The 43,957-nt window shown below is 72.7% G+C and carries 33 protein-coding genes and 4 pseudogenes; 21 read left to right on the top strand and 16 right to left on the bottom strand.

Annotation, left to right across the window (positions count from 1 at the left end):
* The 6 genes and pseudogenes from ABD946_RS42800 to ABD946_RS18940 all read left to right on the top strand — a co-directional run.
* Positions 1-901, top strand: a pseudogene (locus ABD946_RS42800) (PIG-L family deacetylase); the annotation flags it as partial.
* Between the two features lie 135 nt (positions 902-1,036).
* Complete coding sequence (locus tag ABD946_RS18955) at positions 1,037-1,456, top strand: SflA family class IV lanthipeptide (protein WP_345285095.1); 420 nt, start codon at positions 1,037-1,039, stop codon at positions 1,454-1,456.
* Positions 1,381-1,680, top strand: a pseudogene (locus ABD946_RS43315) (hypothetical protein); the annotation flags it as partial. The gene ABD946_RS18955 and the pseudogene ABD946_RS43315, both read left to right, overlap by 76 nt.
* 296 nt (positions 1,681-1,976) lie before the next feature.
* Positions 1,977-2,141, top strand: coding sequence for a hypothetical protein (locus ABD946_RS18950; protein WP_345285093.1), 165 nt, complete (start codon positions 1,977-1,979; stop codon positions 2,139-2,141).
* Between the two features lie 1,397 nt (positions 2,142-3,538).
* Positions 3,539-3,907, top strand: coding sequence for a glycoside hydrolase family protein (locus ABD946_RS18945; RefSeq protein ID WP_345285091.1), 369 nt, complete (start codon positions 3,539-3,541; stop codon positions 3,905-3,907).
* Between the two features lie 84 nt (positions 3,908-3,991).
* Positions 3,992-4,210: an FmdB family zinc ribbon protein gene (locus ABD946_RS18940; protein ID WP_345285089.1), complete on the top strand. Its 219-nt coding sequence runs from the start codon at positions 3,992-3,994 to the stop codon at positions 4,208-4,210.
* A 21-nt stretch (positions 4,211-4,231) separates the two neighbouring features.
* Here the strand turns inward: ABD946_RS18940 and ABD946_RS18935 are convergent.
* The 3 genes and pseudogenes from ABD946_RS18935 to ABD946_RS18925 form a co-directional block, all read right to left on the bottom strand.
* A pseudogene (locus ABD946_RS18935) lies at positions 4,232-5,076 on the bottom strand (HAD family hydrolase).
* Between the two features lie 28 nt (positions 5,077-5,104).
* The gene (locus ABD946_RS18930) at positions 5,105-7,606 is read right to left on the bottom strand and encodes a phosphoribosyltransferase (RefSeq protein WP_345285087.1); all 2,502 of its coding nucleotides are present in this window, start codon (positions 7,604-7,606) and stop codon (positions 5,105-5,107) included.
* 41 nt (positions 7,607-7,647) lie between these two features.
* Positions 7,648-8,820, bottom strand: coding sequence for an HpcH/HpaI aldolase/citrate lyase family protein (locus tag ABD946_RS18925; RefSeq protein WP_345285085.1), 1,173 nt, complete (start codon positions 8,818-8,820; stop codon positions 7,648-7,650).
* A 332-nt stretch (positions 8,821-9,152) separates the two neighbouring features.
* On the opposite strand from ABD946_RS18925, the gene ABD946_RS18920 reads away from it, so the two are divergent.
* On the top strand, positions 9,153-9,935 hold the full coding sequence (locus tag ABD946_RS18920) for a TerD family protein (RefSeq protein WP_345285083.1): 783 nt from the start codon (positions 9,153-9,155) through the stop codon (positions 9,933-9,935).
* 31 nt (positions 9,936-9,966) lie between these two features.
* On the opposite strand, the gene ABD946_RS18915 is transcribed toward ABD946_RS18920, so the two are convergent.
* The gene (locus ABD946_RS18915) at positions 9,967-10,707 is read right to left on the bottom strand and encodes a TerD family protein (RefSeq protein ID WP_345285081.1); all 741 of its coding nucleotides are present in this window, start codon (positions 10,705-10,707) and stop codon (positions 9,967-9,969) included.
* Positions 10,708-10,930: 223 nt separating this feature from the next.
* Here ABD946_RS18915 and ABD946_RS18910 point away from each other — a divergent pair, with 223 nt between their 5' ends.
* A complete protein-coding gene (locus tag ABD946_RS18910; RefSeq protein ID WP_345285079.1) occupies positions 10,931-12,010 on the top strand; it encodes a DUF2637 domain-containing protein in 1,080 nt (359 codons plus the stop codon).
* 72 nt (positions 12,011-12,082) lie between these two features.
* On the opposite strand, the gene ABD946_RS18905 is transcribed toward ABD946_RS18910, so the two are convergent.
* The 5 genes from ABD946_RS18905 to ABD946_RS18885 form a co-directional block, all read right to left on the bottom strand.
* Positions 12,083-13,165 (bottom strand): DUF475 domain-containing protein, encoded by a 1,083-nt coding sequence (locus tag ABD946_RS18905; protein ID WP_345285077.1) that lies wholly within the window; start codon positions 13,163-13,165, stop codon positions 12,083-12,085.
* 43 nt (positions 13,166-13,208) lie between these two features.
* Entirely contained in the window at positions 13,209-13,784 is a 576-nt protein-coding gene (locus ABD946_RS18900) for a TerD family protein (RefSeq protein WP_345285075.1), read from the bottom strand.
* A 268-nt stretch (positions 13,785-14,052) separates the two neighbouring features.
* Positions 14,053-14,628, bottom strand: a complete 576-nt coding sequence (locus tag ABD946_RS18895; RefSeq protein WP_345285073.1) for a TerD family protein — start codon at positions 14,626-14,628, stop codon at positions 14,053-14,055.
* Between the two features lie 141 nt (positions 14,629-14,769).
* Positions 14,770-15,228: a peroxiredoxin gene (locus ABD946_RS18890; RefSeq protein ID WP_345285071.1), complete on the bottom strand. Its 459-nt coding sequence runs from the start codon at positions 15,226-15,228 to the stop codon at positions 14,770-14,772.
* A 236-nt stretch (positions 15,229-15,464) separates the two neighbouring features.
* Positions 15,465-15,902, bottom strand: coding sequence for a DUF3052 domain-containing protein (locus tag ABD946_RS18885; RefSeq protein ID WP_345285069.1), 438 nt, complete (start codon positions 15,900-15,902; stop codon positions 15,465-15,467).
* 528 nt (positions 15,903-16,430) lie between these two features.
* On the opposite strand from ABD946_RS18885, the gene aceE reads away from it, so the two are divergent.
* On the top strand, positions 16,431-19,181 hold the full coding sequence (aceE, locus tag ABD946_RS18880) for a pyruvate dehydrogenase (acetyl-transferring), homodimeric type (RefSeq protein WP_345285067.1): 2,751 nt from the start codon (positions 16,431-16,433) through the stop codon (positions 19,179-19,181).
* Between the two features lie 79 nt (positions 19,182-19,260).
* Here aceE and wsfD read toward each other — a convergent pair whose 3' ends face one another.
* Positions 19,261-20,706 (bottom strand): glycan biosynthesis hexose transferase WsfD, encoded by a 1,446-nt coding sequence (gene wsfD / locus ABD946_RS18875; RefSeq protein WP_345285065.1) that lies wholly within the window; start codon positions 20,704-20,706, stop codon positions 19,261-19,263.
* Between the two features lie 223 nt (positions 20,707-20,929).
* Here wsfD and ABD946_RS18870 point away from each other — a divergent pair, with 223 nt between their 5' ends.
* Positions 20,930-22,402 (top strand): outer membrane protein assembly factor BamB family protein, encoded by a 1,473-nt coding sequence (locus ABD946_RS18870; RefSeq protein WP_345285063.1) that lies wholly within the window; start codon positions 20,930-20,932, stop codon positions 22,400-22,402.
* Between the two features lie 69 nt (positions 22,403-22,471).
* Here the strand turns inward: ABD946_RS18870 and ABD946_RS18865 are convergent, their stop codons facing one another.
* The 3 genes from ABD946_RS18865 to ABD946_RS18855 form a co-directional block, all read right to left on the bottom strand.
* Positions 22,472-22,996, bottom strand: a complete 525-nt coding sequence (locus tag ABD946_RS18865) for a hypothetical protein (protein WP_345285061.1) — start codon at positions 22,994-22,996, stop codon at positions 22,472-22,474.
* A gap of 23 nt (positions 22,997-23,019) precedes the next feature.
* Positions 23,020-26,106, bottom strand: coding sequence for a hypothetical protein (locus ABD946_RS18860; protein ID WP_345285059.1), 3,087 nt, complete (start codon positions 26,104-26,106; stop codon positions 23,020-23,022).
* A gap of 170 nt (positions 26,107-26,276) precedes the next feature.
* Positions 26,277-27,896 (bottom strand): MFS transporter, encoded by a 1,620-nt coding sequence (locus ABD946_RS18855; RefSeq protein WP_345285057.1) that lies wholly within the window; start codon positions 27,894-27,896, stop codon positions 26,277-26,279.
* Positions 27,897-28,135: 239 nt separating this feature from the next.
* Between ABD946_RS18855 and ABD946_RS18850 the strand changes: the two genes are divergently transcribed.
* Positions 28,136-28,804: a TetR/AcrR family transcriptional regulator gene (locus ABD946_RS18850; RefSeq protein ID WP_345285055.1), complete on the top strand. Its 669-nt coding sequence runs from the start codon at positions 28,136-28,138 to the stop codon at positions 28,802-28,804.
* Between the two features lie 38 nt (positions 28,805-28,842).
* Here ABD946_RS18850 and ABD946_RS18845 read toward each other — a convergent pair whose 3' ends face one another.
* Entirely contained in the window at positions 28,843-29,358 is a 516-nt protein-coding gene (locus ABD946_RS18845; protein ID WP_345285053.1) for an Lrp/AsnC family transcriptional regulator, read from the bottom strand.
* A gap of 94 nt (positions 29,359-29,452) precedes the next feature.
* On the opposite strand from ABD946_RS18845, the gene ABD946_RS18840 reads away from it, so the two are divergent.
* A complete protein-coding gene (locus tag ABD946_RS18840; protein WP_345285051.1) occupies positions 29,453-30,283 on the top strand; it encodes an LLM class flavin-dependent oxidoreductase in 831 nt (276 codons plus the stop codon).
* Positions 30,280-30,711, top strand: coding sequence for a nucleoside deaminase (locus ABD946_RS18835; RefSeq protein WP_345285049.1), 432 nt, complete (start codon positions 30,280-30,282; stop codon positions 30,709-30,711). Before ABD946_RS18840 ends, ABD946_RS18835 begins: the two co-directional genes overlap by 4 nt.
* A 7-nt stretch (positions 30,712-30,718) precedes the next feature.
* On the opposite strand, the gene ABD946_RS18830 is transcribed toward ABD946_RS18835, so the two are convergent.
* The gene (locus ABD946_RS18830; RefSeq protein WP_345285047.1) at positions 30,719-31,012 is read right to left on the bottom strand and encodes a hypothetical protein; all 294 of its coding nucleotides are present in this window, start codon (positions 31,010-31,012) and stop codon (positions 30,719-30,721) included.
* Complete coding sequence (locus ABD946_RS18825) at positions 31,009-31,206, bottom strand: hypothetical protein (RefSeq protein ID WP_345285045.1); 198 nt, start codon at positions 31,204-31,206, stop codon at positions 31,009-31,011. Before ABD946_RS18825 ends, ABD946_RS18830 begins: the two co-directional genes overlap by 4 nt.
* A 92-nt stretch (positions 31,207-31,298) precedes the next feature.
* Here ABD946_RS18825 and ABD946_RS18820 point away from each other — a divergent pair, with 92 nt between their 5' ends.
* The 8 genes and pseudogenes from ABD946_RS18820 to ABD946_RS42795 all read left to right on the top strand — a co-directional run.
* On the top strand, positions 31,299-32,135 hold the full coding sequence (locus ABD946_RS18820) for a helix-turn-helix domain-containing protein (RefSeq protein ID WP_345285043.1): 837 nt from the start codon (positions 31,299-31,301) through the stop codon (positions 32,133-32,135).
* A complete protein-coding gene (locus ABD946_RS18815) occupies positions 32,125-32,325 on the top strand; it encodes a DUF397 domain-containing protein (RefSeq protein WP_345285041.1) in 201 nt (66 codons plus the stop codon). The genes ABD946_RS18820 and ABD946_RS18815 overlap by 11 nt, the downstream gene beginning before the upstream one ends.
* Before the next feature lie 55 nt (positions 32,326-32,380).
* Positions 32,381-32,797, top strand: a complete 417-nt coding sequence (locus ABD946_RS18810) for a CU044_2847 family protein (protein ID WP_345285039.1) — start codon at positions 32,381-32,383, stop codon at positions 32,795-32,797.
* Positions 32,798-32,866: 69 nt separating this feature from the next.
* Complete coding sequence (locus ABD946_RS18805) at positions 32,867-35,008, top strand: VMAP-C domain-containing protein (protein ID WP_345285037.1); 2,142 nt, start codon at positions 32,867-32,869, stop codon at positions 35,006-35,008.
* Positions 35,005-36,021, top strand: coding sequence for an AAA family ATPase (locus ABD946_RS18800; RefSeq protein WP_380149991.1), 1,017 nt, complete (start codon positions 35,005-35,007; stop codon positions 36,019-36,021). Before ABD946_RS18805 ends, ABD946_RS18800 begins: the two co-directional genes overlap by 4 nt.
* Before the next feature lie 1,139 nt (positions 36,022-37,160).
* Positions 37,161-38,714, top strand: coding sequence for a TIR-like protein FxsC (locus ABD946_RS18795; RefSeq protein WP_345285035.1), 1,554 nt, complete (start codon positions 37,161-37,163; stop codon positions 38,712-38,714).
* A 92-nt stretch (positions 38,715-38,806) separates the two neighbouring features.
* Positions 38,807-40,102, top strand: a complete 1,296-nt coding sequence (locus ABD946_RS18790) for a sensor histidine kinase (protein WP_345285033.1) — start codon at positions 38,807-38,809, stop codon at positions 40,100-40,102.
* Positions 40,099-40,221: pseudogene (locus ABD946_RS42795) on the top strand (DNA-binding response regulator); the annotation flags it as partial. The gene ABD946_RS18790 and the pseudogene ABD946_RS42795, both read left to right, overlap by 4 nt.
* Between the last annotated feature and the right edge of the window lie 3,736 nt (positions 40,222-43,957).

Below are 43,957 nucleotides of genomic sequence, written 5' to 3'. Positions count from 1 at the left end.
CGGCCGTTGACGCCTGATGGCTGTGACACGCATCCGCCGACGACGAGTGCCACGGACGGTGGTGTGCTGGCGCGGCTACGCGGCGGAGGGCATCCGCACCGTGCTCGTCACCTGTACCGACGGCGGCTGCGGCGACGTCCCCGGCGTGTGAGCCGGCGAGCCCGGGCACGACCCGGCGCGGGTGGCGGCCATCCGGAGGAGGAACTCCGGGCCAGCTGCGAGCGTGTTGATTGACATCAGCCACCTGGAGCTGCTGCGCTAGCGCCGACTCCGGAATGATGGGACATGGCGAACAACGAGGGGCGCGCGCCGTTTATATCGTGGTCAGACGCACCGTGGCGGAACGCGAGGCCGCGGGCCGGACTCGCCGAGCTGCAGGTGGAGCAAGTATCACCGCCCGGACGTGACTTGGTGACGTACGACGAGAACGGCTTCTACGGCCACCCCGGACCACATCCAGGCGCACCGGATCCACCATGGCGGCGGTGGAGCTGACCGGCATCCGGCGAAGGTGTACTGAGACCACCATGCCGCGCTCCGGGATGCAGAAGTCGCGGAGGTCGGCGCGAGCTCGCTCGACTGGGAGGAGCCGACCGCTGACGAGGCGTGTCGGAGGAGGGCGCGTGCAGTCCGACTCCCGGAGTATGCACACAGGAGATCGGCTGGCTCCGACGAGGAGATCAAGACCTGGGTGGACACCCGGGAGTACGGCGGCCAGAAGTTCGACTCCACGCTGTCCCGCCCTCCCACGCAGCCAGGGCGAGAACATCTCTCTGTCTCAAGTATGGAAGGTGAGCGTTCACCGAGCTGATGGGCATCGAGACCTCGTCCGCGGTGCAGGCCATCCACCGGGGCGCCTCTGTCCGAGGACGACCTCTTCGCGGGCTGCGCTGACGCGTGACTCGCGCGGACATGCCAGAGCGTGACCGCACGTTCCTTCATCCGACATCGTGACACGCTATCCGTGTGAGCGCAGTGGGGTTTTTTGTGGACCTGACCCCTTGTCAGGTATGCACGCATTCGTACCTACACCTTCGTGAGTATAACAGGAGCCGGCACCAATCCCGGCCGGCGCGCGATCGGTCGCGACAGCGCCGCCGTGCCGGACGCGCGCGCCGAAGACTCTGGTAGGCGTCCATCGTCCACTGCCGTGATCCCCGAAATCCGCGACGCGGGACCCCGCTGTCGGTCGACGACGAGTTCCTCTGCCTTCGAGGACGACGACCGCAGCGACAGCGAGGCCACCGCCTGCCTCGCGGAGCCGTGGTGTGACTGCCACCACGCGCGTGGCGTGCGACTGGAACTCCTGATCGTGGCCGGGTCCACCACCGCCGCCGCGATCCTCGGACGACACCTGGTCGTATCTGACGGACCCGGCGGATGCCGCGGTGGACCATCGGTGGAAACCTGCACGTCTCGGCCCGCCCCGGCGAGCTCGACCTCGTCACCGGGCTGATCCTGCCGGTGCTGCTGCGCCACGTCTGCCACGCCAAGTGGGCCAAGGACCAGGAGACCCCTGCGCAGCCTCAACTCCGGGGTGCTGAGCGCAGGTTCGGTCGGCAAGCGGTCACCGTCTACCCGCGCCGGGGACGGTGCTCCAGCTGCGGACGAGCTCGTCGCCGTACTGGCGCGGCCGGGAGGGCCCGCAGATCGTCAGCGGACCGGGGGTCGACCCGCCACTCGGTCTACTACCGCTACGGTCCCCTTCACCGGCGAGTACCGCACCGGCCGCAACGGCCGGTTGGAGTCCGTGATGACCGGCCCCGACGGCCGGGTCTTCGACGGGCTGGCCACCGCGGCCCTACCGCTGCCCGCCCTGCGCCGAGGACCCTTTCGAGCCAGCGGCCGGGCGACCGTCAACCACCGGACGGGAGACGGCGGGTTCGCGGCGGACGGTACCGCGTCACCGGCGGGATCGCCGCGCAGGCCGCAGGGGAACGTCATACCGCGCCGGAGGACCTCGCCACCGGGCGGCCGTGGTGGTCAAACAGGCGCGGGCGTACGTGGCCGAGGACGAGATCCGGGCGGACGCCCGGGACCGGCTGCGGAACGAGCACGCGGTGCTCATCGCCCTCGACGGCGTGGCGCGTGCCCCGCGCGCTCGCACTACTCCGGCACCGCACCCGACGAGTACCTGGTGACCACAGTTGCGGCGACCGCGACCTGCGGCGGGAGGTCCTGGGCACGGGCCCCGGCACGGGCGCGGGGTGGCCGAGTGGGCGGCGGAGCTGCTGCGGATCCTGGACGAGGTGCACCGCGGGGTGTGGTGGTCGCGACCTCAAGCCGGACAACGTGGTGCTCGACGCCGAAGGCCGGTGCACACGTGGTCGACTTCGGCTATCAGCAGCCGGGACGGCGCGGGACCGGAGGGTGGCAACGCCCGGCTACGGCGCGCCCACCGGGCCCGGCCAGGCGCGGACGACGACTACTACGCACTGGCATGACCCATCGGCTTCGCCGCCACCGACTGGATCCGGTGATCGTCGACCGGCCCCTGCCGTGCGGCGGGAGCGGGACGCTCGAAGGGCTGGCCTGGCGCTGCCCGAGACTGAGCACCGCTGGATCCGGTCGGGTGATACGGGAGTTGACGAGCCCCGACCGGCGGAGCGCGCCGCGCCCGCACGGGCTGCGGAAGGGGCCGCACCGCACGGACCGGGCCGCGCCGCACGACCGGCCGCTGCGGACGGTGGCCCGGCGGCGGGTCGAGGCGGGCCCTGGAGGGGAGATCGTCGAGGCACACACGCCGCCTACTGCACGAGAGGAACTGCGGATCGCGGACCCGGTGCTCTCCGCCCCGCGCGAGCGTCCCGACGCCGGTCGATCGTCTACGGCGGGAGCGCGGGGCTGGGCTGGAACTGCTCCGGCACCTGCACCGCCGGTGTGCGGGAGGCGTGGGCGACCTTGGCCGAGTGGACGGCGCGTCAGGCCGAGCAGCGGGAGCCTGTCGCCGTCCTCTACTCAGGCCGGGCCGGCCGTCGAGCTCTTCCTCGCCGAGTGCGCGCCAGGGGCGCGGGGAGCTGCGCGCGGCGGGAACGACAGCACCTGCGACTGACTGACGGAGCCTCGGTTGCAGGTGAGCCGCCTTCCGATTCGCGTCCCCGGCACGACCGGTCGGTCCTGCCGGCCCACGGGCGTGGACGGCGGGCCGCCGGAGGCCGATCTGTATCGAGGGCGTCGCCGGCATCGGCCCTCGCCCACCTGCTGCTCGACCGCCTCTCCCGCCGACCGGCCACCGGGCCGTGCCGCCGCCTGTGTGCGGATGCTCGCCACCGGCGAGGCCCGGCTGACGCCCGGCGGCCCAAGCCCCGCCCGGGGACGCCGCGCTGCGCACAGGGCCTGGCCCACGGGGACGCGGGCGTCGCGCTCCTCCTCCTGGAGTTCGCGCACGCGACCGGCGACGAGGAGGCCACCGAGCTCGCCCGCCGGGCCTGCGCGGAGCTGGCCGCCGTCACGCCCGCCGTGATCGCGGCGGCGACGGCCCCGGGGGCGACCCGCCGCTACGGCTCCTGGTGCCGGGGGCTGGCCGGGGATCGGGACGGTGCTCCTCCGGGCCGCCGACCGCCTCGGCGAACCGGAGCACCTGACACCCGCCCGCCGGGCCGCCCGCACCGCCGCCGCCCTGGCACCGCGCATGCCGCTGGTCAACCAGTGCTGCGGGCTGGCCGGGGTGGGCGAGCTCCTGGTGGACGTCGCCGTGGCCGCGCAGGATCAGGAGTACTGGGACGCGGCCGAGACCGTCGCCGCGATCATCCTGAGCCGCAGCGGGGGGCCCGCGGAGCGCCCGGTCTTCCCGGACGCCGGGCTGACGCGGCCGAGCGCCACCTGGGCCGGTGGCTCCGCCGGGGTGCTCGGCTTCTTCCGGCGCCTGCACGAGCGGGGCGGCCTCCGCCTCGGCCTGCCCGGTTGACGCCGGGACAACGGAACTGATGCCGGGGCAGCGGAACGGAGAGACGGGCGCGGCCGTGCGGCAGCGAGTGGGTACGCTGCCGTCATGCCTCGTTACGACTTCCGCTGCCGCTCCTGCGGCGACACCTTCGAACTCAGCCGCCCGATGGCGCAGGCCGGCGACCCGGCGGTCTGCCCGCAGGGTCACCAGGACACCGTGAAGCTGCTCTCCGCCGTCGCCGTCACCGGCGCTTCGGGCGGCGGCGCCCCGCAGCAGTCCGCCGGCGGTGGCGGAGGCTGCTGCGGGGGCGGCTGCTGCGGCTGACCGGAGGTCGGCCCGCGGGGCTCAGGCGAGCGCCTGGGCCCCGGCCCGCACCTTGGCCAGGAACTGACGGACGATCTCCTCGCCCGCCGCCACGCCGATCTGGGTGAGCGCCGTGACGCCCGGCGCGGTCCAGCCGCTGTCGGCCAGTTCGCCGTGGCCGGGCCGCCAGCCGTGCTCGGCGGCCAGCAGCAGGTCGGCGTCGAGCAGGGAGTCACCGGCGGAGAGCACGGTGGCGGCGCCGACCCGGCGCTCCACCTCCGCCAGGGCGGCGCTCTTGCTCAGCGGGGCCGGCACCGCGTAGACCTTGCGGCCCTGGAGCGAGACCGACCAGCCGCGCTCGGCGCACCATCCGGTGAGCTCGGCCAGCCAGCCCTCCGGCAGCTGGGCCCGCTCGACCACCAGGTAGGCGAACAGGCCGTCGGCGACCCGCCGCTTGTGGGTCCACTCCGGATCGGCCACCAGCGCGAGGTGCTCGACCACCTCGTCCAGCGGCGAACTCCCCTCCACCAGACGGGACTTCACCTCGGCCTGCCAGTCCTTGTCCGGTACGCCGCCCACCAGCAGCTGCCCGCCGTTGGCGCAGATCGCGTACGGGGGGGACCCAACCGGGCGTCGGGCCGGGCAGGTTGACCCGCTCGTACTGGGCCCGGGTGCGGGTGGTGGCGGGCACGAAGACCGCCTCCTGCACCAGCTCGACCAGCAGCCCGGCGGCCTGCTCCGTCATGAAGGAGAGCGCCTTGCCGTCGTGCACCTCCACCGAGAGCAGGCGGGGGGGCGAGCCGGTCCGGCACGTCCAGGGCCAGGGCCCGGTTGGAGTAGATCAGGGTGCGGTCCAGGTCGCTGGCGACCAGGAACGGACGGTTCATCAGTGCTCCAGTCATCGGTGCGCGGCCCTTACCGCGCTGCCTGGACGGCCGTCGGGCCGTCCGTCCGTACTGCCGTGCCGTCGGCGCCGGTCGCGCCTCGGGTGTACCGGGGGTGGATCAGGCCCACGCAGGAGTACGGCAGGTCGTCCACCTCGTCGACGGGGACGCCCCGCTGCTCCGCCAGCAGGCGGACGTGCTCCAGGTCGGCGCCGGCGCCCTTGCGGGCGAGGATCCGCCAGGGCACCCGGCGCAGCAGGACCCGGGTGGTCTCACCGACGCCGGGCTTGACCAGGTTGACGCTGCCGATGCCGTACTCCTCGCTGATCCGCTCCATCCCGGCCCAGCCGGCCCAGTCCGGGGTGCGGTCCGCCGCCCCGGGCCCGGCGACCAGGTCGAGGGCGGCCGCCTCGGCGGCGGGGCGGACGGCGTCGAAGCGGGCGGCGACCGCGTCCACGAACTCGGCCGAGACGTCGGCTCCGGCCAGCTCGCGGTAGTACTTGGCGCCGTGGAAGTCGTCCGGGCCGATCAGGTCGTCCCGCAGCACGGTGCGCGAGATCAGGCCGGAGACGGTGGAGTTGAGGCAGGCGGAGGGGATCAGGAAGTCGTCCCGGGTGCCGTAGGTGCGCACGCAGCGGCCGGGGTCGGCGAGCACCGCGAGCTCGGGGTTGAAGCCGCTGCCGGCCACGGCGGCGGCGAGTTCGCGGGTGATCGCGCCCTTGCCCGTCCAGCCGTCCACGAAGACCACCTGCGCCGGGTCGTGGTGGGCGGCCAGATAGCGCAGGGCGGTCCGGTCGATCCCCTTGCCCCGGACGATCGAGACCGCGTAGTGCGGGGTGTCCAGCCCGTGCGAGGCGGCGAACCAGCGGCGCAGCAGGATGCCCACCGGCGTGCCGGCCCTGGCCAGCGAGGCGAAGACCAACTCGCGCCCGTCACCGAGCCGTTCGGCCCGCAGCAGCTCGGCGACGGTGCCGACGGCCAGGGCCATCCGGTCCACCGAGGCGGCCAGCGCCTGCCGGTAGAGCTCCTGGTACTCGGCGCTCGGCTGGTACTCGACCGGCAGCGACTCGGCGTAGTGCGCGCCGCCGGACTGCACCGCCTCCTCGCGCTCCTCGGTGGGGGCCTCCAGGGCCACCTCGGAGAGGTCCTTGAGCAGCCAGCGGACGTCCGAGGCGGGGTAGGAGGAGAAGCCGGGGCCGTGCAGCGGGGCGGGGAGGTGCATGGGAGAGCCTTCGGAGGACGGAGCGTTGACCGGCAGGACGGCGAGCACCACCCGGTCGGTGACCAGGCGGAGTTGGGGCAGCAGGCCCCGTCGCAACTCGGCGGTGTCGGCGGGGCCGTCCACCACCAGGACGATGGCGTCGAAGCGGCCCGAACCGTCCGCGCCCGGCGCCACGTTGTAGGCGTAGCGCTCGCCGGGGCCGTCGGCCGGGTCGTCGTGGGCGGGGAAGGCCAGCCGGGTGCGGATCGCGTAGCCGGGGTGGTCCACGGCCAGCACCGGGGAGCGGGTGGTGGTGGAGAACCGGACCTCGGCCTCCAGCAGGTCGTCCAGCGCACCGGCGATCCGCAGTGGCGCGTACATCAGCTCCTCGAAGCCGAGCACCAGAACCCGCTCGGCCCCGTCCAGCGAGGGGGCCAGTGCGGCGGCCAACTCCGGCAGAGCAGCGGACAGTCGACTGGCATGAGCGGGCGAGAATCCATGCCGCCCGCCCTCCGGCAGCCCGGCCGGCCAGGGCAGCGCGACCCGGCTCACGGGCGCGGGGGAGCCGGCCGGCGGCGCGGCCGGGGCGGCGGCCGCGATCAGCTCCGCCGCCCGCCCCAGCACGTCGTCCGGCAGCTCGACGCCGCCCGAGGCGGTGGCCACCACGTCCAGCCGGGCGCCCAGTTCGGCCGCGGCGGCGGCCAGCACGGCGCGGTCCGCCTCGGTGCGCAGGTCCACCAGCGCGACCACCACGTAGTGGCTCCGCGGGTGCCGGGCGTGCAGGGCGCGGACGGTGTTGAGGACCGTGCGCCCGGTGGAGAACTCGTCGTCCACCAGGACCAGCGGACCGTCCCCGCGCAGGAAGTCCGGGTCGGCCGGGAGCAGCAGGTGGGAGGTGGCGTGCGAGTGCTCCTCCTCGAAGCCGCCGACCGGGGCGACGCCCGCCACCGGCCGCCGGGTGGAGTGCAGGTACGGGGCGCCGAGGCCGTCGGCCACGCTGTGGCCGAGCGCCGTCGCGGTCTCCGCGTAGCCGAGCACCACCGCCCGCGAGGCGGCCTCGTCCCCCAGCAACTCCCTTACCCGCAGGCCGAGTTCGAGCCCGGCTCCGTGCACCACGGCGGGCCGCTGCGGCACGTGCTTGCCGAGCACCCGGGAGACCAGCAGGTGGGCCCGCTTGGGGTTCTCCCGCAGCGCCAGGCCGATCAGCCCGGGCAGCTCGGGCGAGCCGGTGAGCCGCAGCCCGAGCCGCTCGGTGACCCACTCGCCGGACCACACGGCCGCCTCACCGGACCACGCGCCGGCCTGTGCCTGATTTCCCTGCTGAACTGCCAAGACTCCTGCTTCCGTTGTGCATGTGACGCGAGACCGCGAGCTCAGGGGCAGAGGCTCGCCCCGAGCAGCTCGGCGAAGCTGACCTCCGGCCGGGCCACCCCGAAGACCTGGGCCCGCAGCAGCACCCGCTCGGCCCAGGCCCGGTGCGGCTTGGCCTCGTTCATCTTGTTGGTGTACGCCGAGCGCAGCACCCCTCCCCCGCCCAGGCTCTGCTGGAGGATGTCCTGCGCGTCGGAGTACTCCTCGTGGGTGACCACCGAGAGCGCGTGCACCGCCGGGACGTGGCTGGGGTGGATGCAGGTCTTGCCCAACAGGCCGTTGGCGCGGTCGAGTTCGATCTCGCGGAGCAGCCCGTCCAGGTCGTGCTCGATGATCCGCTGCCGCAGCGCCTCGGCCGGCGGCTGGGCCTCCACGAAGGGGGTGCGGCGCAGCTGCGGCTTGAACATCCGCTCCTGCACCGGGAAGTACTCCCAGACCGGCCCGGTGACGGTGTACCCGGTGCCGTCGGCGCGGCCGAGCACGTTCACCACGTCCCCGATCACCCCGGCCACCAGGGCGACGTCGTAGGCGGTCAGGTCGGGCGAGCGGCGCAGCCCGTACGCCGAGCAGAGGTCGGTGACGCCGAGCCGGACCGCCAGCACCCGCTCGCGGTGCTTCTCCAGCAGCCGGGATATGCCGAACAGCTGGTCCCGGCGGCTCTCCAGGTGGGCCAGCTCGGGGGACTCCAGCACGGGCATCGCGAAGAGCCGCTGCCCCGAGCTCTCCGAGGCGGCCGCCAGCGCCTCCAGGAAGGGCCCGCCGCTCTCCTCGGTGAACTTGGGCAGCACGTACCCGGAGACCAGCGCGGCGGCCGGGCCGAGGCGCGCGGTGAGGTCGGTGACCTGCTCGGGGGTGCGGACCCGGACGAACAGCAGCGGCAGACCGGCCCCGCCGTCGGCGTGCAGCTGCGCCAACTGGGTGACGAGGTTGGCCTCCGCCGCGACCACCTCGTGGTCGGCTATCGCGTCCTCCAGGCAGAGCACCATCGAGACCACGCCCTTGGCCGCCTGCTTGCGCACGTCGGCCGCCAGCGCGGGCCGGGTGGCGGGGCTGTAGAGGGTCGCGCCGAGCGCGGTGGAGAGCAGCTCGGCGGGGCTGTCGCGGTGGAATTCCCCGGGCTGTTCCAGGAAGAGCCGGCCGCGGTCGGCTGCGGCGAGATGGCCGAAGTGGCGCATGGTGCTCTCCCGTGGGGCGCTGAGGTGGGTGGCGTGGGCTTCTCTGGATAGACGGACGGGCCGTCCCGATGGTTCGCAGGACGGCTCGGGGCCGCCCGTGGGAGGGCGGACCGGAACGGTGGGAGGTCGGGGAAGGCCGGGCGCCGATGCGACGGTGGGTCGGCGTGCCGTAGGCGGCCCATGGTACGGGTGATTCCGATCTTCCTGACCACCTGAAACGTCGAATTCTCGGAAGATTACCGTCCGCGTCACATCTCGCCACCGTCCCGGAACGGGCCCGGGTTGACAGCCGCGTTGTCCACAACGGTCGGGAAGCGGCAGGATGGTCCGTCATGACGCACCTGATGGCCAAGGGGGCCAACATCTCACTGGCGGCCGCCGGCGTCCGCGCGGTGCTCCGCTGGACCACCGGTCCGGGCGCGCCGGACGTGGACGCCTCGGCGCTGCTGGTCGGCGCGGACGGGCTCGTCCGCACCGACGCCGACTTCGTCTTCTACAACCAGCCCCGGCACCCCAGCGGTCTGGTCCGCCATCTGCGCAAGCAGAGCAGCGGGGAGGAGGTGGCCGACACCGTCGAGGTCGAGCTGTCCCAACTCCCGGCGGACGTCCACCGGGTGGTGCTGGCCGGCTCCGCCGAGGGCGGCCCGGTCTCGGTCCTCGACGACCTCCGGATCCAGCTGCACGACATGGAGGCGCCGGCCGGCACCCCGCCGATCGCCGAGTTCGTGCTCACCGACGTCGAGGAGGTCACCGCCCTGGTGGCCGCCGAGCTCTACCGCCGCGGCGGCGGCTGGAAGTTCCGCGCGATCGGCCAGGGCTACGCCAGCGGCCTGGTCGGGCTGGCCACCGACTACGGCATCACCGTGGAGGACGGGGCCGCCCACGCCCCCGCGGTGCCGCCGACCGTGCACACCCTGGAGACGCCCGCCACCGCCCCGGAGCCGGGCACCTACACCCTGATCCCGGCGGCGCCCCAGCAGCCCCAGCAGCAGGTCGCGCAGCAGCCGCAGCAGCCCGTGACCCCGCCCCCGCCGCCGTCCTACCGCCCGGACTACGGCTACCCGCCGCCGTTCGCGCTCCCGCCGCAGGGGCCGCAGTTCCAGCCGCGGCCCTGAAGCCCGACCCTGAAGCCCCGCCCCTGAAGCCTCAGCCCTGCGGGGTGTCCGCCTTGTAGCCGCGCTGCCACTGCATCCCGAACCCGTACAGCCGGTCCAGGTCGGACTGGAAGCCGTGCACGTACCGGACCTCCCGACGGACCGTCAACTGGCCGTCCCCGGTGTTCTCGATCAGCACCACCGCGCACGAACGGGCCGCCGCCGCCCGCTCGTCCAGCTTGATCTCCAGCCGGGGGCCGGTCTGCGGCACGATCGTCACGGTCGCGTGCGTCCGGTCGAAGGCCGGGGTGTCGTCGTAGATGTAGACGAAGATGAGCAGCCGCCGGAACTGGTCCTTCTTCTCCAGGTTGATGTACATCGTCTCGCCGGACGGCGCCCCGTAGACGTCGTCCCCGCTGAGCTTGATGAACGGCGGCTTCTGCAGGTCGCCGAAGTACTTGCCGAGCGGCTGCACCACCCCCCGCGTCCCGTCGGTGAGTTCGTACATGCAGGCCAGGTCGAGGTCGACGTTCAGCTGCGGCCGGGAGTGGCTGTCCGGCTCCATCGGGCGCAGGATGCTGGGGCTGAACAGCCGCCGCAGGGTGGAGCCGCCCGCGCCGGCCGCCTCCGCGGTCCGGGTGGTCCAGTGCAGGTTGACGTACAGGTACCCCGTGGTCGCGGCCGGGCCGGTGAGGGCGTGCTGCGGCTGCGCCTTGGTCAGGGTGATCTTGTACTGGTTCCCGGTGTCGAAGCCGGTACGGTCCTTGCGCAGGTAATCCCAGAACGAGACCATCCGTGTGTCCCTCCCCCAAGCGGCCAGCCAAACCTACCGGACCAGTACCCCGATCGGGGGCGGAAGACCCCGCGTGTCACTGTCGCCGACGGATAGTCACCTCCCGTACCATGCACGACTTCTGGGCACGGTATCGTTCCCCCGCACACGTGTACCTGCCGTCCGTACCCCTCCGTACCCGGACGGCTGACCCGACCTGCGGAAGCCGAGGCCCACGCCCCCGATGAACCTCTCCTCCATACAACTGGTCTGGGCCGTAGTCGGCGGCGCGGCCCTGCTGTTCACCGCACTGCTGGTCGCAGCGCTGCGGTTCAAGAACAACTCCGTCAAGACCGACGAGACCTCCGACTCCTGGGAGCGCAGCGAGGAGCGGCGCCGCCGCAAGGAGATGGTCTACGGGATCTCCTCCTACGTGCTGCTGTTCTGCTGCGCGGGCGTGGCGGCGGCCCTCTCCTTCCACGGCCTGGTCGGCTTCGGCAAGGAGAACCTCGGCCTCTCCGGCGGCTGGGAGTACCTGGTGCCGTTCGGTCTGGACGGCGCCGCGATGTTCTGCTCGGTGCTCGCCGTCCGCGAGGCCAGCCACGGTGACGCCGCGCTCGGCTCCCGCCTGCTGGTCTGGGTCTTCGCCATCGCCTCCGCCTGGTTCAACTGGGTGCACGCGCCGCGCGGCGGCGGCCACGACGGCGCCCCGGAGTTCTTCTCGGGCATGTCGATCTCGGCCGCGATCCTCTTCGACCGCGCGCTGAAGCAGACCCGCAAGGCCGCCCTGCGCGAGCAGGGCCTGGTGCCCCGCCCGCTGCCGCAGATCCGCATCGTGCGCTGGCTGCGCGCCCCCCGCGAGACCTACGCCGCCTGGTCGCTGATGCTGCTGGAGAACGTCCGCAGCCTGGACGAGGCGGTCGACGAGGTGCGCGAGGAGCGCCAGGCCAAGATGGACGCCAAGCTGCGCGCCCGCAGCGCGGACCGGCGCGAGCGCGCCGAGCTGAAGGCGATCTCCCGCTCCTCCGGCGGCGTGCTGGGCCGCGGCCGGGGCGGCCGCCAGGTGCCCGCGCTCACCTCGGGGGCCGGCGACGGCCAGGCCGCTACGGAGCCTGCGCTAGACGATGACCCCATGACGAAGGTCGGCCCCTCCGCCCTGGAGCCGGCCGCGCTGAACCCGGGCCGCCGCCCGCGCGCCGCGGTGGAGTCCTACTCCTCCTCCGTCGACCTGACCACCGAGGACGACACCCTGTCGATGCCGAAGCTGGACACCTTCGACACCCTGGAGCGCAAGCTCCGGGCGATCGAGCAGCGCCTCGGCTGACGCACCACCAGCAGGTACGCCGAAGGCCCCCGGTCCGCACGGACCGGGGGCCTTCGGCGTACTGACGGCGGATCAGGAGGACGGGGCGTCCTGCAGCTCCGCCTCCTTCTTGTTCCGGTACACCGAGGAGGCGAACGCCGCCGCGATGAAGGCGACGCCGATCAGGCCGGTGACGATCTCCGGGATGTGGTACTCGATCCCGACCAGCAGGATCACCGCCAGCACGCCGATCGCGTAGTGCGCGCCGTGCTCCAGGTAGACGTAGTCGTCCAGGGTGCCCTTGCGGACCAGGTAGACGGTGAGCGAGCGGATGTACATCGCGCCGATGCCCAGGCCCAGCATGATCATGAAGATGTTCTGGGTGATGGCGAAGGCGCCGACCACGCCGTCGAAGGAGAACGACGCGTCGAGGACCTCGAGGTAGAGGAAGAGGAAGAACGCGGCCCGGCCGCCGACCTGGACGATCGACTTGCCGGACTTCTCGGCCTCCTCCTCGGCCTCGGCGTCCTCCTCCAGGCGGTTCTCGAAGACGCTGGAGAGGCCGTTCACGGCCAGGTAGGTGGCCAGGCCCAGGATGCCCGCGAGCAGCACCGTCTCGGCGTTGTCACCGGCGAACAGGTTGGCCGCCACCGCGATGGTGATCAGGGCGATCAGCGAGGAGAACGCGTCCAGCTTGCCGATCTTCTCCAGCGGGCGCTCCAGCCAGCCCAGCCAGTTGAAGTCCTTCTCCTCCAGGATGAAGTCGAGGAAGATCATCAGCAGGAAGATGCCACCGAAGGCGGCGATGGCCGGGTTGGCCATCTCCAGGTACTCGCCGTAGGTGTGACCGTCGAAGGTCTTGCCCTCGTTGAGCGCGAGGTCGATCACGGTCATCGGGCCGAGGTGGGCGGTCAGGCCGACCACCAGCAGCGGGAAGACCAGCCGCATGCCGAAGACCGCGATCAGGATGCCGACCGTCAGGAAGATCTTCTGCCAGTACGGGTTCATCCGCTTCAACACGGTGGCGTTGACCACCGCGTTGTCGAAGGAGAGGGAGATCTCCAGGATCGAGAGGATCAGCACGATGCCGAAGCCCTCCCACCCCCAGAGCAGGCCGGCGGCGACCAGGCCGGCGGCGGTGATGCCGAACGACCAGCCGAATGTACGGAGGACCACGGAAGTTGACTGCCTTTCGAAACGGGTTGGGTGCGGGCTGCCGCTACTGGACGTTGACGCCGAAGTCGAGCGCGATGCCCCGCAGGCCGGAGGCGTACCCCTGGCCGACGGCGCGGAACTTCCACTCGCCCTGGTAGCGGTAGAGCTCACCGAAGATCATCGCCGTCTCGGTGGAGGCGTCCTCGGAGAGGTCGTAGCGGGCGATCTCCTGACCGTCCGCGGTGTTCACCACCCGGATGTAGGCGTTGGAGACCTGGCCGAAGTTCTGCAGCCGGGTCTCGGCGTCGTAGATCGAGACCGCGAAGACGACCTTGTCGATGGTGGCGGGCACCAGCTCCAGGTTGACCACCACGACCTCGTCGTCACCGTCGCCGTCACCGGTCAGGTTGTCGCCCTGGTGCTCGACCGAGCCGTCCGGGCTGCGCAGGTTGTTGTAGAAGACGAAGTGCGCGTCGTCCGGCACCCGGCCGCCGGCGCAGAGCAGCGCACTGGCGTCGAGGTCGAAGGCGGCACCCGTGGTCGAGCGCGCGTCCCAGCCCAGGCCGATGTGGACCTGCGTCAGGTTCGGCGCGGCCTTGGTCAGCGAGACGTTGCCACCCTTGGCCAGCGAGACACTCATGTACTTCCTCCCAGTCCCCCGTCACCGGGGCTACTGCCACGGCCGGCGCCCCACCTCAGGGGTCGTGAACCCCCCAGGTGTACGCCCCCGCAGCCCGTTCCGGGCCGTTGCGGCCCGCTGAACTTGCTGAACTCTCGTCAGCCCCCGCCGCCCACAACGGCGAAGGCCGGGGTCGGACGGAGCAGTGCAGCTCCGTCCGACCCCGGCCTCCCAGCCTATTCACCCCGGCGGGGCGTCACACAGGCACCCCGAGAACCCGGGCGGAGCGTCAGACGTTGACCCCGAAGTCCTGGGCGATGCCGCGCAGGCCCGAGGCGTAGCCCTGGCCCACGGCACGGAACTTCCACTCCGCGCCGTTGCGGTACAGCTCGCCGAAGACCATGGCGGTCTCGGTCGAGGCGTCCTCGGAGAGGTCGTAGCGGGCGATCTCGGCGCCGCCGGCCTGGTTCACCACCCGGATGAAGGCGTTGCGGACCTGGCCGAAGTTCTGCTGGCGGTTCTCGGCGTCGTAGATCGAGACCGGGAAGTTGATCCGCTGCACGTCGGCCGGGACGCCGGCCAGGTTGACCTTGATCTGCTCGTCGTCGCCCTCGCCCTCGCCGGTGGTGTTGTCACCGGTGTGCTCGACGGAGCCGTCGGCGCTCTTGAGGTTGTTGAAGAAGACGAAGTTGCCGTCCGAACCGACCTTGCCCTGGTCGTTCAGGAGCAGCGCGCTGGCGTCCAGGTCGAAGTCCGTGCCGGTGGTGGTGCGGACGTCCCAGCCGAGGCCGATGATGACGGCGGTCAGACCGGGCGCCTCCTTGGTGAGCGAGACGTTGCCGCCCTTGCTGAGGCTGACACCCACGAGGTCCTCCAAATGCGCTGATGGTGTTTCACTTCTCCCAACGGCCCGATCGTAGTGCCGGGTTCCCCTCGTCGGGCAGTGACGGGACCGGCCCGGCCGACTTTCGTCGGACCGGGCCGGTGCCTCAGCGCTGGCGGGGCGTCAGAGCGCGTCCACCGCGGCCAGGTACGCCTGCTCGTCGCGGGCGTCCGGGAGGCCGTTGACGACCGACCAGCGGACCACGCCCTCCTTGTCGATGACGAAGGTGCCGCGCACCGCGCAGCCCTTCTCCTCGTCGAAGACGCCGTAGGCCCGGGAGACCTCGCCGTGCGGCCAGAAGTCCGAGAGCAGCGGGTACTCCAGGTTCTCCTGCTCGGCGAAGACCCGGAGGGTGAACGGCGAGTCGTTGGAGACCGCGAGCACCTGGACCGCGTCGTTCTGCAGGCGCGGCAGCTCCTTCTGGATCGCGCAGACCTCGCCGGTGCAGACACCGGTGAACGCGAACGGGTAGAAGACCAGGACCACGTTCTTCTCGCCGCGGAAGTCGGAGAGCTTCACGAGCTCGCCGTGCTGGTTCTTCAGCTCGAAGTCCGGAGCCTGGGTGCCTACCTCGATGGCCATCCGGCCCTCCCTCTGGTTCGAAATCCACGGCCGCCGCACCGACCGGGGCGGCCACACCGGCATCCTCGCATCCGATCGGGCCGGTTCCGCCGTACGAGTGAGCCGAGTTCGCCGAACCCACCCCGATTTCGCCCTGGGTGAACACGGGGCTGGACGGCCGGCACAAGCCTGGGCGGGAAACGGACGGGCCCCACTGGAGCTTCCTCCAGCGGGGCCCGTCACGGGTGCTTCCCGGGTCAGCGCTTGCCCTGCTTCGCGGCCTTCGGGGTGGCCAGGCGGGTGCCCGCCCAGTCCTTGGCGATCGCCACCGAGCTGGTCTGCGAGAGGCCGGCGGTCCGCGCCGCGTCGGCGATCTCGTCCGGCTTCACGTAGCCGTCACGGCCGGTCTTGGGCGTCAGCAGCCAGATCAGGCCGCCCTCGGCCAGGTACTCCAAGGCGTCGACGAGGGCGTCCGTCAGGTCCCCGTCCTCCTCGCGGTGCCACAGCAGGATGCCGTCGGCGACATCGTCGTAGTCCTCGTCGACGAGCTCCGTACCGGTGATGTCCTCGATGCCCTCGCGGAGATCCTGGTCAGTGTCTTCGTCGTACCCGAGCTCCTGGACGATCTGGCCCTCTTCGAAGCCGAGTCGCTGCGCCGGGTTGGACTTGTCCGCGGGGTCCGCGGTCGCGCTCACGGGAATAACCTCCAGTATTCGGCTCGGCGTCCATGCCGAGGCTTGGCCGTAGTCCACACGGGAGTGGCGGTTAGCGCAAGTACCCGCTCGCCCATCCCACCCAAAGGTTGACGCCTACGAGCGGAACACGCCCGGCGAGAGTGTCAGGAATCACACCGATTTGCCCTTTTCTGTAGCGGTCGAGGATGCTGCGGGGCGACAGGCGCGCGAACCGCGAAGATGACCGAGATACGAACGTCATTCGGGGTACGCACCCGTGCGGGCGTAAAGTCTCCTGTTGGCCCTCACCCCGGACGGCCGCCATCGGTCGACCGGGTGCCTGGAAGAGATTTCAGGACAAGGTCGGACCACCTCTTCGTACCACCCGATGGCGCGCACCAGGGGCAAGGAAGCCTCGCGAGCCATCCGGCCGGCCCGCTGACCAGGCGGAACGGTTACCCATCGGTAGATATGACGGATCTCCCGGACGCGGTACACGATGGAGGCGGCGCGACACACCTCAGTTTCGACCGACAGTGAAGGAACAGCGTGGCTTCCGGATCAGATCGCAACCCGATCATCATTGGCGGCCTTCCGAGTCAGGTCCCGGACTTCGACCCCGAGGAGACCTCGGAGTGGCTCGAGTCCCTTGACGCGGCCATCGACGAGCGGGGACGCGAGCGCGCCCGCTACCTGATGCTCCGTCTGATCGAGCGCGCCCGCGAGAAGCGTGTCGCCGTGCCCGAGATGCGCAGCACGGACTACGTCAACACCATCGCCACCAAGGACGAGCCGTTCTTCCCCGGCAACGAGGAGATCGAGCGCAAGGTCCTGAACGCGACCCGTTGGAACGCGGCGGTGATGGTCTCCCGGGCCCAGCGCCCGGGCATCGGGGTCGGTGGCCACATCGCCACCTTCGCCTCCTCCGCGTCGCTCTACGACGTCGGCTTCAACTACTTCTTCCGGGGCAAGGACGCCGACGGCGAGTCCGGCGACCAGATCTTCTTCCAGGGTCACGCCTCCCCCGGCATCTACGCCCGGGCCTTCCTGCTGGACCGACTGTCCGAACAGCAGCTGGACTCCTTCCGCCAGGAGAAGTCCAAGGCGCCGTACGGCCTCTCCAGCTACCCGCACCCGCGGCTGATGCCGGACTTCTGGGAGTTCCCCACCGTCTCGATGGGCCTCGGCCCGCTCGGTGCGATCTACCAGGCCCGGATGAACCGCTACCTGGAGCACCGCGGCATCAAGGACACCTCCTCCTCGCACGTCTACGCCTTCCTCGGCGACGGCGAGATGGACGAGCCCGAGTCGCTCGGCCAGCTCTCGCTGGCCGCCCGCGAGGGCCTGGACAACCTGACCTTCGTGGTCAACTGCAACCTGCAGCGCCTCGACGGCCCGGTCCGCGGCAACGGCAAGATCATCCAGGAGCTGGAGTCGCAGTTCCGCGGCGCCGGCTGGAACGTCATCAAGCTGATCTGGGACCGCAGCTGGGACCCGCTGCTGGCCCAGGACCGCGACGGCGTCCTGGTGAACAAGCTGAACACCACGGTGGACGGCCAGTTCCAGACCTACGCCACCGAGACCGGTGCGTACATCCGCGAGCACTTCTTCGGCGGTGACCTGCGGCTGCGCCAGATGGTCGAGAACATGTCCGACCAGCAGATCCAGCACCTGGGTCGCGGCGGCCACGACCACGCCAAGGTCTACGCGGCGTTCAAGGCGGCCCGCGAGCACGTCGGCCAGCCGACCGTGATCCTGGCCCAGACCGTCAAGGGCTGGACCCTCGGTCCGAACTTCGAGGGCCGCAACGCGACCCACCAGATGAAGAAGCTGACGGTCGAGGACCTCAAGCGCTTCCGTGACCGCCTGCACATCCCGATCACGGACAAGCAGCTCGAGGAGGGCTACCCGCCCTACTACCACCCGGGCAAGGACTCCGAAGAGATCCAGTACATGCACGACCGGCGCAAGGAGCTGGGCGGCTACGTGCCGACCCGCAAGGTGCGCCCGCGTCAGCTGGAGCTCCCGGGCGACGACGCCTACAAGGCGGTCAAGAAGGGCTCGGGCAACCAGACCATCGCGACCACGATGGCCTTCGTCCGCGTCCTCAAGGACCTGATGCGGGACAAGGGCATCGGCAACCGCTTCGTGCCGATCGCGCCGGACGAGTACCGCACCTTCGGCATGGACTCGCTCTTCCCGTCCGCCAAGATCTACAACCCGCTCGGCCAGACCTACGAGTCGGTCGACCGCGAGCTGCTGCTGGCGTACAAGGAGTCCCCGACCGGCCAGATGCTGCACGACGGCATCTCCGAGGCCGGCTGCACCGCCTCGCTGATCGCCGCCGGTTCGTCCTACGCGACGCACGGCGAGCCGCTGATCCCGGTCTACGTCTTCTACTCGATGTTCGGGTTCCAGCGCACGGGTGACCAGTTCTGGCAGATGGCCGACCAGCTGTCCCGCGGCTTCGTGATCGGCGCCACCGCGGGCCGCACCACGCTGACCGGTGAGGGCCTCCAGCACGCGGACGGCCACTCGCACCTGCTGGCCTCGACCAACCCCGGCGTGGTGGCCTACGACCCGGCCTACGGGTACGAGATCGCGCACATCATGCAGGACGGCATCAAGCGGATGTACGGCTCCTCGGCCGAGCACCCGCACGGCGAGGACGTGTTCTACTACGTCACCGTCTACAACGAGCCGATCAAGATGCCGGCCGAGCCGGAGAACGTCGACGTCGACGGCATCCTCAAGGGCATCTACAAGCTCAACGAGGGCGAGGCCGGCCAGATCCCGGCGCAGATCCTCGCCTCCGGCGTGGCCGTGCCGTGGGCCCTGGAGGCCCAGCGGATCCTGGCCGAGCAGTGGAACGTCAAGGCCGCGGTGTGGTCGGCGACCTCCTGGAACGAGCTGCGCCGCGACGCGGTGGAGACCGAGGAGTTCAACCTGCTGCACCCGGAGGAGCCGCAGCGCGTCCCGTACGTGACGCAGAAGCTCCAGGGCGCCGAGGGCCCGTTCGTCGCCGTCTCCGACTGGATGCGCGCGGTGCCGGACCAGATCTCGCGCTGGGTGCCGGGCGTCTACCAGTCGCTGGGTGCCGACGGCTTCGGCTTCGCCGACACCCGTGGTGCGGCCCGCCGCTTCTTCCACATCGACGCCGAGTCGATCGTGCTGGGCGTGCTGACCGAGCTGGCCAAGCAGGGCAAGATCGACCGCTCCGCCCTGAAGGACGCGATCGACCGCTACCAGCTGCTCGACGTCACCGCGGCCGACCCGGGCCACGCGGGCGGCGACGCCTGACCGCTCCGGTGAGCTGAAGCGACCGAAGGGCCGGACACTCCTGACGGAGCGTCCGGCCCTTCGGCGTGTCGACGGGGCGTCAGGAGCCGGCCGTGACCAGGTCCCCGCGGTCCCGTGCCCCGGCCTCCTCCCGCTCCGGCGCGGACGGGGCGGGCTCGGCGGGGGCGGCCAGCACCGCCGCTGCGGCCAGCACGAAGGCCAGGCCGGTGGCGAAGATGCCGAAGATCAGGTGCTTGGTGTTCTCGATCGCCTCGCCGTACATGGCGGTGACGAACTGGGTCGCGGTGGCCCCGGCCAGGCAGATCATCATGGCGAGGAAGGCCTGACGGCGCGGGTTGCCCCGGCTGCGGCGCAGCCACCCGGCACCGGCCAGCGCGAGCGCTGCCTGCAGGCCGAGCACCCAGCCGCCCCCGAGGGTGTGGAGGAAGCCGGTGTAGAGGGCCAGGCGGTGCTCCTGGGCCCCGGCCGGCTTCCCGGCCGACACGGGGTAGGAGCCGAGGTTGTCCGGCCGGGCGGCGGCGAAGTCGTCCAGGCCGCCGCGGGCGATCCGCAGGGCGACGCCCGGGTGCTCGGCCAGGTAGCCGGCGATGTTGGCGTAGGTGATGCAGTCCCGGACCTCGGGCCAGCGCGGGTCCTTCTGGGCCGCCTTCTCCCCCCACCAGTTCAGGCCGGCGTACTGGCCGAAGTCGGCCGGCAGGCCGAGCTCGACCGCGTCCTTGGCCGGATCGGGGCTCTTGCCCATGATGCCGACGAAGATCACCTCGGTGCGGTTGATCTCCTTGAACGCCTCCATCTGGTACATCAGCGTGTGCGTACCGGCCGCGCCGATCAACAGGGCCGCGGCCAGCGGGAGCACCCGGGCCGAGAACCGGCCGGTCAGGCGGGCCACCGGTACCTTGCAGAACAGCAGCAGGGCCAGCAGCGGCACGGCCATGGTCAGCGCCTGCATCTTGGAGGCCACCAGGACGACCGATCCGGCGGTGAAGACCAGCAGCCCCAGCAGCCGGGCCCGCCCCGCACCGCCGAGGTGGACGGCTCCGGCCGTGGCGAACAGCAGCCCTGTCAGCCCGGCCAGCTCGCTGTACGGCGTGGCCGCGTAGCCCGCCACCACCGAGTCGCCGACCACCAGGAACAGGGCCGCGCAGACCAGCAGGCGCAGCACCAGGCGACCGCGCAGCGCCACCGCGAAGACCGCGAAGGCCAGGCCGACCAGGGCGCACCAGAGCAGCGCCTGGGCCCTCAGGTCGATCTCCCCCGGGTAGCCCAGCAGGTGGCTGAGCGGACGGGCCAGCATGGGCATCAGCTTGCCGCTGCCCGGGTAGGTGTTCTCCGGCGTGCAGGCCTCCGGCTTGGCCTGGTCGTAGCGGAAGTTGGCCCACTTGAACCACCACCAGGAGCCCTCGTCCAGGTGCACGCTGGTGTCGACGGCGCACATCCGGTACGGCCCGTCGCCGTTGTCGGCCATCCCGATCGGCCCGCCGTGGAAGATCCGGAAGACCATCGCCGCGGTCGCGGCCAGACCCACCAGGGGACCGAACACCCACCACCGGCCGAACAGGGCCGCCGCGCGCCCCGTGGCCGCCGCACCCCGACGGCGCCGCGCCCCCGGGGATCGAACACTTCTTCTCTGGTCACTCACGCGGGCAGATTATTGCACCGGTCATACGAATCCTGACGGGGCGTCGGACGCGGGCGGACGCCCCCGGTAGAGTGCGCTGAATTTCGCACGTACGCACGGGGGACCCGCCTTGCCGAGATACGTATCCGCACACGACGTCACGCTGTACTGGGCCGGGCTGACCGGCTGCTGCACCGCGATGGCCACGGTCTACTTCTGGCGGGGCAGCGCCGCCGAGCCCTGGACCGAGGGGATCGGGTGGGTGATCGGGCTGGGGTGGCTGATGGTCGTGATGACCCTGGTCGCCCTGGTCGTGACGCTTGCCCGCGGCCTGCACGGGGACGGGCCCAAGGGTTGGTTGGTGGCGGCGGTCTGCGCCGTGCTGGGCGTCGTCCCGGCGTACTTCATCGCCGGGTGGATGCTCACCCCGCCCCCGCCGGGCGACCCGGCCAGCCCGGAGCTGCGGCCGGCCTGGACCGCCTCCGACCCGACCGGCGGGGGCAAGGCGGTGGCGATCTGGCAGCAGGGCGAGACGGTGGTCCGGGTCCGCGAGGACGGGCTGACCGCCTACCGGGCCGGCGACGGCACCCGGCTCTGGACCCTGGCCACGCCCGCCCGGGAGACGGTCTGCGCCGCGGGCACCGACCCGGCCGGGACGGTGGCGGCGGTCGCGCTGAGCCGCTCGCTGGGCGAGTGCGAGAGCGTCCGGGCGGTGGACCTGGGCTCCGGCACCTGGGCCTGGGGCGAGCGGGTCGTCAAGATCACCGACGCGGTGGACCGCGAGCGGCGCGGGCACCAACTGGCGGTCACCGGCGGCACGGTGCTGATCGCCGAGGAGGAGCGGCTGCGCGCCGTGAAGGCCTCCGACGGCACCGAGCTGTGGAGCGGCCCGGCCGCCAAGAACTGCGACAACCTGGCGGTGGCCGCCACCGGGGCGAAGGTCGCGCTGGTCGAGTACTGCCCGGGCACCTACCCGCAGGGCACCACCGCGCTGCGGATGCTCGGCGCGGCCGACGGCAAGGAGGCGTGGCGGACCTCGCTGGGCACCGAGACCCGCCTCACCGCGCTGCAGCTGCTGAGCGTCCAGCCACCGGTGGTCCGGGTCCAGGAGCAGGACGGCGCCGGGGTGCACGGCGTGCTCTCCCTCAGCGAGAAGGGTGCGGTGCGGGCCGTGGTCAAGGACGGGGCCGGACCGGACCTGCGCCTGGTCCTGGAGCCCAACAACCAGTCCATCAGCGCACCGGGCCTGCGGGCGGTGGTGACGGGCGATCAGCTGGTCGCCGCCGTCAAGGTCCGGGGCCTCGGCGAGGCGGTCGCCGCCTTCTCGCTGGCCGACGGCGCACAGCGCTGGCTGGTCGACGCGGGCAGCGGGGCGTATGGCCTGGCGGCCGGGACGGACGGGGTGCTGGCGCTGACCGACTACGGGTACGACAACCAGTTGCTGCGGATCGACCCGCAGAACGGGTCGGTGCGCTCGCGGCAGGTCCTGCCGACCGGGCAGAGCTCCGCCACGGCCTGGCTCGGCGGGACGGCGAGCCGGACCCTGATCGGCTACGGGCTGTACGACCCGTCCGTCCCGGTTCTGCGCGGCCTGCCGCGCTGAGGCCGGAGGAGGCCGGAGGAGGCACCGTGCGGGGCGCCCGACGGCACCTGACGGGTGCCTGACGGTGCCTCAGCCGGCCGGGCCGCCGAGGTCGGACGGCTCGATCTTCGGTTCGACCACCACGAAGCGGCGCTCGCGCTCGTCGTAGTACGTCCGACCGGTCGGCTCCAGCAGGCTGCGGGCCAGCACCCGGGTGACCACTCCGTCCCGCTCCCCGGTGGCGGGCGCCGCCAGCGCGGCCGCCACCGTCCGGTGCATGGCCGTGAGTTCGGCCGGCGGGCTCGCCGGGTCGTAGCTGTCGGTGGACACGTGGTAGACCGGGTGCGGCCGGGCGACGAAGTCGGTGCCCACCTCGAGCGGGAGGAGCACCCGGACGTCGGCGGCCACCGACGGGCGGGCGGCCACCCAGTCCGCGCAGGCGGTGATCAGCCCGGCGTAGGGGGCGGCCAGGGCGGGCGGGAGCAGTCCGTCGAAGCGGCGCACCATGACGCGCGGGGAGCCGGGCGCGGACGGCACGAAGTAGAGCGTCCCGAGCGGGCTGAACAGGAACTTCCGCAGGCCGAGGGCGTCGCTCAGTTCGGAGAAGGTGCGCATCGTCCCGTCCTTGGGCCAGGCTCTCACTGCATGTCGATGACCAGGATCCTGCCACTGTTGGGGGACCAGTGGAGGTTGGCGGAGTTGTCGCGCAGCTTGTCGGCGAGCAGGCGCATGGTCGGGTCGGTGGCCCCCTCCAGGGCCGCGATGGCCTGCCGCCGGGCGGCGGCCACCTCGGGGTCGGCCAGGGCGTTGCGCAGCGGTACCGAGTCCGGGTCGAAGCCGCGCAACGCCCAGTCGTCGGCGACCCGGGTCACCTCGACCACCTCCAGCACCGCGCGCAGCCGGGGGTCGGCCTCGACGCCGGCCCGGGCCCCGCGGAGCAGCCGGACGGAATCGGCCATGTCGCCGAGCCTGACCCGGAACCAGCGCTTGAGGGCCTGGAACCGCTCGGCGCCCAGGAAGAGTTGGCCCTCACCGCCCCGCAGACCGGGGTTCGGCTCCAGGTCCTCGGTGCCCCGGAACCTGCGCAGCTCGGCCTCGAACCCCTCGTGGAAGCGGTCGTCGAACTCCGCCCAGGAGGAGGGGAACCGGGGCACGGCCGCCCGGACGTCCGCGTTCAGCCGCTGCAACTCCCCCTGCGCCACGTCCCGTTCGGCCTTCAGCCGGAGCACCTCGGCAGGGTCGGCGGTCCGCTCGGCCGCCCCGTTCAGCCGCTCCAGGGTCTCCTCCAGCGCTCTCAGCCTGGCTTCCAGGCCCGGTCGTGCGCCCGGCCGTCGGACGTCGGCGAGCAGGGCGCGGATCCGGGCCGCGAACGTGCGGGACCCGGCGATGTCCGCCAACAGCCTTGCCTTGCCGGGCACTTCGGCGGGCACCGTGCGGTTGTCGTCCGGCTCCGGTACCGGCTCACCCTCCCGGGCCCGGCGGACTCCCCGGGCGAAGCGGTCGAGCACCTCGGCCACCGAGTCGGGCACCAGTCGGCGGAGCACTCCGGCGGCCGCCGAGGCCAGCCGGCCGCCGATCCAGCCGACCGCCACCAGGACGAGCGTGATGCCCAGCGCCAGCGAGCTGTCCGCCATGGCGCCGAAGTCCCGGAGCTTCTCCGCACGGGTCTGACGCGTGGTCAGCAGATCGCCCAGGGCCTTGACCAAGGCGACCGCCTCACCGGCCGCGAAGGAGGCCAGGAAGGCCTCCCCGAGGCCGATCGCCACACCGAACCCGATCCCGGCACCCGCCGCACCGCCCACCCCGAAGCCCCCTGCGGCGCCGGGGGCGGCACCGATGCCGAGCCCCGCCAACGCGCCTCCGATCGCCCCCAGTACCGTGCCGGCCACCGAGCCGCCGCAGGCTCCGACCACGGTGAGCGCGATGGTCACCGGGCCCATCAGGAGCAGCGCGATGTTGTTCAACCGCCGCCACAGGGCGAGCGGGACGTCCAGCAGGTGGTTCTGGTCGGTCCACAGGTCGTGCAGCGCGCCGAGCGGATCGGCCAGGAGGTTCCGGGGGGCGAACAGCGAGGACACCGCCGTCCGGACGTCGCCGCCGATCCCGGTGAGCTCCTCGCCGATCTTCGGCCAGGGCCACACGATGCCGATCAGCGTGTCCAACGCCAGGCGGCGCAGGTCGAGTTGGGCCCACTTCTCGGCCCAGGCCGCGCGCAGACCGGCCCAGACCTCGGCGAGCCCGGTGGTGCTCCGCGGGTCACCGTGCGCGCCGGCGGCGGCCTGCCGCTGTACGGCCGGCCCGGGCCCGGCCGACGGAGCGTCAGCGGCCTGCACCTGCTCCAGTGATTGCTGCGGTGCCTGTGCCAGGTGCTCGGCCGCCGCCCGCTCGGCGGCGGCGGGCATGCCCTGACCCACGGTGCCGGCCAGCCGGTCGGCGTACGGCTCCACCGTCGCGGTGGGATCGGCGACCGCCTCCCGGACGGACGCGAGCGGGGCGGCGTACCGGCGCAGGCCGCCGACCAGGCCGCCGATCGGGAACCCCCGGATCCGACGGGTCAGCGAGCGGACGCCGCCGCCGAGCCGGTCGATGCCCTGGACGGCCGCCGTCCGCGCCCCGTCCCAGGCGCCCCGGACCCCCTCGTACGCCGAGACCGCCAGGCGGCGGGCCCCGTTCCAGGCCGCCTCGGCGCGGGCGGTCACCGCCTCGGCCAGACCGCCTGCCCTGGACCGGAGTTCGTCCCACCGGCCGGCCAGTCCGTTCCACAGGCCCTGCCCGGCCGAGAGCACCCGGCCGACGACGCCCCCGAGCAGGCCTCCGCCGCCACCGGTCAGCCCCTCCGCCGTGCGGGTCAGGTCCTGCCACGTCCCGGTGAGCCGCCCGAGCACCGCACCGGCCGCGCCGCGCACCTCACCCACCAGCGCACCGGCCCGGCCGCCCGCCGCGGCGAGGCCCGCCTCGAAGCGGCCGCGCAGCCCGGCCCAGACCCCGGCGATCCGCCCGGTCGCCGCCTGCCCGGCGTCCCGGGCCCCCTGCCCGGCCGTCTCCGCGGCGGTGGTGACGGCGCCCCAGGCGGCCTGGGTGCCGTCCGGATCCAGCTCAAGGACGGAGCCCCGCAGACGGGCGGCGGCGGTGTGCACGCCACCGACCAGCTGTCCGATCCGCCGGCGGACGGCGGACGCCAGCTCGGCGAGTGCGCCGCGCCCGCTGTCCCAAGCCGTGTCGAGACCCCCGGCCAGGGCCGCGCCGGCGGCGGCGAGCGTCTCCCCGGCCGTGCCCGCGCGGGCGCGCACGGCGGTGAAGGCCTCGCCGGCCGTGGCGCTCAGCGCGCTCCACCCGGACCGCAGCCGGTCGACCACGCCCGCGACGCGGCGACGGGCGGAGGCGAGCAACCCGCCCTCGTCCTCGGCGCGTTGGACCGGTACCCGGGCCCAGGACAGTGGCTCGGCCAGGGGCAGTGGTTCGGCCAGGGACAGTGGCTCGGCCCGGGCCGCCGGAGCGAGAGGGGCCGCAGGGGTGGTGGCGGCAGCGGGCCGGGCGCTCAGCCAGGCTGCGGCCGCGCGGTTTCCGGCGGCCTTCTGCAGGGCGAGCAGCGCGTGCGGCCCGGACGCGGCTCCACCGGGCACGGGGGTCGGCGGGGCGGCGGCGGGCGCCTGGGCGAGCGGTCTACGGGCGGGTGACCGCTCGGGGTCGGCGGCCCCGGGGCCACGGGGCGCTGGTGTCGGCATCCGCCCTCCCGTGTCCGCAGACCCTCACGGACAGGGTCGCGTCCGCCCGGGCCCCCGACCAACGCGGTCGGGGGCAGCCGGACGGGAAGGCCGCGTCGCCCGATCGGGCAGCGGTGGGGGGAACGGGAGCGGCTCCGTTCCCCCCTGACCGTGGGTCGGACGACCGTGCGTCAGATGTGCACGGCCGGACCGGCGTCGTTCGCGCCCTTCTTGGTGAGCAGGCCGAGCAGGGCCGCCGCGAAGGCGACCGCCGCGGCGGCGGCGAAGGCCAGCGACATGCCGCTGACGAAGGACTCGTGGACGGCGCTGGCCATGCCCTGGACCACCTGGTCCGGGGTGCCGGCCGGGGACGGCGGGACGATGCCGAGCTGGGCGGCCTGGTCGAGGCCGGCCTGCTGCTCGGGGCCGAGCGGCGGCAGGCCCGCCTTCGCCCAGTTGCCCGGCAGCACGTCGGTGACCTTCGCGGCCATCACCGCGCCGAGCACGGCGGTGCCCAGGCTGCCGCCGACCTGCATGGCGGCCTGCTGGAGTCCGCCCGCGACACCGGAGAGCTCCAGCGGGGCGTTGCCGACGATCACCTCGGTGGCACCGACCATGACGGGGCTGATGCCCAGGCCCATCAGCACGAACCAGAGCGACATCACGCCGTTGCCCGAGTCGGTGGTGAGGGTGGACATCCCGTACATGGCCACGGTGGTGAGCGTCATGCCGACCACGATCGGGATCCGCGGGCCGACCTTGCCGATCGCGGCACCGGCCGCCGGAGCACCGATGATCATCATGCCGGTCATCGGCAGCAGGTGGACCCCCGCGTCGACCGGGGCCATCCCGTGGACGTTCTGCAGATAGAAGGTCACGAAGAAGATGGCGCCGAAGAAGGCGAAGGCCATCAGGACCATCAGCAGCACACCGGCCGAGAGCGGCACCGAACGGAACAGGCTGAGCGGGATCAGCGGCTCCTTCGCCCGGGTCTGCCAGAGCGCGAAGAGCACCAGGGCGAGCACCGCGCCGCCGAGGAAGAGCAGGGTGGAGACGTCGCCCCAGCCCCAGCTCGGGGCCTTGATGATGCCCCAGACCAGGGCGAACATGGCCACCGAGAGCAGGGCGATGCCGGGCAGGTCGAAGGACTTCACCGCGTTCTCGGAGCGGACGTCACGCAGGATCAGCAGGCCGAGCAGGACGGCCGCGATGCCGACCGGCACGTTGATCCAGAACACCGACTGCCAGCTCACGTGCTCGACCAGCAGGCCGCCGACGATCGGGCCGGCCGCGGTGGAGGCGCCGATGACGCCGGCCCAGATGCCGATCGCCATGTTGAGCTTCTCGGCCGGGAAGGCGCCGCGCAGCAGGCCGAGCGCGGCCGGCTGGAGCAGCGCGCCGAACAGGCCCTGCAACACCCGGAAGGCGATGACCAGTTGGATGTTGGTGGCGAAGCCGATGGCGGCCGAGGTGACCGCGAAGCCGGCCGCGCCGACCAGGAAGGTGCCCTTGTGGCCGAACCGGTCACCGATCTTGCCGGCGGTGATCAGGAAGACCGCGAGCGCCAGCAGGTAGCCGCTGGTCACCCACTGGATGTCGGCCGGCGAGGCCCCCAGGTCGGTCTGGATGGCCGGGTTGGCGATCGCCACCACGGTGCCGTCGAGGGCCACCATCATCACGCCGACGGCGACGGTGAGCAGGGTCAGCCAGGGATGGCCCTGGAAGCGGGCGAGGCCGCCACCACCGCCCGGGGCGCTGCTCGGCCGGGACGGACCGGCCGCCTCGGCGCTCTTGGTCAGGGACTGGCTCATGTCTGACGGACCCTCCGGGCTCGCTGCGGGATGACTCTGCCGATGGCGGTGACGCCCCGGCCCACCCGTCCCCACGAGTCGTCCGGCCTGGCGGGCGTCACCGCCGTGCGAGATTATGTCAGCCTCTGACATTCGGCAAACACTGCCTTGTGCTGATGCCTGACTTGTGCAGGGAGCTGCCATTTGTCAGCGCGCTATCGTTGTCAGCACCGATCCACCAGTCCCGGAGGCCCCGCCGCATGGCCGTGCAGCCCACCTCGCCCGCCACCGCCACGGACGGTTGCCGGATCCTCGGCCTGCGCGAGCGGAAGAAGCAGCGCACCCGGGACGCCCTGGTCTCCGCCGCCCACCGGCTCTTCCTGGAGCACGGCTACGCCCGCACCACCATCGACGAGATCGCCACCGCGGTGGACGTCTCGCAGCGCACCTTCTTCCGCTACTTCGCCAACAAGGAGGAGGTCGCCCTCGCCGTCCTGGCCGACGCCGAGGACCACTTCATCACGACCCTCAGGGCCCGCCCCGCCGAGGAGAACCCCCTTCAGGCGCTGCGCAGTTCGATCGTCCTGACCTGGCGCGACCTCTCCACCTCCGACGGCGACCAGGGCATCACCGCCGCCCTCGAACTCATCCAGCTGATCGAGGAGACCCCGACCCTGCTCGCCGCCCACCTGCGTCGGATCACCGACCAGGAGCGGCTGGTGGCCCGGCTGATCGCCACCCGCGAGGGCCTCGACCCCGCCGTCGACCTGCGGCCGCGGGTGCTCGCCGCCGTCTTCGGCGGGGTGCTGCGCAGCGCCCATCTGGCCTGGAGCGGGGGCGAGTCCGGGCCCGGCCCCGAGGGCATGATCGCCGTCATCGAGTCCCACTTCGACCAGCTCGGCCCGGCCCTGGCCGGCGACTGGCGCTGACCCTCACTGACGGCGCGTCACCGCCGGTCGCGCGCCCCTCAGCGGGCGGTGGCGCGGGTGGCCGCCTCCGTGCGCGGTGGAGCCGGGCGAGGTGCGGCCGCGCTCGGCGCCGCCGGGCCACGGAGCGGGAGGGGGTGGCTGAGCACCAGGCTGGTGGTGGTGCTGCCGAGTCGGGCCAGCTCGTCCACCAGCTCCTCCAGGTGGGCCGTGGAGGTGGCCGCGACCTTGAGGACGTAGCAGTCGTCGCCGGTGGTGCGCAGGCACTCCAGGATCTCCGGACGCTCCGCCAGCAGGCGCCGCAGCGGCTCGTGCCGGCTCCCCGGTCCCGGGTACTTGAGCCGCACCACGGCCGGCACCGGGTACCCCGCGCGCGCCAGGTCCACCTCGGCCCGGTAGCCGGTCACCACCCCGGACGCCTCCAGCCTCCGCACCCGCTCGGTGGTCGCCGAGGCGCTCAGGTTCACCCGCCGGGCCAGCTCGGTGAAGGCGATCCGGCCGTCCCGCTGGAGCTCGGTGAGGATCGCCCAGTCGGTCGGGTCGAGGATCTCGGTCATCCGGTGAATCTACCGGGGAATCCCCGGCCGATCGGCGATCATGCCGGGAGGAAGCCCTTCTGACGGACCGTCCGGACTGCGTAGTTTTGACGGCGTGAAGATCGGTGTGAACGTCCCCAACTTCGGCCCGGGCACCGACCCGGGCATGCTCCGCGCCTGGGCCTCGACCGTGGAGGACCTCGGCTTCGACCTGCTGATGGTCTCCGACCACGTCGCCGTCACCCCCGACGTGGCCGAGCACTACCCCGACCCCTTCTACGAACCCTTCACCACCCTCTCCTGGCTGGCCGGACTGACCGGCCGGGTGCGGTTGGGCACGACCGTGCTGGTCGCCCCGTACCGGCACCCGCTGCTCACCGCCCGGATGGCCACGAATCTGCGCGACCTGAGCGGCGGGCGGCTGGTGCTGGGGGTGGGGGTCGGCTGGGCCCGGCAGGAGTTCGAGGCGCTGGGCCTCCCGTTCGAGCGGAGGGGGCGGCTGACGGACGAAGTCCTGCGGGTGTTGCGCTCCGAGGCGCCGGACGTCCCCCTGTGGGTCGGCGGCAACAGCGAGGCGGGGGCGCGGCGGGCGGTGCGGTACGGCGACGCCTGGCACCCGATGCGCTGCACCCTGCCGTGGCTGCGCGAGGCCGCTGGCCGGCTGGCGGCCACGGCCGCCGAACAGGACCGGCCGCGGCCCGCGCTGGCACCCCGGATCAAGCTGAAGATCACTACCGCCCCCGACCCGGCCCCGGAGCGCCTGGCCGGGGTCGGCAGCCTCGACCAGGTGCTCGACGATCTCACCCAACTCCGGCTGCTGGGCTGCGAGTCCGTCCTCCTCGACACCTACGGGGGCGACCCGGCGGAGACCCTCTCCCCCGAGAGCGCCTGGCGCGACCTGGCCACCGTGGCCGCCCATCTGCTCCCCCGAGAGGAGAACCCGTGACCACCCCCGATGACCTCCCCCTGCTGCGCCGCGCGATCGCCCTCGCCGCCGAGGCCTCCGACGGCGGGAACCCGCCGTTCGGCTCCCTGCTGGCCTCGCCGGAGGGTGTGGTGCTGGCCGAGGAGCGGAACACCACGCTGACGGACCGGGACATCACCGCCCACCCCGAGCTCAAGCTGGCCCGTTGGGCCGCACGGGAGTTGACGCCGGAGGCGGCGGCCGGGACGACGATGTACACCAGCTGCGAACCGTGCGGCATGTGCGCGGCCGCCATCCAGGTGGCCGGCCTGCGGCGGGTCGTCTTCGCCCTCTCCGGCGAGCAGCTCCTCACCATCCGCCCCGGCAGCGGACGGCAGCCCGTCCCGCAGGACGGCCCCGCCCTGTGGGAGGAGGTCCGGGCGGCGGTCGAGCCGTACTACCACCGCTGACCGGGCGTCAGTCGCCGCGCTCGCGGAAGACCCGGGGCGGCAGCGGCTCGACGGGTACGCGGCGGACGCCGTCGACGTGGTCGTAGCGGTAGAAGCGGGCCGTCTCGGTGGAGACGCCGGCCCGTTCGGCGATCTCGTGCCAGAACGCTCCCGTGGCGTAGGCGGCGCGGGCCGCGAGGCGTAACTCGTGGTCGATGGCGACGAGTCGGCTCCTGAGCTCGGCCTTGCGGACCGCGACCGCCGCCACCTCGGCGAGGGCCTCCTCACGGCGGGCGCGTTCGCGCTGCTGACGGGAATTCAACCGGCTTCCTCCTCGGTGTCCGGAACGGCCACGAGGCAGTCCGGATCGGTCTCCCACTCGCAACCGCCACCCACGGGGCGGAGGTAGGCCGCCTTCCCGAGGGTGTCCCGGTACTCCCCCACCCGCCCCGACCTGGTGTCGGTCACCAGTTCGCCGACCTGTGGGCGGCCGTCGGCCCTGCTGCTCTTGGTCACGGGATGACTCCTCTGTGTGGTCGTTCGGCCTCCACGATGGCGGTCCGCCGGCTACGCTCGGAAGGATTTCAACTGGACAGTGGGGGCTGTTGATGAATCTCCGCGACCTGGACCCGTCGGCGTCGCCCTTGGCCGCGTTCGGCATGCAGCTACGGCGCAGCCGGAAGGCGAGGGGCCTGTCGCAGGCCGAGTTGGGTCGCAAGCTCAGCTGCTCCGACTCGTACGTCTCGTACATCGAGCGCGCGGAGCGGCAGCCCCCGCCGTGGTTCGCCCCGAAGGCGGACGAGGTCCTGGAGACCGGCGGGACGCTGGAGTTGATGTGGTGGCAGCTCCAGCACTCGATGCTGATCGAGGGCTTCCCGGAGTACGCGCGCGAGGAGGCGAAGGCCGCGGAGATCCGGGTCTTCGAACTCGGCGTCATCCCGGGGCTGCTCCAGACCGAGGGTTACGCCAACGCCTACGGCCTCGCCCCGGTCGGGTGGGGCGACGTCACGCGGGAACAGGCCGAGGAACGGATCGGCTTCCTGCTCGCCCGGCAGACCCTGCTCACCCGGAAGGACGGCCCGCTCGTCTACGCCGTCCTGGACGAGAGCTGCCTGCACCGCCCGATCGGCGGCCCCACCGTGATGACCCAGCAGCTCGCACACCTCGAACGACTGGCGGAACGGCCCGACTTGGTGCTCCAGATCGCGCCGCACCGGCTCGCGGAACGACGGCCGCTCAGCGACACGCTGTGGCTTCTCACGATGCCGGACCGCACCGTACTCGGCTATACCGAGACTTTCCAACGCGGGTACCTGGAACGGGAGAAATCCACCGTTGCCAAGTGGGAGCGGCTCTATGCTCGGCTCCAGATCGAGGCACTGTCGCGGACGGACTCGCTGGCCCTCATCCGCGAGGTACGAGAGGACATGGAACATGCGCGCTAACCCGGATCACCTCGTCTGGCGCAAGAGCTCGTACAGCGGACAGGGCGGCGAGTGCGTCGAGGTGGCCGACCACGTCCCCGGGCTCGTCCCCGTCCGGGACTCCAAGGACCCCGACGGGCCCGCCCTGCTGTTTCCCGCCGTCTCGTTCTCCGCCTTCGTGCGAGCCGTGAAGGCCGGGCAGTTCGGCTGACCCAGTTCGGTGGAATCCGCTCCGGCGGTGGGGTCGCGTCGGCACAATCGTCTGCGTGTCCGACTATCTCGAGTTCACCTTTGACGATGGTTCAGCCGTGCTGTTGCGGACCTTCCCGGTCAAGTCCGCCGCGCCAGCCGAGCCCGCCCCCGCCAACCTGCCGCCCGGCCTGGGTGGTGGGACGCCCGTGGGGCGGCGGGCGGAGGAGCTGGGCGAGCGGCTGACCGCGCTCGGGGAGGGGGCGCTGCGGACGGCGTTGAGTCCGCTGGTGCCGCTGCTGCAGCAGGTGCACGACACGGTGGCGTCGGTGCCGAGCCGGCCGCACGAGGTGTCGGTGGAGTTCGGGGTACAGCTCGGGGCGGACCTGAAGTTGGGGGTGGTGGGCGGTAGTGCGGAGGCGAGCCTGACGGTCTCGGCGACCTGGCAGCTCGCGCCGCGTGCTGCAGCTGCGGAGCCCGGCGCGGCCGGCTGACCGGGCGTGGGGTGGTTCGACGGATCCGATGCGGCCGAGACGGGCATCCGTGCGGCGTTCGTGTCGGTGATGGGCCCCGACGGGCAGCCGGTGGGCGGTGGGGTGTACCTGCACGGCCGGCTGCTGCTGACCTGTGCCCACGTGGTGAACGCCGCGCTGGGAAGGGGCCTGTTCGAGGTCTCCGACCCCACCGCGACGGCGGCGCTGCGGGTCGCCTTCCGCGCAGGGGCCGCGGCCGCGGCCCCGCCCGGGAGTGCCCGTGTCGAGGCCTGGCTCGCTCCCCGCGCGGCCGACGGCGGCCCCGCGCCCGAGGGTGCCGTGGAGTGGCTGGGCGACCTGGCGGTGCTGCGGCTGGACGCGGACCCGCCCCCGGACGCCTTCCCGCAGTCCTGGGCCGCGATGACGGTGGGTCAGCAGCTCCGTGCCTGGTACGGCACCGGCCAGGCGGTCTCGGCGACCTCGACCACCGTCCAGGTCTGCGAACCGGACCGCAGCTACGTGGACGCGGCGGCCTCCGGGCCGGCCATCGGCCCCGGGTACAGCGGCGGGCCGCTCTGGTCGGCGGCGGACCAGGCCGTGGTCGGGCTGGTGGCGGGGCAGCTGCGCGGTACCGGCGGCTTCGGTGACCGCAGTCTGGTGCTCTCCTGGCAGACCGTCAGGGGCGAGCTGGAGTGGGCCCTCGGCCCCGCCCGGGCCGTCGCGCTGCTGCTGCCCGCTCACCCGGCGCCGGCCGCTGCACTCCAGGACGGTCTCCCGGAACTCTCGGACCTCCTGGGCGAATTGTTCCCCGGAACCACCGAACGGGCCGACGGCGCCGCCCACCTGGCCGCGCTGTTCGAGCTCGGCCAGGGCCCGGCCGGCACCGCACCGTCCGTCGAACGGATGGCGGCCCTGCTGCTCACCGAACCGCGTGCGCTGGCCGCCCTGGCGGAGTACCGCCGCCACAGCCGCCCCGACCAGGCGTCCCGGCTACTGGGCCTGGGACACGAGTTGGCGGTACCCGGCCTGCTGTCACCGGAGCAGTACGGCCGACTGGTGGCCATGCTGGAGAAGGCCCTGGAGCCGCCCGCCCCCGGGCTGCCCTCATTGGCCAGACTGGTGGCCGCCGCGCTGCCCTGGGTGGACCTCCCGCCCGCACTGCTCACCGGCCCCGTGCCGGAGGGGTGCGGCAGCCGGACGGCTGCCCTGGTCCGGCACCTGGAGACCTACCGGCCCGGGAAGCTGCTGCGCTTCGTGGAGTACGTGGCCGCCGCACTCGGCACCCGGGGCGAGACCGCCCTGGCCCGCCGGCTCCACACCTGGAACGAGAACACCGCTGACCGTCTCGGCGTCTCCCTCGATGCGCTGCGGGACTACCGTGCGGACGCCGGGGACTGGCCGGGCGCCGCGGCCGAGGAAGGTACTGAGCGCGGCACGCCCCGGTTGGTGGTCCGGCTGACCAGGTACCAGCACTCCGGTGCCGGACGGTTCCGCTGCGCGCTCTGGGCGGACCACGGCGACGGGGAGCTGCACCCGGTGGACGGTCCGGGCGGGCGCCCGGGCACTCCGGAGGAGGTGGCCCGGGACCTCCGTGCGGTGATGGCGGAGTGGGAGGACGGGGGCGAAGACCCGTACCCGACCGTCGAGTTCGTGCTGGACAAGGAGGAGCTCGGGCTGGCGGTCGAGGAGTGGGACACCGCCCACCCGGAGGAGCTGGCCGACGGGGACGAGCCGCGCCCGCTGGGCACCGTCCACCCGGTGGTGGTCCGGCTGGCGCTGGACCTCGACCCGGTCCGCAGCCGCGAGCGGGCCAAGGCCCTGGCCTTCCGGTGGCGTTGGCGGACGGTCAGCCCGCCGCTGCACCTGGACGGCGAGCACCAGGAGCCCCGGCAGGTGGCCAGCGCACTGCTCAGCCACCGGGCGGCCAGCTGCGTGGTCCTGGGCGGACCGGACCGGGAGCGCCGGGTGCTGCTCGCGGTGAAGTGCCTGCGGATGGGGGTGCCGGTGGTGATCTGGGACCGCGTCGCCGACGGGTCGCTGCCGGCCGGGCACTTCGCGCCGATCGACCCCGGCGGCCCCGAACACTCGCTCCCCGAACGGGTCCGGAGCTACCGGGCCGGTGCCTTCGGGTACGCGGAACGCTTCCCGCTGCGCCCGGTGCTGGCCCGCGAGGACCCGACCAGGCCACTGCCGCAGACCCTCGCCCTGACCGACCCGGAGGAGAGACCGTGAACGCTGGACCGCCCGAGCCGGCCGACCCCGCCGACGCGGCCGACCCCGCCCCCGACGAGGACGCGGCCGACGCCTGGCGGATCTTCCGCGGGGACGGGCGTCCGCGCTCCCCCGACCTGCCGCCGGTACCGCCCTGGCGACGGCTCGGCGGCCCGGCCGCCGCGGGCGGCGGGCCGCGCCCGTACCGGATCGACCCGGCGCACGTGGACGTGGTCAACGCCGCGTTGCAGCTGCGCCGTCCGCTGCTGGTCACCGGCCGCCCCGGCACCGGGAAGACCTCCCTGGCGCACGCCCTGGCCCACGAACTGAGCCTGGGTCAGGTGCTGCACTGGCCGGTCAACAGCCGCTCCAACCTGCCCGAGGCGCTCTACCGGTACGACGCCATCGGCCGGCTGCGGGAGGCCACCCTGGCCCGGGAGACCGGCCGGGCCCGGTCCGAGCCGGACATCGGCGCGTTCCTGCGGCTCGGGCCGGTCGGCACCGCGCTGGTCGCGGCCGGGCGTCCCCGGGTGCTGCTGGTGGACGAGCTGGACAAGGGCGACGTCGACCTGCCCAACGACCTGCTGACGGTCTTCGAGGAGGGCAGCTTCGAGATCCCGGAGCTGGCTCGGCTGCCCGAGGACCAGTCCGAGGTCCGGGTGCTGACCGCCGATCCGGGCCGGGCGACCGTGCCGGTGACCCGGGGCCAGGTGCACTGCACCGAGTTCCCGGTCGTGGTGATCACCAGCAACGGCGAGCGGGACTTCCCGCCCGCCTTCCTGCGCCGCTGCCTCCGGCTCGAACTGCCGGACCCCGACGCGGCGGCCCTGCGCGAGATCGTCGAGGCCCATCTGGGCGTCGGGGCGATGGCGGGGGCGGAGGACGTGCTGGCCGAGTTCCTGGAGCGGCGCACGCATCGGGAGTTGGCCACCGACCAACTGCTGAACGCGGTCTTCCTCCGCAAGGGCGGGGTGGACCTGGACGCGCACCGGCTGCTGGAGTCGGTCCTGCACAACCTGGGCGGCACGGTTTGATCCGCCGGGGCACCGACGGCGGGAGGGGGCGAGGAACATGAGCGCGGAACTGGACCGGGCCCGCGAGGTGCTCCGCGCCTCCGGGGCCGACCTCGACCTGTACGAACTGCTGGACGTCCTGTGGCTGGCACGCGCCCTGCCTCCGGGCGTCGACCTCCCCCTGAGCCGCCACTCTCCGACCGGGGACCGCGCCGTCACCGGGCCGGACGACGGCGCGGCGAAGGACGGCGCCGACCCCTCCCCCGAGAGCACCACCGGGCCGGGCCGGGACAGGCCCCCGGCCCGTCGGCTCTTCACGGGGGTGGCAGCCGGCACCGGACGCAGCGGGACCAGGGAGACCTCGCTGCCGGAGCCCCGGGCCCTGCCGGATGCCCGCATCCTGGCGAGGGCACTGCGCCCGCTGAACCGCCGCCGGACCGTGCCGGGCGGTGGGGAGCTGGACGAGTCCGCGACCGCGACCCGGTGGGCCGAGACCGGTCTTCCGGAGCTCGTGCTCCGGCCCGGCCGGGAGCCCTGGCTGCGCTGCGTCCTGGTGGTGGACGACGGCGTGCCGATGCTGATCTGGCGGAAGTTGGTCGCCGAACTGGACGTACTGCTCGGCCGGTTGGGCGGCTTCCGGCAGGTCACCGTGGTCGGCCTGCGCAACCGCGGCCCCGGCCCGGTCCGCCTGCGGGCCCGCCCGTTCGGCGCGGACGGGCCGGACCGCTCCCCCCGCCACCATCGTCGACACCACCGGCCGGACCCTGGTCCTGGTGGTCACCGACGGCGCCGGCGCCGCCTGGCGGGACGGCCGGATGCGGGCGGTGTTGGACGGCTGGGGCCGCCGTGGCCCGACCGCCGTGCTGCACACCCTGCCCCGACGGATGTGGCCCGGCTCCGGGGTGGCCGGGGACCCGTACCCGGTGTCTGGCTCCGGGGCGGGCGTGCCCAACTCCGTTTGGCAGTTGCCGCCCTGGGCCTCGCAGGGCCTCCGAAGCGGGGTGGACACCCGTGTACCGCTACCGGTCCTGGAGCTCTCCCCCTCCTCCTTGCAGCCATGGGCCGGACTCGTCGCCACCGGGGGAACGACTCGGCTGACACTGTGGGAGGACGGACCGACACCCGCGGCCACGGCCCAACCGGTTCTGGCAGAGCGCGAATTGGAGACATTCCTGCGCTCCGCCTCACCGCCCGCCCGACGACTGGCGGCGTACATCGCCCACCTGGCGCCACTGAGCGTGCCCGCGATGCGGCTGGTCGGACTGGCCGCCCCGGCCACCACCGGACGGCCGGGCCCGGGCAGTGTGGAACTGGCCGAGGTACTGTTGGGCGGACTGCTCCGGCCGGTACCGCATCCGACCCGAGCCTGGGACGAACAGCCCGTCCAACACCGTCAGTTCGACCTTCCTGCGGAGACCAAGGAACAGCTCGCCGAGTTGGTGCCCACCGCCGAGCTGCGCGCCCTGCGACGGGAGGTCACCGGTCGGCTGGAACAACTGGCCGGTGCCGCGCCCGACTTCCCGGCCTGGATGTCCACCGACAGCCCGGGCCCGGAGGGCCGGGGCGAACTCGCGCTCGCCCGTGGCCGCCTGCTGAGCCGCCTGGAGCCGACCGCGCCCGCGGCCCCCAGCACGGAGACCACATCCACGTCCCCCGCAGAGCCACCCGCCATGGCTCCGCCGCCGCCCGTGCCCTCCTTCTCCGGCCATCGGCAGGAAGACCACGAACGCCCCTACTTCTTCCTGAGCTACGCCCACGTACCGCGCGCCAGGACCAACGGCGCCGGTGACCCGAACCACTGGGTCAGCCAGCTCTACGAGGACCTCTGCGAGGCGGTCCTGGCCCTGACCAGCTACCGCTCCGGCCTCCCGGTCGGCTTCATGGACCAGTCCATGCACCAGGGCGAGCTCTGGGCCAGCCGGATCTCCCAGGAGCTGGCCACCTGCCGGGTGTTCGTGCCGCTCTACTCGCCCCGCTACTTCTCCAGCCTGGCCTGCGGCCAGGAGTGGCACTCCTTCACCCAGCGTCCGGTCTTCCCGGCCCGGCAGACCTCCGAGCGCACCAGCGGCATCGTGCCGGTGCTCTGGGTGCCGATGAGCGACCGCCAGCTCCCCGAGGTGGCCCGCCAACTCCAGTTCAACCACCGGGGGTTCGGCCGGGAGTACGAGGAGGAGGGCCTGTACGCACTGATGAAACTCGGGTACTTCCGCAAGGCCTACGAGCTGGCCGTCTTCCGGCTGGCCCGGCGGATCGTCGAGGTGGCCGAGAACACCGTCATTCCCACGGCACAGCCGGTGGACTTCACCGCGCAGCCGAGCGCCTTCACCACCCGGCGCGCCAGGGCGGTGCGGATCTCCGTCATCGCCCGCGACCACCACGGGGCTCCCTTCCCGTCCACCTCCGACCGCACGCTGGCCGAGCACGCGGTGAGGGTGGCACGACAGCTGGGCTTCGAGCCGACCGTGCACGAGTTCGAGGAGGAGCTGGTAGCGACGGCATCCGGCCCCCCGGAGGCCCCGACCGTGGTCCTGGTGGACCGTCGGACGGCGCAGGACGGGGACCGGTCGGAGCAGGTCGCACGGCTGGACAGGTCGCGGCCTCCATGGACGAGCGTGGTGACGGTGAGCGGCCAGCACGAGTTCGAAGAGGAGCTCCCCCGAGCGCTGATGCGGGCCAGGCACGGCTTCGAGAGCCGGTCCGATCAGCTTCCGTAGGGTGCCGGCCCGGTGTCATACCCCGGTACTACCCGGAAGACCGGCCCTGGGTACGAGCCGTTCCGCGGGGTGCGGCGCCTAGGCTGACGGGGATGAAGCTCCAGGTTCCTTCTCCGGTGAACGAGGCCGCCCAGTGGGTCGGCGATCAGCTCGGCGATCTCGGGCGGGCGTTGCTGACGCCCGCCGAGGGCCATGTGCCGCTGTTGGCGGGGGCGCAGCGGGCGTGGGTGCGGGCGTTGCCGTACCTGCTGGCGCTGGCGGCGACGATCACGCTGCTGTCGACCGGCACGGTGGTGCTGGCCAACGACTACGGGCTGCCGGTGGCGGTGGCCGGGGCGCTGGCGCTGGCGCAGTCGGTGCCGTTGATCGTCGCGGTGACCAGGCCGTTGGCGGCGTGGTGGGTGATGTCCGCCGGTGTGGTGCTGGGGGCCATGGCGACGGCGTGGACGCCGAAGAGCGCCGGGCCGTGGCCGTGGCCGGTGCCGACCCTGCTCGGGTACGTGTTCCTGATGGCGGCCCTGGCGCTGCGCGAGCGCGGGCGGACGCTGCTGGCGGTGTGGCTGGTGACGCTGGCGGCCAGTGTGGTGGCCAGTGACCTGCACCAGCCCCGGGCCGGGCAGACCGCGACCATCACCGTGGCGATCTCGGGCGCGGTGCTGCTGCTGGGCTGGACGGTGCGGGGCCGCGGGGAGGCGCAGCGCAAGCTGGCGGAGCAGGAGCGGATCAGCGAGGCGGAGCGGGAGCGTTCGACCCTGCTGGAGGAACGGGCGCGGATCGCGCGGGAGTTGCACGACGTGGTGGCCCACCACATGTCGGTGATCACGGTGCAGGCCGACTCCGCGCCGTACCGGATCAGCGGGCTCCCGCCGGAGGCGGTGGAGGAGTTCGGGACCATCGCGGCGGCGGCGCGCGGTTCGCTGGCGGAGATGCGGCGGCTGCTGGGGGTGCTGCGCAGTGACGGCAGTGCGCCGGACCGGGCACCGCAGCCGGGGGTGGAGCAGTTGGAGCGGCTGGTGGAGACGGTCCGTCAGGCGGGGGTGCGGGCCTCGCTGCGCGGCGAGCACCTCGGTGAACTCCCGCAGGGCGTCAGCCTGTCGGCGTACCGGATCGTGCAGGAGGCGCTGGCCAACGTGGTGCGGCACGCGCCCGGGGCGGTCACGGAGGTGGAGCTCTCGGCGAGCGCCGGCACGCTCCGGGTGACGGTGGTGAACGGCCCGGGCGGGACGCCGGGGGTGGAGGCCGGGGAGGGCACCGGGCACGGGCTGGTGGGAATGCGCGAGCGGGTCCGGCTACTGTCGGGCAGGCTGGAGACCGGCCCGACCGCCGAGGGCGGCTTCCGGGTCTCCGCCGAACTGCCCGTCACCACCGCTGGAGAGAGCCCCCGATGACCATCCGCGTAATCATCGTCGACGACCAGGCGATGGTCCGGGCCGGCTTCGCCGCGCTGCTCAACGCGCAGAGCGACATCGACGTGGTCGGTGACGCCGCCGCGACGAAGGCAGGCGTGGCAGGTGTCAAACTAGGAGAGTACCGGGGCTCAGGACCGCATTCGCGGACGTGTCGCTGATGGAGTCCGCGATGCCGGATGGCCGGATTGGATGGCGGTCTGCGACAGACGGCCCGCGGCGACTAGCTGACACCCCGCCGGCGTCAGTGGTGGCTGGCACCGGGGCCGAGGTGCTGAATGACTGAGCCACCTTCGCGAACGTGGACGACTACGTCTACACGAGGCGCTGTACGCGCCGGGGCCTCCTCGAGCTTCCTGCTACAAGCGGACGCCACCGACGGCACGATAACACGCTGATCGCGCGTGCGTCGGTGGTGGCGGCCGGGAGACGCTGCATGGCGCGCCTCGTGATACGCGCCTGTCTGATCGAGGACTTTGCGTCGTGCGGAACAGGCCCGCCTCTGCTGGCGGAGGGACCGGCACAGCTCCAGCTGAACGATGCTTTGACCCCGCGCCCACTCCGAGACCGAGGTGCTGGCCAGCCTCGATCGCCCCACCGGCGCTATGCCTGTCCACACCAGGAGATCGCGACGAGCGCGAGCGGCTTCGCCGAGTCAGCACCGCCTTGAACGACGCTCCAAACACGGCATCGGCGGATCCTGGCCAACGCTGGCGCCTGCGCGCCGACCGTCGGGCCCACGGCGCGATAGGTGCCGTCGTACGAGCTCGGTGCCGTAGGTGACGCGTGTCAGTAGGACCCTGGGGCGGCAGTTGAGCGCGATCGATGATCGGCAAGTCGACGACCGCGAGGTCGCAGGCACGTACGTCAAGTCTGGCGATGTCAGGTGAAGGTCAGCCAGCAGACGTCGGTAGGGAGGCTACATCGACCGCATGGGTGCGGGTTGGCTCCTCTGTGCGCGGCGTGACGGCTGTATACAGTCAGCGTCGCTGTCTGCCATCTAGCGCAGAGACGGCTCGCGGGTACAGCGCCCTTCTCGTGACGGTGACCCGACTACATCTGTTGTTTACCACCAGCTCCATCCTCAACTGCATCGAACCGGACGCGGGCCAGCGCGTTCCTACACAGTGTGCAGCGCACAGCATTCCATCCCGCTCCACTTGTGCACACCGACCCGTGATGGGCAGATCCGGCGGCTGACAGTCGGGTCGACGAACGTTGTCGGCTCCAGCGGTCCGTGGTGCATACACTGAGACATAGGTGGCTCCCCAGATTCCCGTATTGAAGCTAAGCCAGCCCCTCCTTCAGTACGGTCGATCCCGCTCCGGACCCCGCGCGCCGTCGAGATGCAGCCGGCGCATCGAGAGGAGTCGTGGTTTCCGGTGTGCGGGCGCGCGCACGCCTAGTGGGCGCGTGTCGCCGTGCCGACCCGGCGGTGTCAGGCGCGGCACGCCGTGTTTACGGCGGTGGTGGCGGGAGCCGGCCAGTACGCGCGAGCTGGCGCCTCGCCGCGTCGGTGACGGTGGTGGCGACGGCGACGCACGGGACAGCGGGTCGGGATGCGTGCTGTCGGCACGCGGCGGGGCACGGACGCGGCGTGAAGCGCCTCGGTGCGGCTGGACCGTGCCGGCCGAGGATGTACACTCTCCACGGCGTGCGGCCGGGCGATGGCCGAGGGCTCGGCTCAGGCACGGCCGAGCGGTCGTGGGCGGGCTCCCTGTCCTCGACGCTCGGGCATCGCCACCACCACTGGAGGTCTCGCCGCGCGCGGGTGATGGTACGACCTCGCGCTCGCGGACGCGAGTGTACCGCCTGTTCTCCCAGGGGCTACGTCGCGTGTAGTTCGAGCTGCTGACGACACACACGCCGGGCAGCCAACGACTGGCACGGCATGTCCCGCACGATGACCGGACGCTGGACTCGTCCCTGTCCCGGCCAGGCACGCGCGGTGAGCCGGTGAGGAAGCTACGCGGAGCGCGTCGCGCGCATGGTGTGGAGACGGGCACGGATCTACGCACGCGGACTGGCAGGTGGCCCTGCTGGACGAGATCGAGGAGCCGCCGGCACCACGGGGTGCAGCTCGGCCGTCTCGACACTGATCCCCTGCACGGCACAGGCAGCCGATTTGTGTAGCGCCGTTCCTGGACAGCGTCCGGGCCGCTCCGTCGTGCCGTGCCGGGGCACCGTGCGTGGCGTCCCCGATAGAATGGAGCCTCGGTAATCGTACTCGGGTGTTGGCGCTGCGGCCTGGGTGACGCCCCGCCTCAGGCGCCGTCCGCTTCCTACTTTACTCTCCGTGCGGAGATCAGGTGACGTAGGAGAGGCGGAGCGGGATGAGGCGCGATTCCGCGCGGGCACTGGCGCAGGTGCTGCCTGACGTGCGTGGCGGTCGGCGGGGGCCGGCAGCTGGGCGCGGCAGACGCAGCGGCGCGGTCACCGCGCGCGCTGCGAGAGGACCCGCCGTGTGGCACGCGCACGGGCCTGGGTGGCGCGTGACATGTAATAACCCACACCTACGGGTGCGAGCTGCCGCGGAGCCGGTGAGCCGCGCCATCGGTGTCGCTCTGAGTGTCGCGCGGAGGTTCTGTATCGGCGACGGGACGCCCTCTCCGCGCAGCATAGCGCAGACGCGAATGCGCTGGGGTGTGCGCGTGTGTGTGTCGTGGGATCGGCACACCGGATCGCGGCGTCTGAGTTTGGTCGAAGCCTGGAGCGGTCGCCCATCCGTATCCTGTGGGCTGCCGCTAACGCCTTCGCACCATGTCGGATCTCGCTGATGGCACTGCAGGCGAGAGGAGCGGCAGCAGGATAGAGGCGGGGCACGGGTCGTGGCATCAAAATCGGATAGGGATGAGAGCGCGGACGTATCGACGGCGTCTAGCCCGAGCGGCGGGTAGACGCCTGGAAGGCGCACTGGCTCGCGCGTGGCCACGTGCAGGCCGCGTGGCTTGCCGGGGTGAGGCTACGCGTGAGGCATGGGCAGGTCGCCGGGCGGCAGATCCTGGCCTCGGACCGCGCAGCGGTGGCGGGCGAGTAACGCCCAGATGTTCGGCGAGTTGGAGCAAATGGGCCGACGCGGAGGTCGTGGTGGTGGCGAGAGGCGCTCGGACATCGACTGATGCCATGAGAGCCGGCGTAGCACGGGCCGTCCCGCGGCACTCAGGCGGCACGCCGGCGGCGCGCCACGAGGCGCTGCGCGGCGTGCACGTCCGCGAGCGCCTGCGGTGTCGCCTCGGACCGGCTCCACCACGCCCGTCAAGGTCGGCCCGTGGACGACGGGCGGTTCTACGCCTGGCTGGACGGCCAGGCGCGGCGCGCGGCTGTCGGCCTTCCTGGACGACGGGCTGACGCCGGTGAGCCGGCCCGGTCACGCTGGTCGTGCTCACAGCTACGAGCACGGTGCTGGTACTGACGTGGGCGTCGCCGACCCGAGCGGAGCAGCAGTGCGCGGAGATTGGGACCGCGCTCGGGCTCGCCGGCATGGACTTCGTGGCAGCGCGGCGGACTGCGGCTGCGGGCTAGGGCCGCTCTGAGGTGGTCAAGCGCAACGCCGGAGGACTGGATCGACAGAGGTCCCGAACGTCTCGTCTGTTACGGCCATCAGGCACCACCGGCGCCGACCCCGAAGTCACAACCCTCAGCTACGAGGGCCAGGCTGGTGAGCTCACCGGCTCGCACGGCCACAGCGGCTACCTGGTGCCCGCACCGCCTCTCGCTCGCCAACCACCACGCCCATCGCGCTGGGCGAGGACGCCGGTCGACTGCGCCAGCCGACAGCCCGGCCTGCCGCTCCGCGCCCGGCACCGCCCTCACCGCCTGGAACCACCGCCCGAACCT

Source organism: Kitasatospora albolonga (assembly GCF_039535905.1).
GTDB classification, from domain to species: domain Bacteria; phylum Actinomycetota; class Actinomycetes; order Streptomycetales; family Streptomycetaceae; genus Kitasatospora; species Kitasatospora albolonga.
Note: the sequence above shows the minus strand (reverse complement) of the source record. Positions and strands in the feature narration are given on the sequence as shown.

Bases quoted from the DNA above. Each gene is read 5' to 3' on its own strand.
- ABD946_RS18790 (WP_345285033.1), top strand. From the start codon at position 38,807: ATGAAGCTCCAGGTTCCTTCTCCGGTGAACGAGGCCGCCCAGTGGGTC.
- ABD946_RS18890 (WP_345285071.1), bottom strand. From the start codon at position 15,228: ATGGCCATCGAGGTAGGCACCCAGGCTCCGGACTTCGAGCTGAAGAAC.
- ABD946_RS18865 (WP_345285061.1), bottom strand. From the start codon at position 22,996: ATGCGCACCTTCTCCGAACTGAGCGACGCCCTCGGCCTGCGGAAGTTC.
- ABD946_RS18910 (WP_345285079.1), top strand. From the start codon at position 10,931: ATGAACCTCTCCTCCATACAACTGGTCTGGGCCGTAGTCGGCGGCGCG.
- ABD946_RS18820 (WP_345285043.1), top strand. From the start codon at position 31,299: ATGAATCTCCGCGACCTGGACCCGTCGGCGTCGCCCTTGGCCGCGTTC.
- ABD946_RS18940 (WP_345285089.1), top strand. From the start codon at position 3,992: ATGCCTCGTTACGACTTCCGCTGCCGCTCCTGCGGCGACACCTTCGAA.
- ABD946_RS18855 (WP_345285057.1), bottom strand. From the start codon at position 27,896: ATGAGCCAGTCCCTGACCAAGAGCGCCGAGGCGGCCGGTCCGTCCCGG.
- ABD946_RS18805 (WP_345285037.1), top strand. From the start codon at position 32,867: ATGGGCCCCGACGGGCAGCCGGTGGGCGGTGGGGTGTACCTGCACGGC.
- ABD946_RS18920 (WP_345285083.1), top strand. From the start codon at position 9,153: ATGACGCACCTGATGGCCAAGGGGGCCAACATCTCACTGGCGGCCGCC.
- ABD946_RS18915 (WP_345285081.1), bottom strand. From the start codon at position 10,707: ATGGTCTCGTTCTGGGATTACCTGCGCAAGGACCGTACCGGCTTCGAC.
- ABD946_RS18845 (WP_345285053.1), bottom strand. From the start codon at position 29,358: ATGACCGAGATCCTCGACCCGACCGACTGGGCGATCCTCACCGAGCTC.
- ABD946_RS18860 (WP_345285059.1), bottom strand. From the start codon at position 26,106: ATGCCGACACCAGCGCCCCGTGGCCCCGGGGCCGCCGACCCCGAGCGG.
- ABD946_RS18850 (WP_345285055.1), top strand. From the start codon at position 28,136: ATGGCCGTGCAGCCCACCTCGCCCGCCACCGCCACGGACGGTTGCCGG.
- ABD946_RS18925 (WP_345285085.1), bottom strand. From the start codon at position 8,820: ATGCGCCACTTCGGCCATCTCGCCGCAGCCGACCGCGGCCGGCTCTTC.
- ABD946_RS18815 (WP_345285041.1), top strand. From the start codon at position 32,125: ATGCGCGCTAACCCGGATCACCTCGTCTGGCGCAAGAGCTCGTACAGC.
- ABD946_RS18900 (WP_345285075.1), bottom strand. From the start codon at position 13,784: ATGAGTGTCTCGCTGGCCAAGGGTGGCAACGTCTCGCTGACCAAGGCC.